The organism is Microbulbifer maximicatervae (SeqCode), from assembly GCF_052467385.1.
On sequence record NZ_CP174311.1, the window covers coordinates 5,074,215 to 5,131,885 of the forward strand.

General features: G+C 51.3%; 47 protein-coding genes (2 of these 47 cut by a window edge). 33 read left to right on the forward strand and 14 right to left on the reverse strand.

Translation table 11 applies throughout. The features are described 5' to 3' along the window. The 5 genes in view from ACJJIR_RS21770 to ACJJIR_RS21790 are tightly spaced (at most 15 nt apart) and all read left to right on the forward strand, a layout consistent with a single transcriptional unit that may run on beyond the window. A protein-coding gene (locus ACJJIR_RS21770) for an NAD-dependent epimerase/dehydratase family protein (protein ID WP_444906811.1) crosses the window boundary here: on the forward strand, window positions 1-688 show its 3' portion. It extends 542 nt beyond the left edge of the window; 688 of the gene's 1,230 nt are visible here — the last part of the coding sequence; its start codon lies off the left edge, out of view; it ends in the stop codon at window positions 686-688. A gap of 15 nt (window positions 689-703) precedes the next feature. Then, complete coding sequence (locus ACJJIR_RS21775) at window positions 704-1,681, forward strand: NAD-dependent epimerase/dehydratase family protein (protein WP_444906812.1); 978 nt, start codon at window positions 704-706, stop codon at window positions 1,679-1,681. Continuing rightward, window positions 1,671-4,802 carry a glycosyltransferase family 4 protein gene (locus ACJJIR_RS21780; RefSeq protein ID WP_444906813.1) on the forward strand — a complete coding sequence of 1,044 codons (3,132 nt, stop codon included), beginning with the start codon at window positions 1,671-1,673 and terminating at the stop codon, window positions 4,800-4,802. The genes ACJJIR_RS21775 and ACJJIR_RS21780 overlap by 11 nt, the downstream gene beginning before the upstream one ends. A gap of 13 nt (window positions 4,803-4,815) precedes the next feature. Then, a complete protein-coding gene (locus tag ACJJIR_RS21785) occupies window positions 4,816-6,918 on the forward strand; it encodes a glycosyltransferase (RefSeq protein ID WP_444906814.1) in 2,103 nt (700 codons plus the stop codon). Further along, complete coding sequence (locus ACJJIR_RS21790) at window positions 6,915-8,153, forward strand: glycosyltransferase family 2 protein (protein WP_444906815.1); 1,239 nt, start codon at window positions 6,915-6,917, stop codon at window positions 8,151-8,153. Before ACJJIR_RS21785 ends, ACJJIR_RS21790 begins: the two co-directional genes overlap by 4 nt. A 70-nt stretch (window positions 8,154-8,223) precedes the next feature. Here the strand turns inward: ACJJIR_RS21790 and ACJJIR_RS21795 are convergent, their stop codons facing one another. Continuing rightward, on the reverse strand, window positions 8,224-11,577 hold the full coding sequence (locus tag ACJJIR_RS21795) for an amidohydrolase family protein (RefSeq protein WP_444906816.1): 3,354 nt from the start codon (window positions 11,575-11,577) through the stop codon (window positions 8,224-8,226). A gap of 226 nt (window positions 11,578-11,803) precedes the next feature. On the opposite strand from ACJJIR_RS21795, the gene glmU reads away from it, so the two are divergent. From glmU to ACJJIR_RS21850, 11 genes are all read left to right on the forward strand, one after another. After that, window positions 11,804-13,165 carry a bifunctional UDP-N-acetylglucosamine diphosphorylase/glucosamine-1-phosphate N-acetyltransferase GlmU gene (gene glmU, locus ACJJIR_RS21800; protein ID WP_413663859.1) on the forward strand — a complete coding sequence of 454 codons (1,362 nt, stop codon included), beginning with the start codon at window positions 11,804-11,806 and terminating at the stop codon, window positions 13,163-13,165. 125 nt (window positions 13,166-13,290) lie between these two features. Next, on the forward strand, window positions 13,291-14,382 hold the full coding sequence (gene pdhA / locus ACJJIR_RS21805; protein ID WP_444906817.1) for a pyruvate dehydrogenase (acetyl-transferring) E1 component subunit alpha: 1,092 nt from the start codon (window positions 13,291-13,293) through the stop codon (window positions 14,380-14,382). Continuing rightward, entirely contained in the window at window positions 14,382-15,377 is a 996-nt protein-coding gene (locus ACJJIR_RS21810; protein WP_444906818.1) for an alpha-ketoacid dehydrogenase subunit beta, read from the forward strand. Before pdhA ends, ACJJIR_RS21810 begins: the two co-directional genes overlap by 1 nt. Next, window positions 15,374-16,591, forward strand: a complete 1,218-nt coding sequence (locus ACJJIR_RS21815; protein ID WP_444906819.1) for a dihydrolipoamide acetyltransferase family protein — start codon at window positions 15,374-15,376, stop codon at window positions 16,589-16,591. Before ACJJIR_RS21810 ends, ACJJIR_RS21815 begins: the two co-directional genes overlap by 4 nt. A 119-nt stretch (window positions 16,592-16,710) precedes the next feature. Beyond that, window positions 16,711-17,535, forward strand: coding sequence for a DeoR/GlpR family DNA-binding transcription regulator (locus ACJJIR_RS21820; RefSeq protein WP_444906820.1), 825 nt, complete (start codon window positions 16,711-16,713; stop codon window positions 17,533-17,535). A gap of 2 nt (window positions 17,536-17,537) precedes the next feature. Next, entirely contained in the window at window positions 17,538-19,367 is a 1,830-nt protein-coding gene (glmS, locus tag ACJJIR_RS21825) for a glutamine--fructose-6-phosphate transaminase (isomerizing) (RefSeq protein ID WP_444906821.1), read from the forward strand. Between the two features lie 24 nt (window positions 19,368-19,391). Further along, window positions 19,392-20,270, forward strand: a complete 879-nt coding sequence (locus ACJJIR_RS21830; protein WP_444906822.1) for an alpha/beta fold hydrolase — start codon at window positions 19,392-19,394, stop codon at window positions 20,268-20,270. A 156-nt stretch (window positions 20,271-20,426) separates the two neighbouring features. Further along, a complete protein-coding gene (locus tag ACJJIR_RS21835; RefSeq protein WP_444906823.1) occupies window positions 20,427-21,443 on the forward strand; it encodes a zinc-binding alcohol dehydrogenase family protein in 1,017 nt (338 codons plus the stop codon). A gap of 310 nt (window positions 21,444-21,753) precedes the next feature. Further along, window positions 21,754-22,569: a class II aldolase/adducin family protein gene (locus ACJJIR_RS21840; RefSeq protein ID WP_413663852.1), complete on the forward strand. Its 816-nt coding sequence runs from the start codon at window positions 21,754-21,756 to the stop codon at window positions 22,567-22,569. A 188-nt stretch (window positions 22,570-22,757) separates the two neighbouring features. Further along, the gene (locus tag ACJJIR_RS21845; RefSeq protein WP_444906824.1) at window positions 22,758-24,377 is read left to right on the forward strand and encodes a Na+/H+ antiporter; all 1,620 of its coding nucleotides are present in this window, start codon (window positions 22,758-22,760) and stop codon (window positions 24,375-24,377) included. A gap of 44 nt (window positions 24,378-24,421) precedes the next feature. Then, entirely contained in the window at window positions 24,422-24,772 is a 351-nt protein-coding gene (locus tag ACJJIR_RS21850; protein WP_444895636.1) for an AraC family ligand binding domain-containing protein, read from the forward strand. Window positions 24,773-24,786: 14 nt separating this feature from the next. On the opposite strand, the gene ACJJIR_RS21855 is transcribed toward ACJJIR_RS21850, so the two are convergent. Both ACJJIR_RS21855 and ACJJIR_RS21860 read right to left on the reverse strand, forming a co-directional pair. Next, the gene (locus ACJJIR_RS21855; protein WP_444906825.1) at window positions 24,787-26,643 is read right to left on the reverse strand and encodes a monovalent cation:proton antiporter-2 (CPA2) family protein; all 1,857 of its coding nucleotides are present in this window, start codon (window positions 26,641-26,643) and stop codon (window positions 24,787-24,789) included. A 13-nt stretch (window positions 26,644-26,656) separates the two neighbouring features. Then, the gene (locus ACJJIR_RS21860) at window positions 26,657-27,958 is read right to left on the reverse strand and encodes a cation:proton antiporter (RefSeq protein ID WP_282930598.1); all 1,302 of its coding nucleotides are present in this window, start codon (window positions 27,956-27,958) and stop codon (window positions 26,657-26,659) included. 519 nt (window positions 27,959-28,477) lie between these two features. Between ACJJIR_RS21860 and ACJJIR_RS21865 the strand changes: the two genes are divergently transcribed. Then, window positions 28,478-28,873, forward strand: a complete 396-nt coding sequence (locus tag ACJJIR_RS21865) for a DoxX family protein (RefSeq protein WP_444906826.1) — start codon at window positions 28,478-28,480, stop codon at window positions 28,871-28,873. Between the two features lie 114 nt (window positions 28,874-28,987). Further along, window positions 28,988-29,593, forward strand: coding sequence for a glutathione transferase GstA (gene gstA, locus ACJJIR_RS21870; RefSeq protein ID WP_444906827.1), 606 nt, complete (start codon window positions 28,988-28,990; stop codon window positions 29,591-29,593). Window positions 29,594-29,603: 10 nt separating this feature from the next. On the opposite strand, the gene ACJJIR_RS21875 is transcribed toward gstA, so the two are convergent. Together ACJJIR_RS21875 and hexR are read right to left on the reverse strand one after the other, a co-directional pair. Next, window positions 29,604-30,863, reverse strand: a complete 1,260-nt coding sequence (locus tag ACJJIR_RS21875; protein ID WP_282930601.1) for a multidrug effflux MFS transporter — start codon at window positions 30,861-30,863, stop codon at window positions 29,604-29,606. 117 nt (window positions 30,864-30,980) lie between these two features. Next, the gene (gene hexR, locus ACJJIR_RS21880; RefSeq protein ID WP_282930602.1) at window positions 30,981-31,835 is read right to left on the reverse strand and encodes a transcriptional regulator HexR; all 855 of its coding nucleotides are present in this window, start codon (window positions 31,833-31,835) and stop codon (window positions 30,981-30,983) included. 144 nt (window positions 31,836-31,979) lie between these two features. Here hexR and uvrD point away from each other — a divergent pair, with 144 nt between their 5' ends. Both uvrD and ACJJIR_RS21890 read left to right on the forward strand, forming a co-directional pair. Beyond that, entirely contained in the window at window positions 31,980-34,184 is a 2,205-nt protein-coding gene (gene uvrD / locus ACJJIR_RS21885; protein ID WP_444906828.1) for a DNA helicase II, read from the forward strand. Window positions 34,185-34,416: 232 nt separating this feature from the next. Beyond that, window positions 34,417-35,550, forward strand: coding sequence for a TRAP transporter substrate-binding protein (locus tag ACJJIR_RS21890; protein WP_444906829.1), 1,134 nt, complete (start codon window positions 34,417-34,419; stop codon window positions 35,548-35,550). 69 nt (window positions 35,551-35,619) lie between these two features. Here ACJJIR_RS21890 and ACJJIR_RS21895 read toward each other — a convergent pair whose 3' ends face one another. The 3 genes from ACJJIR_RS21895 to ACJJIR_RS21905 form a co-directional block, all read right to left on the reverse strand. After that, entirely contained in the window at window positions 35,620-36,009 is a 390-nt protein-coding gene (locus ACJJIR_RS21895; protein ID WP_108735392.1) for an acyl-CoA thioesterase, read from the reverse strand. A gap of 185 nt (window positions 36,010-36,194) precedes the next feature. Next, window positions 36,195-37,559 (reverse strand): TRAP transporter large permease, encoded by a 1,365-nt coding sequence (locus tag ACJJIR_RS21900; RefSeq protein WP_444906830.1) that lies wholly within the window; start codon window positions 37,557-37,559, stop codon window positions 36,195-36,197. After that, window positions 37,556-38,128, reverse strand: a complete 573-nt coding sequence (locus ACJJIR_RS21905) for a TRAP transporter small permease subunit (RefSeq protein ID WP_444906831.1) — start codon at window positions 38,126-38,128, stop codon at window positions 37,556-37,558. Before ACJJIR_RS21905 ends, ACJJIR_RS21900 begins: the two co-directional genes overlap by 4 nt. A 183-nt stretch (window positions 38,129-38,311) precedes the next feature. On the opposite strand from ACJJIR_RS21905, the gene ACJJIR_RS21910 reads away from it, so the two are divergent. The 8 genes from ACJJIR_RS21910 (at window position 38,312) to ACJJIR_RS21945 (ending at window position 46,880) form a co-directional block, all read left to right on the forward strand. Next, window positions 38,312-39,364: a PstS family phosphate ABC transporter substrate-binding protein gene (locus ACJJIR_RS21910; RefSeq protein WP_444906832.1), complete on the forward strand. Its 1,053-nt coding sequence runs from the start codon at window positions 38,312-38,314 to the stop codon at window positions 39,362-39,364. A gap of 161 nt (window positions 39,365-39,525) precedes the next feature. Further along, window positions 39,526-40,905 carry a phosphate ABC transporter permease subunit PstC gene (gene pstC / locus ACJJIR_RS21915; protein ID WP_444906833.1) on the forward strand — a complete coding sequence of 460 codons (1,380 nt, stop codon included), beginning with the start codon at window positions 39,526-39,528 and terminating at the stop codon, window positions 40,903-40,905. Continuing rightward, a complete protein-coding gene (pstA, locus tag ACJJIR_RS21920; RefSeq protein ID WP_282930609.1) occupies window positions 40,898-42,184 on the forward strand; it encodes a phosphate ABC transporter permease PstA in 1,287 nt (428 codons plus the stop codon). The genes pstC and pstA overlap by 8 nt, the downstream gene beginning before the upstream one ends. A gap of 102 nt (window positions 42,185-42,286) precedes the next feature. Beyond that, entirely contained in the window at window positions 42,287-43,096 is an 810-nt protein-coding gene (gene pstB, locus ACJJIR_RS21925) for a phosphate ABC transporter ATP-binding protein PstB (protein ID WP_282934617.1), read from the forward strand. Between the two features lie 23 nt (window positions 43,097-43,119). Then, complete coding sequence (gene phoU / locus ACJJIR_RS21930) at window positions 43,120-43,821, forward strand: phosphate signaling complex protein PhoU (RefSeq protein ID WP_282930610.1); 702 nt, start codon at window positions 43,120-43,122, stop codon at window positions 43,819-43,821. Window positions 43,822-43,906: 85 nt separating this feature from the next. Then, window positions 43,907-44,221 (forward strand): antibiotic biosynthesis monooxygenase family protein, encoded by a 315-nt coding sequence (locus ACJJIR_RS21935; protein ID WP_444906834.1) that lies wholly within the window; start codon window positions 43,907-43,909, stop codon window positions 44,219-44,221. A gap of 291 nt (window positions 44,222-44,512) precedes the next feature. Continuing rightward, complete coding sequence (locus ACJJIR_RS21940) at window positions 44,513-45,355, forward strand: putative porin (protein ID WP_444906835.1); 843 nt, start codon at window positions 44,513-44,515, stop codon at window positions 45,353-45,355. Window positions 45,356-45,932: 577 nt separating this feature from the next. Then, on the forward strand, window positions 45,933-46,880 hold the full coding sequence (locus tag ACJJIR_RS21945) for a putative porin (RefSeq protein ID WP_444906836.1): 948 nt from the start codon (window positions 45,933-45,935) through the stop codon (window positions 46,878-46,880). A 53-nt stretch (window positions 46,881-46,933) separates the two neighbouring features. Here the strand turns inward: ACJJIR_RS21945 and ACJJIR_RS21950 are convergent, their stop codons facing one another. Continuing rightward, window positions 46,934-48,220 carry a M48 family metalloprotease gene (locus ACJJIR_RS21950; protein ID WP_444906837.1) on the reverse strand — a complete coding sequence of 429 codons (1,287 nt, stop codon included), beginning with the start codon at window positions 48,218-48,220 and terminating at the stop codon, window positions 46,934-46,936. A gap of 72 nt (window positions 48,221-48,292) precedes the next feature. Between ACJJIR_RS21950 and ACJJIR_RS21955 the strand changes: the two genes are divergently transcribed. The 4 genes from ACJJIR_RS21955 (at window position 48,293) to ACJJIR_RS21970 (ending at window position 50,598) form a co-directional block, all read left to right on the forward strand. Then, window positions 48,293-48,772 (forward strand): DUF4265 domain-containing protein, encoded by a 480-nt coding sequence (locus ACJJIR_RS21955; protein WP_444906838.1) that lies wholly within the window; start codon window positions 48,293-48,295, stop codon window positions 48,770-48,772. 79 nt (window positions 48,773-48,851) lie between these two features. Continuing rightward, window positions 48,852-49,628 carry a peroxide stress protein YaaA gene (yaaA, locus tag ACJJIR_RS21960; protein WP_444906839.1) on the forward strand — a complete coding sequence of 259 codons (777 nt, stop codon included), beginning with the start codon at window positions 48,852-48,854 and terminating at the stop codon, window positions 49,626-49,628. Then, entirely contained in the window at window positions 49,625-50,236 is a 612-nt protein-coding gene (locus ACJJIR_RS21965; RefSeq protein ID WP_444906840.1) for a DUF938 domain-containing protein, read from the forward strand. Before yaaA ends, ACJJIR_RS21965 begins: the two co-directional genes overlap by 4 nt. Before the next feature lie 2 nt (window positions 50,237-50,238). Then, window positions 50,239-50,598: a hypothetical protein gene (locus ACJJIR_RS21970; protein ID WP_444895650.1), complete on the forward strand. Its 360-nt coding sequence runs from the start codon at window positions 50,239-50,241 to the stop codon at window positions 50,596-50,598. A gap of 12 nt (window positions 50,599-50,610) precedes the next feature. Here ACJJIR_RS21970 and phoR read toward each other — a convergent pair whose 3' ends face one another. From phoR to ACJJIR_RS21990, 4 genes are all read right to left on the reverse strand, one after another. After that, complete coding sequence (gene phoR / locus ACJJIR_RS21975; RefSeq protein WP_444906841.1) at window positions 50,611-51,987, reverse strand: phosphate regulon sensor histidine kinase PhoR; 1,377 nt, start codon at window positions 51,985-51,987, stop codon at window positions 50,611-50,613. An 84-nt stretch (window positions 51,988-52,071) separates the two neighbouring features. Further along, window positions 52,072-52,776 carry a phosphate regulon transcriptional regulator PhoB gene (phoB, locus tag ACJJIR_RS21980; RefSeq protein WP_108735044.1) on the reverse strand — a complete coding sequence of 235 codons (705 nt, stop codon included), beginning with the start codon at window positions 52,774-52,776 and terminating at the stop codon, window positions 52,072-52,074. A 110-nt stretch (window positions 52,777-52,886) separates the two neighbouring features. Then, the gene (ubiA, locus tag ACJJIR_RS21985) at window positions 52,887-53,705 is read right to left on the reverse strand and encodes a 4-hydroxybenzoate octaprenyltransferase (protein WP_444908445.1); all 819 of its coding nucleotides are present in this window, start codon (window positions 53,703-53,705) and stop codon (window positions 52,887-52,889) included. Between the two features lie 59 nt (window positions 53,706-53,764). Beyond that, entirely contained in the window at window positions 53,765-54,442 is a 678-nt protein-coding gene (locus ACJJIR_RS21990) for a chorismate--pyruvate lyase family protein (RefSeq protein WP_444906842.1), read from the reverse strand. Between the two features lie 74 nt (window positions 54,443-54,516). On the opposite strand from ACJJIR_RS21990, the gene ACJJIR_RS21995 reads away from it, so the two are divergent. Next, window positions 54,517-55,833, forward strand: a complete 1,317-nt coding sequence (locus ACJJIR_RS21995; RefSeq protein WP_444908446.1) for a dicarboxylate/amino acid:cation symporter — start codon at window positions 54,517-54,519, stop codon at window positions 55,831-55,833. 10 nt (window positions 55,834-55,843) lie between these two features. On the opposite strand, the gene recG is transcribed toward ACJJIR_RS21995, so the two are convergent. Next, window positions 55,844-57,671: the 3' portion of an ATP-dependent DNA helicase RecG gene (recG, locus tag ACJJIR_RS22000; RefSeq protein WP_444906843.1), read on the reverse strand. It continues 278 nt past the right edge of the window; only the last 1,828 of its 2,106 coding nucleotides appear in the window; the start codon falls outside the window, past its right edge; its stop codon occupies window positions 55,844-55,846.

Sequence of the window (57,671 nt, forward strand, 5' to 3'; positions counted from 1 at the left end):
TTACCCGCCTAATCCCGGCTCCATTTATCATATGACCAAGACGATGGATTCGCAGATGTTCCAGTATTATGCGAAAAATGACAGGCTTCGTATTACCGATCTTCACCAGGGGATTGTTTGGGGAACGCAGACTGAACTCTCTAGTCTGGATGAGCGTCTGATAAATCGTTTTGATTATGACGGGGACTACGGCACAGTCCTAAATAGATTTCTAATGCAAGCGACTGTCGGTTTCCCACTGACTGTTCATGGCACAGGTGGTCAAACTCGTGCATTTATCCATATCTCTGATACTTGCAAATGTATTGAGCGGGCACTTTTACATCCACCGGAACTCGGTGAACGGCCACTGATTCTCAATCAGATGGCGGAAACGCAAACACTTTCCGATCTTGCACAATTAGTTCAATCACTGACAGACTGTGAAATAAGTTATCTGCCAAACCCTAGGAAGGAGGCAGAGAGAAATGATCTCAATGTAAAAAATGATTTACTTCGTTCATTTGGATGGCAGCCGATTCTTATTAAAGATAGCCTTCTGCAAGAAATTACAGATATAACAATGCAATATCAAGATCGGGCTGATCATACAAAAATACCTTGCGTTTCCTATTGGACACAAGGTAATAAACTAGCCGATATTTCCTATCGGGAAAAAACTAGTGAAGTTACAGAAACCATTTCTTAGTGGGTAGCTTTAGCTATGTCTACGCGAATCCTTATTACTGGTGGATGTGGATTTATAGGTTCAAATTTAGTCAAATATCTCAATGCTTTGAGTTTATATGACGAAATTTTAGTTTTAGATAATGAGGTCACTGGCACTACTGCAGCATTAGCCGGAATACCTCATCAATTTATCAGAGGAGATGTTAGAAATCAGCGGGATGTAGATGAGGCAGTAAAGCATGCTGATGCTGTTATACACTTAGCTGCAGATACACGTGTTATTAATTCAATAAATAATCCAGTCTATAACTTTGAAGTAAATGTACAAGGGACAGTCAATCTTCTGGAAGCGATGCGAAGGTATGAGGTTAAACATCTCATTAATGCTTCTACAGGTGGGGCGATCATTGGAGAAGCTGATCCACCAGTACACGAATTAATGCCAGTGAATCCCGCATCGGCTTATGGTGCGTCTAAGGCTGCAGCAGAGGCCTACTGTTCTGCATATTCTCAAAGTTATGGATTATCAATAACTTCTTTACGATTCTCTAATGTTTATGGTCCGCTTTCCTTTCACAAAGGAAGTGTGATAACAGCCTTTATTAAAAATATTCTGAAAGGACAGGTCTGTGATGTCTACGGAGATGGCTATCAGACTAGAGACTTTATTTTTGTAGGCGATCTCTGCCAGGGAATAATTAGGGCTCTGGAAAAGAGAGAAAATGGGGTATTTCAGCTGGGTAGCGGCCAGCCGACGTCAATTAACGAAGTAATTAGTTTACTAAGGGATGTCTCGGGCTGCCATGAAGATCTTGAAATAGCTAACCACCCTTTCAGGGCAGGTGAAGTGCGCCATAACTATACGGATATTACTAAAGCAAAACAGTACTTGGGCTTTAGGCCGGAGGTATCATTAAGGGACGGTATTCAAATTACATGGGATTACTTTGTCAATAAGGAGGATGTTCTGAAGCCTAGCCTCTCGCAGAGGGCCCTACAGAATGCAGATTGACAAATTTTCAGTAGAATCATTCCCTGATTTAAATGCTTATGCAGGTTTTGAGTCGGACCAGAAGCTCAGAGTTTGTATAGCCACAGAAGAAATCCTAGGTCCGGTGAGAAATGGAGGGATTGCTTCAACCTACTATCACCTAGCGAAAGGACTGGCAGCACATGGGCATGAAGTACATGTGCTCTACTTAAAAGGTGAAACAGTTGAGAATGAAACACCTGAGTATTGGGTTGAGGAATATTCCAATTTTGGTGTTTCACTGCACTATTTGGTGCACACGGATGAAACAATAATTGGCCCCTCACAGGGTTGGCAGCGACGATATAGTGCGGCATACCGCTGGTTAATTGAACAGAGACATTTTGATGTTATCCACACTTCCGAATGGCGAGGTGGATTAATTTATGCGTTGATGGTTAAGAAGTTGGGATTGGCGTTTAAAGATACATTATTTATTGTAAAGACATCGTCCCCGCACCTCTGGAATCGCCATTATCAAATGCAGCCATTGGTAAAAAGGGAGCTGTTACCAGCGAGTTTTGCTGAGCAGAAATGTGTTGAATTTGCCGATATGGTAATTGGTGGTAGCGCACATCTACTTTGCTTTATGCGCTATGTCGGCTATAAGCTGCCAACATCAACTTATGTTCAGCCAAATATTCTCGATTTTTCTGAAGTTCCCGTTGATGATAAACGCATTAATCGACAGCCTGGTGATGTAGTTCGCACTAACGAATTGACCTTCTTTGGTCGTTTGGAAATGCGGAAGGGATTGGAGCTCTTTTGTACCGCTCTGGATTTACTTGAGCGGACGGGGACTTGTCCTACCAGAGTTAATTTCCTAGGTAAATATGGTGAAGCCTTACCTAATCAAAACAATGAGAAGGTTGCGGACTATATTGAGCGAAAAGCATCTACTTGGAGTTTTGAAGTCAATTGCATCACAGATTATAACCAGCCGGAAGCTCTCTCGTTTTTATGTTCCAGGGATATGATAGCGGTAATGCCCTCCCTGATTGAAAACTCCACCATGGCAGTATATGAAACACTAGAGAATAATATTCCTTTTATTGCAACGCGAGTAGGGGGAACTCCAGAGCTTATCGCAAAAGAAGACCATGAAAGTTGTCTTATCGCACCCTACGCATTTGAGCTTGCGAAAAGGCTAGCAGAGGTACTGAAGAATGGGCATAAGATTGCGCATTCCAGTTTTGATAACAATTATAACCTTCAAGTTTGGTATGGTTTTCATGCCTACTTAGCAGATCTTTTTAAGCAGTATAGTGGCGCTGAAGCGATCACCAAGATTACAGGCTCTCCCACCTTAACAGCTTCTAATGAGATGGAGCTACCGACCCTAGAAGTGGTTGTTCTATTGCGGGATACTGAGAGTGTTATGGAGTTTTCTGAGGCACTTTTAGTTGATAGACCCGACTCCATCAAATTTTTATTAATTGATCCCTATCTTGAAAATATTGCTGAGAGAGCTTCTAACTTTCTATTGGAAGCCGGTCTCAATTGTAGTTTGGTGGATTTCATTGGATTTCCAGCAGGGATTGCACTGGCAAAAAGTCTTTCTGAAAGTACTCTAGATGCTTGCATTCTCTGTGATGGTACATCCTCTCGATTAGGTGGAAAATTTTGTGGTGAGTTACGCAAAACTCTTCAAATAAATCATGAATTCATAATCACTAGCTTTTTATCTCTACCTGAAAACAAGGTGGTAATGCCGATAGGTGGAGATATCGTCTCTGAGATCAGCTTTGGAAATGCAATAGGCACAAATATTATTTGTATCCCAAAACTGGTATCAAGCAATGTGGGGTCAATACTCCCTTATGATATTCGCTACGGTTTAGTACAAGAATATATTTTAAGGGCGAACAAAGAATTTGGGTTTGAATTGATGGTTATTCCTGAGTGCCATCTTCGTAGTGATTACTATTTAGAGGAATTGGAAGAATCTCGAAATAACGCTAACTCTGTCTACCTTCGCTCAATGTCGTTGATTGAAAATGATAATATTGCCTATCGTAAACTAGCCCTTCTTCCTTCAGCTCAGCCTATTGGAGCTAAATTAAGACCAGCACTTTATCGGGATAAGAATCGTTTGGATGAGGAACCTGTGTGGCTTTTACATGCCGACCGGCCTCGTAAAATGAAAAATCGTAATCCGAGGGTAGTTGTTGGTTTGGACGAGAGAAATTCCCATTTGCTCTGTGTAGCCAAAGGTCCGGGAAATAGGCAATTAATTGTTAATGGCGAGCCCCAATCAATTTCTTTGGAGCTACAAGATAATGAACTTACTTTACATAGATTCCCAATTCCAGATAAATGGGAAGAAGGTGAAAAATTTAATATTAAGTTTCTGTTAGAAGATCAAGAAATGACTTACACCCGTTTTATACGGGTTATAAAACTATCTAAAAATGTATTTGCAGCTATCTCTGGAAGTCCAATACTTAATGAGGTAGCTGTTGAGGAGATATTTAACCAAAAATATACCTGGAGTTTCTTCTCTAAAACAGAAAATAACACACCTGAAAACATTCAAGGGATAGATACCGAAGATACCACTTTATATGGGCAAGATCACGCAGAGGTAGGAGAGTTTGTAGACAAGGATTATACAGTAGAAGGTAAGGATGAGCCTGAACATGATATTGCAAAAATTATCCATGAGCAGGGAAAAATCAATGAAACTGAATTTAAACCCAAGTTTAGTTTTCAGGCTGTGATTCAAAAATCAGGTACTACCTTGCAACGTATATTTAAGGGATATACTGGCTCACCTATTAAGGGGTCAATTCCACCACGAGAGCTTTTTGCACTCGATCCACGGGTTCTTGAGGGATGGGCATGGGATAGAAGCAATATAGCTAAAAATTTAGTGATTGTCTTAGAGGTAAACGGAAACATTGTAGCTGAAGCCACGGCGAATCGTTATGTGGAACGTTTCGGTACTCGAAACCCGAAACTAGCTTGGTATGGATTCCGGTTCTCATTAACACCTGAAATAAAGCAGGAAAACTCAGAGATTACCGTACGTGTTAAGGAAAATGGACTTGTCTTACGAAATGGTCGATTGCGTTATCTTAAACAAATGCTAGTTGCGATCTAAGGTGGCTTGAATAATGAAAGAGCTTCACGAGGATTTACGCCTTGAAGCTGTTCAGAAACCTAAACGTATATGCATCCTAACGGAGGATATGTTTGGTCCAATAAAAAATGGTGGCATTGGAACGGCTTACTTTCATTTGGCTGTTTTTCTACAGAGATCTGGTCACAAAGTCACCATCTGTTTCGTTAATGGTCTAGCAAAAAATCCTGTGAAAATGAAAATCACAAAAATTTTTTTTGCAAAACTTAATGTTGAATTTCATGGTGTTGCACCGCAGGCACTAGCTAAAACGACAATGGCTCGCACTATGGCAATGCCCTATGCAGCCTATGAGTGGCTCAAGAGAAATGATCGCTTTGATATTGTCCATGTTTCAGAATGGCGTGGAATGGGTTATATAGCATTACTTGCCAAGAGTCTTGGTATTGCATTCCAAGATATACATTTTGCTGTTAAAGGTTCTTCCCCAACACTCTGGTCTGCCGAAGGTAATCAACAATTCCTTAAAGAGGAACGGCAATTGGGGTGGGTATTTATGGAGCGTAGAAGTGCTGAGATGGCAGATACTCTGATCTGTGGGAGTCAGCATTTAGTCTGCTGGATGAAAAATAATAAATACCGCCTGCCTGAGCGCAGTTACTATTGGCCAAATGTATTTTTGGACGATCTATTACCTGATAATGAAGCCATAAAAAATAGTAACTTAGAGACAAAAGAATGGGTGTTTTTCGGGCGTCTTGAACCTCGTAAGGGGATTATTCTTTTTGTGAATGCATTAAACACTCTTGCTAAAAGAGGGGTTAGATTACCATCGATTACTTTTTTGGGAGGACACTCTTATCGATTTGATGCGCGAAAATTCATAGAGGAAAACCAGAAGCATTGGAGTACAGAAGTCTCATTTATAAGTGATTGTAATGCTATACAGGCTGTAGAGTATTTGAGTGGAGAAGGACGTTTGGCTGTGATCCCAGCTTTGTTAGAGAATTCCCCGATTTCTGTCTACGAATGCCTTGCAACTAAAGTACCATTTATTGCTGCTGATACTGGTGGTACTCGAGAGTTACTTGATGACGAAAATGGAAAAAAAATCCTCTTTAAGCCAAATCATATTGCTTTAGCGAGAAAGTTAGAATTACATGCAAAGAAACTGCCTGCGCCGGGTATAAAACACCAGAGGCTTAAGAAGTCGTTAGATGTATGGAATAAATGGCATGGCCAAGAGCATTCAATTATTAAAAACGCCCGATCTTCCAATAGACATGATCCCTTGGTTTCTATATGCGTAACTCATTTTGAGCGTCCAGACTTTCTCTATCAAGCGTTAAAAAGCATTAAAGATCAGACTTATAAGAACATAGAAGTTATTGTGGTTGATGATGGTAGCCATTCACAAGAAGCGCTACACGCGCTGGAAATTATAGAAAGTCACTATCAGAAGAATGGATGGCAGTTTGTATACCAGGAAAACCGATATGTAGGGGCTGCTAGAAATACTGCAGCACAAAATGCAAGTGGAGATTATCTACTTTTTTTTGACGATGACAATGTCATGATGCCGGAAATGGTAGATAAGTTGGTAAGCGCGGCAACTTTTGCAGATATTGATTGCCTGACTTGTAGCTCTATCCGATTCAGCGGCAAGGGGGCACCTAATACTCCAGAAGGTAAGCTCGGAACTCAAATTCGTTTTATGGGGCCAGCTAGAGCTTGGGCAACGAAAGTAAATATAGTCGGTGATGCGACGTGTCTGATAAAAGCTTCTAAGTTTAGAGATCACGGAGGTTATACAGAGAGATATAGAACAGGTAAGGATGATATTGAATTCTATAGCAAGCTAATTTTAGCAAAGGAAAATGTATCCTATTATCCTGATCCTTTATATTACTATCGCACCGGTGACAACTCTATGAAATCCAGAAATCACCTTCAAGAAGAAGGGGATTTCAGGCAAATAAGTCCTTACCTTGAAGGGCTCGACTCGGAAGAGAAAAGCCTTCTACTACTAAGAAAACAGCAAAAAGATGCCAAAAAAAATAAAGGGGAAAAATATAAGCCAGGGTTTTTAAAGCGAACGATTCGAAAGCTGCGTAAATTCGCTAGGGTGAAAGTTTGAAAGTAGTTAAGTACATTGAAAGTGCTAGTGAAACACGCTTCCCCCTTATTTGTATCTTCCGTGATGAATTGGATATTCTCCCGGCTTTTCTCGACCACTACCGGTCTTTAGGTGTGACATGTTTCCACCTGGTGGATACGGGAAGTAGCGATAACTCGGTAAGCTATCTACTGAAGCAGAATGATGTCCAGCTATACGAAGTTGATTGTGGCTACCCCCAGGCAAACGCAGGTGTAGATTGGGTTAACAGAGTTGCCCGGGACTACTGTCAGGGAAAATGGACTCTTGTGGTAGATGCTGATGAATTTCTCTGGTTACCTGAAATTTTAGGTAAAGCTTCACTGAAGGTTACGACTCAACTTATGCAGAGTGAATTAGCTTTTGCTCTATATACTCCACTAATAGATTTCTTTAGTGACAACCTTCAAGGGAATACATATGACATAAGAAATCTTTCTGAGTTAATGGAATCAACGCCTAACTATGTATCTTATAAAAACTTTAAGAAAAAAAGCATATTAGCTTTTCCTTTTTTTGAAATTCGCTCCAAAGCCAGAGCGCAAATATCTGGCATTTCTGATTATTTTGTTAAATCTTATAAAATTCCGTTGGTTTATTGGCGGACGGGTTTTCAATATTTACGTTCAACCCACTCATGTACGCCGGTTCCTCTCAGTAAAAATTGCGCTCATCTTCTCCATTTCAAATTCCGGTCCGGCTTTCAGCAAAGGCTTAGTCGGGAATTGCAGAACCCTGACCGGATGAATGCTGATGTATATCGCATTTCCAAGGCCATCATTAAAAATCAGATAACTATCCCGCAATACACATCGGATCTGCGCAAGATAGATGGATTCGGGGAAAGCGATTGGCTAACAAAGATGGATTTTGATACTGATTGGCAGAATGAAAATAAGTCCAAAAGCCACTATTTCGAACTGCTCACACAGCAAAAGATAGCCTCGGAGAGCTTTCTCGCCGATAACTTAAACCGTATAACCAAGTCTTTTAGTTGGCGACTGAGCCGGCCTTTACGCAGATTTCTGTTTCATCGGGGCATATTGCGACACGATCACTATCCAGAAAGGCTCGACCAGGATCATCCATTAGTGGATCAGACGATTGCCATCTATGAGTCATTTTGGTGGCTGGTTACGGGAATCTTTAGACTGCCTGTCGCAATCTATCGCGCCATTCTCTGGCATAAGCTGGGAGGACGTCGCCGGACCAGGTAGGGCTTTATACAAAAAAGGCCGGGGAGGTTTGTCCCCGGCCTTTTGTTTGCATCTCAGTTTGTGCCTGAGGTTAGTGTACCCAGTGGTGTCGTTCCATCTTCTCCTGTACCGCTTCCGCCGTAGGAGCGGGCATAGCACTGATAGGCAGGCGTTCGTGGAAGAATGCCAAGCGTTCGCCAGCCCCTACTTCGTTCATGGTTTCCGCCTCAAACACACGGCCATTAATTACCGTGTAGGTAATGTTCTCTGACAGGCGCAGGTTATCCAAGGGGTTGCCGTCAACCACGATCAGGTCAGCCAGCTTACCAGCCTCAATGCTGCCGATATCACCGTCCATACCCAGGTAGCGGGCACCATCGATGGTACCGGCGCGGAAGGCTTCCCAGGGAGTAAAGCCGCCCTGCTCCATCATCCACATTTCCCAGTGGGCTCCAAGCCCTTCGCGCTGGCCGTGGGCGCCGATATGTACGGTGACACCTTCGTCGCGCAGCTGCTTGGCCTGACGGGCCACATTAAAGTGGTTGTAGTGGGCATCCGGCGCAGTGGGGCGACGGATAGAGCGGGGGTTAACGATAAAATCGGGGGTAAAGCGGGTCAGGCGCTCGTTCTTCCATACCTCCGTGCGGTCATACCAGTACTCCTCACCCCAGAGACCGCCGTAGGCCACGACGAAGGTCGGTGTATAACCCACTTGGGTTTGGCTCCACAGCTGCTCCACATCGCCGTAGACATTGGCGATCGGCAGTGAGTGCTCGATACCGGTGTGCCCGTCCACAATCATGTTCATATTGTGCTGGTACTTACCGCCGCCCTCGGGCACTACCATAATGCCGGCTTCGCGGGCTGCCTGCAGCACTTGCTGGCGCTGGTCGCGGCGGGGCTGGTTGTAGCTCTTCACCGAGATGGCGCCCATTTCCTTGAGGCGGTTCACGTGGAACTGAGCGTCCTCCAGGGAGTTGATCTTGGCTTTGTAGCCTGGACCTTTGGCGCCATAGAGGATGGTGCCGGTGGAGAAAATACGCGGCCCAGTAATCAGGCCGGCCTTTTGCATTTCAGCGGCGGAGAAGATCTCGCTGCTGTCATTGGAGGGGTCGTGAATAGTAGTCACTCCAAATGCCAGGCTGGAGAACAGGTTCCAGTTCTGCTGCGGGATAATTTCTTCGCGACCCTGAGCACCGTGGGCATGAGCGTCAATAAGCCCCGGTAAAACGGTTTTGCCGGTGATATCGATACGCTTCGCTTCCGTGGGAATCTCCACTTCCGCTGCGGGTCCCACGGCGACAATGCGGTTGCCCCGGAACAGAACCACACCATTGTCGATAATTTCACGGGTGTTTTCCGCATCGCGCATAGTGACAACCTTGCCGCCGGTGAGGGCAACGAGACCTGCGCGATTGTCGAAGGACTGTTCAAAGCTCAGGTCGATGCCTTCAGAAACTGGCTCTGGCAGTTCCTCCGGAGCGCCGGCGACAAATTCGAAGGCATCCTTCAGTTCACGCTCGAACAGTTTGGGGCCGTGTGCCCAGCCCAAAGTATCGCTATCGGCAGACCAATGCAGGTTTTCACCGGCGCGCTTGGATACCTGGGTGACTTTGACTGCTTTGCTATCGGGGCCGATAACCTCGGATTTGCCGGTATGCATAAAGGGCGCGACAAAGGCTTTGAAGTCCTGGGTGAAGGCAACCCACTTGCCGTCCGGAGACAGGCGGAAGGAAGTAATCTCAGCGCCGTGCAGGTGCTCGCGCTCATCCTTGCCTTCCAGGTTGGTGCTCTTCAGCACGCGCTTGCCGCCGTCAGCGTTTTGGTACTCGGAGAAGTAGATACGATCTTCGCTGGCGCCGAAATGAGGCTCATAGCCAGACTTTACGACCCGGCGTTGCCAGTCGCCGTCGGCGTCTGCCAGGTAAATGCCCGGTTCCAGGGAGTACTCGGGGCTGAGCAGATAGCCGCCGGTAAAGCGACGGTAGGCCACAGCGTCACCACTTGGAGAAAAGCTTGGTTCAACGTACAGGCCCGGCTGCTTGGTGATGTTTTTACCGCGACCGTTGCGAGCGGAAACTACCCTCACATGGCCCAGGTTTTGGTCGTCCCAAGAGACATAGGTGATCTCGCGACCATCGCGGGACCAGCTGGGATAGAACTCAAAGTGGTCGTCCTGGCGGGTCAGACGACGACGCTCACCACTGGCGACATCCTGAATATAAATCTTGCCCAATGCCTGGAAAGCGACCTGCTTGCCGTTGGGGGATTTCTGCGCCCAGCGAATCATCTTCACATCGAAGGTTTCCGGCGCTACGTCTACCGGGAAGCGCACCGCATCCGCTACCTGTTTCTCAACTTTCACATGGGCCGCAATCGGTGCGACGCTGTCGCCGTTGATGGAGATGCGCAGGAATTTACCGCCAGTCCAAACGACCAATGACTCACCATCGGGCATCCAGTCGTATTGAACGTAGTTGCCATGGGGCCCAAAGATTTCCTGCAGGTCGCGTTCGAGGCCGGAGTAAACCGGAGTTTCCAGTCCTGTGTCCAAATCTTTCAGGAACAGGGAGGTCTGGTTGTCCTGGCGGCGAATAAAGGCCAGTTTACTGCCATCCGGGGATGGTACAGGTGCCACTGCGCCACCGGGACCGGAGACAAAGGTCTCCTCTTCACCATCCTGGAGGTCATAGCGGTTGATGGCAAAAATTTCCTGGGTGGAGTTTTTGTTGTACTTCCACACGGTGCCGGGGGTGGTATCGATGGAGTAATAGACATAGCGTCCATCTGGAGAGAAAGCTGGATCGGCAATATTTTTCTGGGCGATATCGCCACCGATGCGCTCTTTCAGTTGGCGACCTTCACCCCCACCGTAGTGGTACATCCAGATTTCACCGGCGGGGATACTGCGGCCAGACATAAAGCCTTTACGCGCTACCAGGTACTGGCCATCGGGGCTCCAGTTGGGCGAGTGCAGCAAGTTTTCCTTTTCTGTCGTGAGCTGGCGAAGGTTGTCGCCATTGCGATCCATCAACCAGATGTTGTCGGCGCCGTCACGGTCGCTGATAAACACGATGGTCTTGCCATCCGGGCTGAAGCGCGGCTGCATATTCCAGGCGATTTCATTGGTCAGGGCTACCGCCTCGCCGCCTGCTACCGGCACTGTGTAGATATCGCCGAGCATATCGAACAGGATGGTTTTGCCATCTGGGCTGATATCCAGGTTGCTCCAGGTGGTCTCGCGGGTGTCCAACTGGATCGGTTTGAATTCGTAGGGTGGCTTGTTGATATCCCAGGATTGGGCTTCCGCCTTTTCTACTTCCTTTTCTTTGGTAGCTTCGAGAGCGCTTTCGGCTTCTGCCGCAGCACCCATCGGCAGGGTCAGTGCCAGGACAGCCAGAGCCAACAAATGGTGGCGCGGCTTGTTCTGCTTGGTGGTGTTCATTGAAATATCCCTCCGCCCGATTCTGTGTTTGGCGGCTATATTTGTTTTGTTGGGTTGAGTAACCGGTTGATTTCACAGGGGGTAAATTACCGGGATCAAAGCGGCGCAGCAATCTTAATGCGTTGAATACCAGGGCCCCGGGGCGAACTGTTGTTCGCTTGAGTAAACCGGGTCTAGTGGCCACAATGCACTCAAATTTTGTAGACGATTGGAATATCGACCCGTTATGACTATCGATGTTGTGATTTTGGCCGCTGGAAAAGGCACCCGCATGCACTCTGACCTGCCTAAAGTGCTGCATCCTATTGGCGGTATTCCCATGCTTGAGCGGGTAATTGATACCGCCATGTTGTTGGGAGAGGTACAGATTACCGTGGTAATCGGGCATGGCGCAGACCTGATACGTGACCGCTTTGCTGATCGTGGTGTCAGGTTTGTGGAGCAGGAACAGCAATTGGGTACCGGGCATGCCGTGGCCCAGGCGGTGCCCTATTTCCGCGAAGGAGCCACCGTTTTGGTGCTCTATGGTGATGTGCCTCTGGTCAGGGCCGGCAGTTTGCAATCACTGCTATCGGCAGCGGATCACGGACCTGCCCTGCTGTCAGTTGAAATGGCCAATCCCGCCGGTTACGGGCGTATTGTGAGGGATAACAGCGGCTGTGTGCAGTCGATCGTTGAGGAAAAGGATGCCGATGCGGATACCCTGGCTATCCGTGAGGTCAATACCGGCATTTTGGCGACTCCTGGAGCACTGTTGGCTCGCTGGTTACCGGAGTTGTCCTGTGACAATGCTCAAGGTGAATACTACCTGACCGATATTATCGGTCGTTCGGTCAGTGAGGGGATTCCTGTAACGGGAGTAATTGCCAGTGATCCGCTGGAAGTGGCGGGAGTAAATAGCCGTGCGCAGCAGGCACAGATGGAGCGCGCTTTGCAGCATAACCATGCGACCAGTCTTATGAATGCGGGGGTGACTTTATTGGACCCCATGCGTATAGATGTTCGCGGCAGCCTGGAGTGCGATACCGATGTCTCTATCGATATTAACTGCATTTTCGAAGGGACAGTTTCACTGGGTAAGGGGGTACAAATTGGACCTAATTGCCTGCTAAAAAACTGTCGCCTGGCAGATGGCACCAAGGTAGAGGCCAATTCCATTATCGAAGGCGCTGAGATTGGTGAGGCTTGCACTATTGGTCCCTTTGCACGTTTGCGTCCGGGCACAGAGCTGGCCACTGGTGCCAAGGTGGGTAACTTTGTCGAAACCAAAAAAGCCAAAATTGGTGAGGGCAGTAAGGTTAATCATCTCTCTTATGTCGGTGATGCCCTGGTGGGCGAAGCGGTCAATATCGGTGCTGGCACCATTACCTGTAATTACGACGGTGTGAACAAGTCCCTGACCGAGATCGGCGACAATGCCTTTATAGGTTCTAACACAGCTCTGGTAGCCCCAGTAACTGTGGGCGCCGGAGCCACAGTGGGTGCTGGCTCCACCATTACCCAGGCTGTGGGGAGCAAAGAGTTGGCGGTAGCGCGTAGCAAGCAGCGCAATATTAACGGCTGGCAGCGTCCGACCAAGAAAAGCTAAATAACCCTTACCGTAATTGGATTGCCCCTCGGAAACTATAATTCCGGCGGGCCTTCCCTCTCCACGCCTGTTGATAGCCACCCTATCCATTAAACTTGCGCTTCGGGAACAAAAGGAATGGCCCGATGCACAAGCCCAGATTACAGCTGCTTGCCAGTTTTGATATTGCTTCGCTGCAATATTTGGATGAACAGGGACAGACGACCCAAGCCCTACCGGAATTTGCCACCCCGGATACCCTGATTGCTTACTACCGCCAGATGACGTTGGCTCGTATGGTGGATGATCGCGCGGTAAAAATGCAGCGTACCGGTCAACTTGGCACCTATCCCTCCAGCCTCGGCCAGGAAGCTATTGGTGTTGGTCTCGCAGCCGCCATGGCCAAAGAGGATATCTACTGCCCCAATTACCGGGAGACAGGCGCTCTTCTGGAGCGGGGCGTTACTATCGAGGAGATCTACGCAATCTGGGGGGGCGATGAGCGGGGGCAGAACTTTCGCCATAGCCGCGAAGATTTGCCCTTGAGTGTGCCTATAGCCACCCAGATGTTGCACGGTGCCGGTGTAGCCTTTGCCCTGAAATATAAACATGAGCATTTCGGTGAACCCATGCGCGTCGCTGTTTCGACCGGCGGCGATGGATCTACTTCGCGGGGAGACTTTTACGAGGCGATAAACCTGGCTGGGGACTGGCACCTGCCTCTAGTGATCGTTATCAACAACAATCAATGGGCCATTTCCCTACCGCGAGATGAGCAAACTGCCTGTAAGACTCTGGCACAGAAGGCTATTGCCGCCGGCATACCCGGCTTGCAGGTAGACGGCAACGATGTGATTGCCGTTCGTGAGGCGGTGGGTGATGCCGTGGAGCGGGCGCGCAGTGGTGCTGGCCCAGCTCTGATCGAGGCGATTAGCTATCGCCTGTGTGACCACACCACCGCCGATGATGCCAGTCGCTACCAGCCCAAAAAAGATGTCAGTGAAGCCTGGTCCCGAGAGCCTTTGCGGCGCCTGCGATCCTACCTGGAAAACTGCGGTGCCTGGGATGATGCGCAGGAAGAAGAGATGCAACGGGAGCTGACACAGAAGCTGGAGAGAGCGGTCCACATCTACCGGGAAACCCCCAGAGATGCCGCCACAGCAATATTCGACCACCTCTATGCAAAGTTGCCGGAGCCTTTTCTGGAGCAGTATCAACAGTTGCAGGGAGATAGCTAATGGCTGAGATAACTTTGGTCGAGGCTGTCACCCAGGCTCTGGCTTACGAGATGCAAGCAGACCCGATGGTGGTTCTATTTGGTGAAGATGTTGGTCTGAACGGTGGCGTATTTCGCTCAACCGAGGGGTTACAGGCCAGGTTTGGCCGGGACCGGGTGATGGATACCCCCCTGGCCGAGACCATGATTGCCGGAATGGCTGTCGGTATGGCGGTGCAGGGCCTGCGACCGGTGGCTGAATTCCAGTTTATGGGTTTTATCTATCCCGGTCTCGATCAGATCCTCAGCCACGCCTCGCGCTATCGCAATCGCACTCGCGGCCGCCTCTCCTGTCCGATTGTCTATCGGGCCCCCTATGGAGGTGGAATCCATGCACCGGAGCATCACTCCGAGAGCACTGAGGCCCTGTTCGCCCATATTCCAGGTCTGCGCCTTGTGGTGCCCTCCTCTCCTGCACGGGCTTACGGTTTACTATTGGCGGCAATTAGAGACCCGGACCCGGTCATTTTCCTGGAGCCCAAACGTATTTACCGAGCCGTTCGCCAGGAAGTGCCCGACACTGGCGAGGCTCTGCCACTGGATCGCGCCTTTGTGTTGCGGGAGGGCCGCGATATAACGCTTATCGCTTGGGGCGCTTCCCTCAAAGAGACCCTGCAAGCCGCAGAGCAGCTCGCAGAGGAAGGGGTAGAGGCTGAGGTTATCGACCCGGCCACCCTGAAACCCCTGGATATCCACACGGTAATAGACTCCCTGGAGAAAACCGGGTGCTGTGTCGTTGTGCACGAGGCGGCCAGGTTCTGTGGCCTGGGTGCCGAGGTGATCGCACAGATTAATGAGTATGCCTTCGATCTTTTAAAGGCACCGGTACAGAGGGTGACCGGTTTCGATACAGTGATGCCCTACTATCAACTGGAGGATGAGTATCTACCCGGAGTGCCGCGTATTTTGTCGGCCGTACAGGAAGTGCTGGACTACGCCAACGGAGGGCCACAATGAAGACTTTTACCCTTCCGGATCTCGGTGAAGGTCTGCCCGATGCGGTAGTGCGGGAGTGGCATGTCAGAGAGGGAGATACCATAGCTGCCCATGAAACTCTGGTGACAGTGGAAACCGCTAAGGCCTTGGTGGAAGTGCCGGCTCCTTGGGGCGGCACTATTGAGAAGCTATTTGCGGCAGTGGATGAGACCGTGAATGTTGGCGATCCCCTGGTGGGATTTATGGCCGAGGGAGAAGTCGCAGATGAAAGCCCGCCCACTCAAGCTGAAGAATCGGAACAAGAGACTAGTCCTCGGGCCGACAGCGGTACGGTGGTGGGAAAAATAGAGCAAGGGCAAGGTGTATTGGGGGCTGAGCGGGGGCCGGAGGTGGGCTTAAAGCGCCTGGCCACCCCGAGAGTACGGGCCCTGGCCAGGCGTTTGGGGGTAGATTTACAGTCAATATCACCAGCGGGTGCACTGGTAACGGAAGCCCAGGTACTTACTGCGGTGGGGCCGGGAACAAAGCCCAAAACTGTGGCGAAGGGGCAGCATCCATCACCTGTCCGCGCTTCTGCCGTACAAACTACAGCCGTTGCACCCCAATTCGATTCTGAGTCCGAAGTCATGACGCCTGCACGTCGCGCAATGGGTTTGTCCATGAGCCGAGCGCGAGATGAGGTAAAGCAGATAACGCTGTGTGACGATGCGGATATTTCCAACTGGTGGGGTAGTGCTCCGGCGCTGCTGAGATTGATTCGTGCAGTACAGGAAGCTTGTGAGGCGGAACCTACCCTCAATGCCCTGTATCAGGATGAGAAGCTGGCGCCGCAGGGCAGTATCAATATTGGCTTAGCAGTGGATTCTCCACGAGGACTCTATGTGCCGGTACTCAGGGATGTCGCCCAGCGTACTGATGAAGATCTGCTCCAGCAGGTGGCGGACTTTAAGCACCAGGCCCGCGAGACCGGAATCGCCCAGCGAGACCTTCAGGGGGCAAGCATACTTCTCTCCAACTTCGGCTCCATAGCCGGTCGCTATGCCACCCCAGTAGTCATGCCGCCCACTGTTGCCATTGTCGGTGCCGGGAGGGTGTGCCAGGGAGTTGTGGTGGTCAATCGATGGCCGGCACTTCGCCCCTTACTCCCTCTCTCTATCAGTGCCGATCACCGGGCCGTTACCGGTGGAGAGTTGGCGCGCTTTCTTCAGACAATGTTGGAAACTTTGTCCCTCTAACAGCCTGAGTGAGTCCTATACCGGTATTTAATCAGTTGAGTAATGGTTATTGATAAAAGTTGTGGGAACTTTAGTTTCGTTTTGCTATCTTTAAGTTTCGAAATGAAACTTATCTGCCTATGTCCAAACGCAACACCCAACAGCGCCGCCACGGTATTCTCCACTTGCTAAATGAAGTAGGAGAGACCACTGTCGAGCAATTGGCGCGGCAGTTCGGAACTTCGGAAGTTACGATTCGAAAGGATCTGACGGCAATGGAAAATCACGGCTTGTTGCTGCGCCGCCACGGTGGTGCTATCCCGGTGCCGAGGGAGTTGGTCAATGAAGAAGGGCCCTCTGGGAGTAAGCGGGCCATTGGTCGAGCCGCTGCTGAGCTGATACCGGATCACCACCGAATTGTGATCGATTACGGTCGCACCACGGCGGCAATGATTCCTGAGCTTGAAAGCAAGCGCGGCCTAGTGGTGATGACTAACTCGCTGCATGTGGCCAATGCACTGCGCGAACTTGAAAACGAACCGACGCTGTTGATGACCGGAGGCACCTGGGACCCACACTTTGAGGCCTTCCAGGGGCAGGTTGCAGAACAGGTACTGAGAGGATACGACTTCGATCGCGCTTTTATTGGTGCCGATGGAATCGATTTGCAACGCGGCACCTGTACATTTAATGAACAAATTGGCCTCTCCCGCGTAATGGCGGAAGTTGCGCGGGAAGTGGTTGTACTGGCGGAGTCCAGTAAAGTGGGGAAGCGGATTCCCAATCTGGAATTGTCCTGGGAGCAGGTCGATATCTTGGTAACTGATGATGGCCTGGCGGACGCCGTGGGCCAAAAACTGGAGCAGCTGGGTATCCAGCTCATTTGTGCCGCTGAAGACAGGAGCAGAGGCGCTCAGCCTGAAATGTTAATGGGCGGCGAGACTCCCGGGTTAATGAGGAAATAATTATGTGCGGAATCGTAGGTGCGCTGGCACAGCGCAATGTGACGGGGATTCTTCTGGAAGGGCTGCGCCGTTTGGAGTATCGCGGTTACGACTCAGCCGGAGTCTGCTTAAGCAGTGGAGATGGCCAGCTGCAATTGCGCAAAAGCCTGGGCAAGGTCGCAGATTTGGAAGCCAAATTAAGTGAGGAAAGCGCCGAGGGCCATATTGGCATTGCCCATACCCGTTGGGCTACTCACGGTGTTCCCTCCGATGAAAATGCCCATCCCCATCTGTCAGGCCATATCGCTCTGGTTCACAACGGCATTATCGAAAACCATCAGGAATTGCGTTCAGAGCTTCAGGGAAAAGGTTATGAGTTTGAGTCTGAAACCGATACTGAAGTTGTGGTTCACCTTATTCACTCATTAAGTTCTGAGGGCCGCAGCCTGGTCGACTCTGTGACTGAAGCCACGCATATACTGGAAGGTGCCTACGCCCTCGCGGTGGTTAGTCATGAAGAGCCGGAAGTTTTGGCCTGTGCCCGCTCTGGTAGTCCGCTGGTCCTTGGAGTGGGTATTGAAGAGAACTTTATTGCCTCTGATCCTATGGCCCTGCGCCAGGTGACTGATCGCTTTATATTCCTCGAAGAGGGCGATGTGGCGGAAGTGCGTCGCGGTGGCATCGCAGTTCGAGACAAGTTGGGAGAGGAAGTCAGTCGCCCGGTGCACAAGTTGACCGGCGGTCATGAAGCTACCGATAAAGGGCGCTACCGCCACTTTATGCAGAAAGAGATTTTCGAGCAGCCCCAGGTGGTCGCAGCCACTCTGGCGGGCCGTATCGGTGAGCGCTCAGTGTTGGCCCAGGCCCTTGGTGCCCGCGCCCAGGAGATTTTGCCCAAGGTGCAGCAGGTACAGATAGTAGCCTGTGGCACCAGTTACCATGCGGGAATGGTAGCCCGCTATTGGCTGGAGGACTGGGCCGGTATTCCCTGCTCGGTGGAAGTGGCCAGTGAACTGCGCTACCGCAAGAAAGTGGTGCGCCCGGGAACCCTGTTTGTGAGTATTTCCCAATCCGGGGAAACGGCTGATACCCTCGCCGCCCTGCGCCAGGGCAAGGACCTGGGCTACCTGGCCTCCATGACCATCTGCAATGTGCCCAACAGCTCATTGGTGCGAGAGTCTGAGCTATCGCTAATGACTGAGGCGGGCCCTGAGATTGGTGTGGCCTCGACCAAGGCCTTTACGACCCAATTGGTAGCATTACAACTGTTCTGTATCGCCCTCTCCAAGGTCAACGGCCTGTCGGCGGAGCGTGAAGCTGAGCTGGTCAGCGCCTTGCACCAGTTACCTGAGCTAATGGAGAGTTTTACCGGTCTGGATAAGGTGGTTAAAAACACCAGCAAGGCCTTTGCAGAGAAGAACCACGCGCTTTTCTTGGGGCGTGGTGTCGAATTCCCCATTGCTCTGGAGGGCGCTCTAAAGCTGAAGGAAATTTCCTATATCCACGCGGAGGCCTATCCCGCCGGCGAATTGAAGCATGGCCCCCTGGCACTGGTGGACGGCGATATGCCCGTGGTTGTCGTTGCCCCCAATGATGAGCTGCTGGAAAAACTCAAATCCAATTTGCAGGAAGTGCGTGCACGGGGTGGGCAACTGTTTGTTTTCGCCAGCCCCAAGGCCGGATTTACCAGTGAAGAAGGTATTACCGTGGTGGAAGTTCCAGATTCCCCAGAGAGTCTGGCGCCGATTCTCTACACCGTGCCGCTGCAGCTATTGAGTTACCATGTGGCGTTGCTGAAAGGTACTGATGTGGATCAACCCAGAAACCTGGCTAAATCAGTCACGGTTGAATAACTGTTCACCTGCCGCAAAAGGTTTATGCACAAGCGAGTAAAGCTGTGTGAATTTACTACCTCTGATAGCGTCACCCTGCGCTATCTAGAGGCCGGCAGCGGCCCCATATTATTGATGCTACACGGCTGGTCCCAGGGGGCGGTGTTGTATAAACATCAGCTCACTGGGCTCAGCGATCAGTTTCGTGTGATCGCGCTGGATATGCGTGGTCATGGTCAGTCTGACAAGCCCAATCATGGCTATCGAATTTCCCGCCTCGCCAAGGACTTGCAAGAGCTGATCTCAAGTCTGCAACAGGAACCCCTTCATTTACTCGGCCACTCCGCCGGCTGCTCGGTGATATGGAGCTACCTGGAAATGTTTGGTGGGGATAGGGTCAGTGCACTAGTGCTAATTGATGAACCCCCCTGTCTACTGGCAGATCCCGCCTGGAGTGAAGCGGAGCGATTGGCCGCTGGAGGCATACTGACCCCGGAGAGCCTCTTCCAGTTTGTGGATAACTTGGTTGGAAAAAAAGGTGCTGAGGCCACCCGCCAAATTCTTATGTCTATGGTCACGCCTTTAATGGGGAAAACCCAACGGGATGAGCTGGTTGCGGTTAACCTGCAGTGTCCCCGTCGCTGGGCTGCAAAGCTTTTTGTGGATAACGTAACAAAGGATTGGCGGGATTTTATCCCCAGGATTGATAAGCCGACGCTAGTGGCTTTCGGTCGTGCCAGTCCACACCCAATAGAGTGCCAGCAGTGGATTCACCAGCAAATTGTGGGTTCCAGGCTTGAGATCTTTGATGTGGCGGAAGGAGGAAGCCATTTCCCGTTTCTGGAAGCGCCACACAGATTTAATGCCCTGGTGAGTAAATTCCTTCTCAAGTTTTCCACAGATAGCCATTTCCCCTCGCCCTAGTTTGGCTTTGTGGATAACTGTGGATAGAGTTATCCATAGTTACTGGAATTTAAAAAAATAATTGAAACAGCTTCTGCGAGAAGGCAGTTTCTCCTGTGGATATTCCTTTTTAAGATACCTTCACACCCGTTACCCCATTGGAAAAGGATAAAACTGATGATGAAGGCCGTCGGTTATCAACAGTCTCTGCCAAGCAGTGATAAAGAAGCGCTACAGGATATAACCCTCCCCATACCGCAAGTCTCCGGCCGGGATCTGCTGGTAGAAGTACAGGCCGTTTCAGTTAACCCGGTAGATACTAAAGTGAGGCAGCGGGCCAGCCCGGATACCGGTCAGTGGAAGGTACTTGGCTGGGATGCTGTGGGCATAGTGAAAGCGGTAGGCCCGGAAGCGGGACTCTTTAAGGTTGGCGATCGGGTTTGGTATGCGGGCGATATCTCCCGTTCCGGCAGCAATGCCCAGTACCAGCTGGTGGATGAGAGAATCGTTGGTACTGCTCCTAAGACGGTTGGCTGTGCCGAGGCGGCGGCGCTGCCTCTCACTGCGATTACCGCTTGGGAAATGCTATTCGACCGCCTGCAAGTTGCGGTGGGTAAAGGGGCAAACAACAAGACACTGCTGATCATTGGTGCCGCTGGTGGCGTGGGTTCAATTATGGTCCAGTTGGCCCGCCGTCTGACCAATTTGACTGTCATCGGCACTGCCTCCCGTCCCGAAACCAAAAGCTGGCTTGAAGAGCTTGGAAGCCACCATGTGATCAATCATCGTCAGTCTCTTAGCGAGCAGTTAAGTCGCGAGGGCATCGATGGCGTTGACTATGTCGTTAGCCTCACCAATACCGAAGACCACTTGGCGGAAATTATCAAAAGTATCAAACCTCAAGGAAAGTTTGGCTTGATTGATGACCCCGCCTCCTTGGATGTTATGGCACTGAAACAGAAGAGTGTGTCGCTTCACTGGGAGTTTATGTTTACTCGCGCGCTGTTTACTACTGAGGATATGGCTGCCCAGCATGTTCTGTTGAATGAACTTGCGGAATTAATTGATCAGGGATTAATTAAAACCACGATGGGGCAGAATTTTGGGAAAATAAATTCAAATAACCTGCTAAAAGCGCATCAGCTTATTGAATCTCAGGCCGCAAAAGGAAAGATAGTCCTGGAAGGTTTTTGATAGAGTAAACTCTCTCCTACTCAAAGTCATATCTATGACATCTGGGTGGGAATTTACTTTGAGTAAGCAGTCCTAATTATTCGATAAAAGAAACTAAGTGCAAGATACTTATTTTTCATTATTTGGCAGTAAATTTTTTCTTATATTTCTACCGGGCGAAAATAAACTGATAGAAAAGACATCAAAGTCACTTTTATATTTTTCCGCATTATGCAGTCACCATTTTATTAAGTTATTAATCCTCGCATAGAAAATAAAAGTCATGCTATAACCATGCCTCGGCATTTTCCAAAGATGAGAGGGCCGCTAGGTGGCTACGACAGAAAAAAATAAAACAAAAACCGGTATTGATGCTGCTGTTATGAATGGCGACATCAATATGTTGCTCGGCGAGCCAACCCAGCCGCCAGAACAAGTTCGTGAAGAGCGTAAGAGGAAGCTGACGGCGGCTTTTCGGCTGTTTGGAAAATTTGGTTTTGATGAAGGCGTAGCCGGTCATATCACTGTCCGTGACCCGGAATATGACGATCATTTTTGGGTCAACCCCATGGGGGTTTCCTTTAAACAGATGACGATGTCACAACTGTTGCTGGTCAATCATCAAGGAGAGGTGGTTGAGGGGGATGGTTACCTTAATGGCGCAGCTTTTACTATTCATTCTCACATCCATAAAACCCGCCCGGATGTGGTAGCCGCTGCGCACGCTCATTCCCTTTATGGGAAAAGTTGGTCTACTCTCGGGCGTCTTCTAGATCCCATTACCCAGGATGCTTGTGCCTTTTATCAGGACCACGGTTTGTTGGATACTTTTTCCGGCGTGGTATTGGAAATGGGAGAAGGTGCGGCCCTTGCTAAAGCCTTGGGTAACCACAAAGCACTGATATTGCAGAATCACGGCTTACTGACGGTGGGTAAATCCGTCGATGAAGCTGCCTGGTGGTATATCACTATGGAAAAAAGCTGCCAGGCTCAATTACTGGCGGAAGCAGCTGGGCAGCCTATTTTGATCGATCCAGAGGTGGCAATACGAACCCGGGCGGTTGTGGGAACTGAACTGGCGGGATTATTTAGCTTTCAGCCTCTTTACAATGTAATTGCAAAAGAACAGCCGGATATGTTTGAGTAAAGAAACCCCAAAAACACTGCCAAATTTGCAGAGTAATTTTTTGGAGCGCTGCAAAGCACTGGCACTTTTTCTCAGAATTTATTCCCTGTTTTCTATTCTCGCATAAACTTCCTGATATTGAGTGAACAGCAATAGTTGCTCGATAGAGATTTATTTCAATAAGGCGTCACAGGGAACTGTAGCGAGTAATGCACTATCTGGTTATTGCGCTGGTGCTGTTGTTAGTTGTGGCCATTACTCTGGTTATTGCACGCCTGTTGCCATTACCTATTCCACTGCCTCTATTGCAAATTGCTGCGGGAGCAATACTGGGTAGCTTTTTGGGAATAGAAATACCCCTCGAGCCAGAAATTTTTTTCCTGCTGTTTGTTCCGCCCTTATTGTTTATTGCCGGTTGGCGAATACCGAAAGGCGCTCTGTTTCGAGATATCGGTGTCATTGTTACCCTGGCTATTGGATTGGTGCTTTTTACCGTTGTGGGTATGGGATATTTTATTTCCTGGCTGGTGCCGGTCATGCCACTGGCGGTGGCTTTTGCAGTAGCGGCAATTTTGGCGCCGACCGATCCCGTGGCGGTATCGGTGGTTCACGGTGGAACGTCGATGCCACCACGGCTGGAGCATATCCTCGCCGGAGAGTCCCTGTTTAATGATGCCTCGGGATTGGATATTTTCCGTTTTGCAGTGATTGCCGCCCTCACCGGGACTTTTTCATTTCCCCATGCACTGGCTGGTTTTTTCTGGGTCGCTATCGGCGGTGTGGTTATAGGCGCTGGAGCGGCATTTGCCTGTGGATATATTTTGCGCCTGCTGGTCAGAGTTGGCGGTGAGGACACTACTGTACAAGTTCTAGTGAGCTTATTAGTGCCCTTTGCGGCTTATATCGCCGCCCATACTTTACAGGTATCGGGTATTTTGGCGGCTGCCAGTGCTGGAATTGCGACTCACTATACCACCTTACACGGCGCGGAAATGTCGACTACACGGATGGACCGCCGTGCAGTATGGAAAACAGTACAAGCAGTTCTTGACGGTATTATTTTTGTTTTGTTGGGAGAGCAATTGGTTCGAATTACTGGAGCGGATTTCTCCGGTGCGCGCCACACTGGTGACTTAACAATTATTTTTTATGTCCTGGCAATATTTGTTGTACTACTTCTCCTGAGATTTGTGTGGGTATGGGTCTCCCTATATCTCTCACGTTTTGGGCAGAAAGTAGAATCTTTTGGTACCCATTTTTTATTGGTTAGCGTGTTGACCATCGCCGGGGTAAGAGGGGCGATTACATTGGCGGGAGCCTTTTCCCTTCCCCTCGCTATGACAGACGGAAAGCCGTTGCCCGGCCGTGATTTAGCCCTGATTATTGCAATGGGCGTTATCTTGCTTTCCTTATTGCTGGCAAGTTTTTTATTGCCTGTTCTACTGCGCCGTTTACCCGAAGCCCCCAATTTTGCCGCTATCGGTGATGAAAAAGGTGCGCGAATATCTGCTGCCACAGCGGCAGTGAATCAGCTAATGAATATGCGTCATGATATTGATCGAGGCGAAAAAGATCGCGATCTCGCTTTTGAGGCGGTGGATCACCTTTTGGCTATTTATCGGCGACGCATAACCCTAGGAGAAGATGAAAGCGAGGATATTATCTGGATGCGTTCCAGGGTTGAGCGTCATTACCACCTTGCCGCACTTTCCGCTGAGCGCGAACAACTGTTGGAATTGCGTGTCTCCAGGAAGATTGATGATGAACTCCACCGCAAATTGGTTTTGGAGGTCGATCTGGTAGAGGCGAGCTTAATTAACAAAGAATAAATTTTCTCTTGTAATAGACACGCTTAAATTGGTGAAAAATTGATATGGAGTTTGTAGAGCTGTGTTCAGTTAATGGGGTTTCCCTTTTTCAGAAAAGAAAAATAGACAGTCCCCAGCGCGAGCCCCTGGGTAATTACTCAATCCCCTATCCCGCCAAACAGGTGCAGTTCCGGGAGTTTAGTGAGGGACAGCGTTTTGATTGGCACTGTGCCCCGCAGGCGCAGTTTATTCTTTATCTTGAAGGCAGGGTGAAGCTCACAACCAGCTCCGGTGAACAATATATCTTTGCTCCCGGAGATATCTTATTAGCCAATGATTTACACGGAAAGGGGCATATCAGCGAGAGTCTGAGCCCGGGCAGGGCTGCCATTGTCGTGCTTAATGACAACCCTTAGGGCCAATAACCGGCTTACTGTTTTTCCATCTCGGGCTTGGCTTCTTCCCAGTAGTGATCCAGGTGCAGGTCCTTGTCGCGGCGGTCTTGTTGTAACGCCTGTAAAAGCTGCTCGCGATAGATTCGGCTTTGTGCAATATGCTGGGACTCATCGCGCCAGTAGGGGAAAAGTGCCTCAAGCATACGCTGGTCGTGCTGCTTGAATTTTAAGGCGGCGCGGCGCGCCTGTATGGGACTGAGTCCCAATAGTTCCAGCGCCTTTTCGCCGATGGTCAGGGCCGAGTCCACGGTCTCGCGGAAGATATAGCGGACCCCGGCTTCCATCAAAGCATATTGGTGCATACGGTTGCGGGCCCGGGCGAGGATGGTCACATTGGGGAAGTGTTTTTGCAGCTGGGCCACAATTTCCAAACAGGCGGCCTGGTCGCTCAGGGTCAGGATAACCAGCTTTGCATTTTGGGCTCCGGCGGCGCGCAGCAGATCCTCTCGCGAGGCATCCCCGTAGTAAGCCTTGATACCATAGCGGCGCACCAGATCCAGCTGTTCTGCATTGCGTTCGAGCAAAGTGGTATTGAAACCGCAGGCATTTAGAAGTCGCCCGGCGATCTGCCCAAAGCGCCCGTAGCCAATAATGATTACCGGTGAGCCGGAATCCACAGGCGGTGATGTATCTATGTTGGCGGGAACCTCTGGGCCGGTGACAAACCGCGGCTGGATAAACTGTTCGTAGATCAGCAGCAGCACTGGTGTCAGGGCCATGGTCAGAGCAATTTGGGCTACTAACAGATTGCCGATGTCTGCATTCAGGACCTGAAGCTGGGTAGAGAACGCTACCAGTACAAAACCGAATTCACCGGCTTGCGCCAATGACAGAGCGAACAACCAATCCTCGCCCTTTGACATTCGCAAGGTGCGCGCCAGGGCAAACAGCACGGTAAATTTTACCAGTACCAACGCCAATGCTAATCCGATTAGCACCAACGGGTTGTCCGCGATCAGGGAGAAATTCAGGCTGGCACCCACGGCGATAAAGAAGAGACCCAACAGCAGGCCCTTAAAAGGCTGTATATCCGCTTCCAGCTCATGGCGGAACTCGCTCTCGGCCAGCAGTACCCCGGCGAGGAAAGTACCCAGTGCCGGCGATAGGTCCAGCCAGGTCATTACCGCAGCTGCGGCAAATACGATCAGTAGCGCGCTCACGGTAAACAGTTCGCGCACTTGGCTGCCTGCCATTAGACGCAGTAAGGGACCGAGCAGGTAACGTCCGGCGAAAATAAAAGCCAGCATGGTGCCGATAACTGCCGATGCGTAATACCAACCACTCAAGCCACTTTCATGGGGGCTGGCAGCGGTACCTGCCAGCAGTGGCAATAGCGCGAGGATGGGAATAACCGCGATATCCTGGAACAGAAGTACCGCAAATGCAGCGCGCCCCCCCTGGCTTTTTAGCAGGCCCTTTTCACTGAGGGATTGCAATACGATCGCAGTTGAGGACAGTGCCAGGATCAGCCCGATAGCCACCGAAGAGCGCCAGTCCATTTCGGAAAAGGCGAGAACCAATCCAGCGATGGCCGCAGCGGAAAACAGTAGTTGGGCACTACCGGTGCCGAGGATAGCACCGCGCATTTTCCACAACTTCTTCGGCTGCAGTTCCAAGCCGATCAGGAACAGCATGAGTGCAACACCAAACTCGGCAACGTGCATCTCATCGCTGGCATCGCCGACCAGGCCTAGGGCACTTGGGCCTATGGCCACACCGGCGAGTAAGTAACCGAGGACTGAGCCCAGGCCCAGGCGGGTGGCAATGGGTACCGCAATCACTGCGGCAGCCATGAAAATTACTGCCTCAATAAGGAAGCCGGAGTGTTCCATTTAATCGTTATCGCTATTTGGCTGTCGGTTGCTGGGGCTCGTCGCGTTCGGGCTCAGAAAACTCCCGGCTGCGACGAATCAATGGCGCTATGGTAGAGCCCTGTACGACGATAGAAAAGAGCACCACGCCATAGGTCATGACCACCCACAGGTAGCGAAGGTCCTGCCCCTGGACGAAGGCACTGCCGGCGGGAATAGACATCGCCAGCGCTAATGCCAGACCACCTTTCAGCCCTCCCCAGATCAAAATCCGGTTGGTATAGGGGTGGTACTTGCGGCGACTTTTTAAATACAGGAAGGGTATGCCGACAGCGAAAACCCGGGCGGTGAGAACAATGACAATGCCCACTGCCATCAGCAGGTAGTCGGAGGGGCGCAGGTCGATAGTAATCAGGAACAGGCCCACCAGCAGGAAGAGCAAACCGTTGAGGAAGTCCTCGGTGATGCTCCAGAAATTATCCAGCTCGTGTTGGCTCACCCGGGAAAAGCCGCGCTCTCGGGTAAAGTTGCCAATAATAATGCCACTCACCACCATTGCCAGGGCGCCGGAGACCCCGAGTACATTGGCCAGGGAAAAACCGGCAGTGGGAATAACCATGGTCAGCATCAATTCCAGGCTGTGATCATTGGTACAACAAATAGCCCAGTGGAAAACGCCACCAATGATCAGTCCCAGCAATATGCCCCCCAGTGCCTCGATGGCGAATAGCTCAGCCACTGCCGGTACCGTAGGTTGGCCGCCTTCGAAAGCGAGTGCGTAAATCACCGCGAAGATCACGATACCGAAGCCATCGTTGAACAGGGACTCACCTTCCACCTGAATGGAAACCTGCTCCGGGGCCTTCAGGTTTTTCATAATTGCCAGTACGGCGATAGGGTCGGTGGGAGAGATCAATGCACCAAATAACAGGCAGTAAACAAAAGCCACCGGCATATTGATCAGCATCAGGAACCAGTAAAGAAGGGCCCCGACCACAAAGGTGGAAATGAGGGTACCGACAATGGCGAGAAGACCGATCTCCAGTTTCTGGTTGCGCAGCTCCAACAGATCGATATGCAAACTGCCGGCAAAAAGCAGAAACCCGAGCATTCCCTTGAGCAGAATATCCTCAAGGTTGAGCAGCGGCAGAAGCTGATCTGCCCAGGTGCGCAACTCCACCACCCCCAACTTGCCCAGGGCGGTGACCAATAGTGATAGGGCCAGGGCACCGGCGGTAATAGCGATCGTGGTTTGGGCGCGCAATACGTATTGGTTCAAGAAGCCCAGAAAAACTGATACGGCGGCAAGAAAACAAAAGGTGTAATAAACTTCCATGCCGTGTGTGGACTCCAGCGCTGAAATATTCTCGGATGGTTTAATGCCATTTTGGGGAGCGCCCCGGCGGCAATTTATATGATGGTGAGTGTGCCGTTATTGTAGTCGTGCAGAGGCTGCTCGATTTCCCTTGGAGTGGATCTAGGGCAACAGGATTACACCGGGGTGGGCCGCGCAGGCACAAGCGGCCAACTCCCTTTTATATGGGCGCGCAATTGTAGCGGCTCTAGGGCGCCACACAACTGCATTTTTCAGTTTTGCGCTCAAACGGATCGACTTCCCCTACCCACTAAAATTCATTAATGCCTTAGCTTTTTAAACATTACGTCATTACTTTCTAACTGCCAATTAGTAGATTCCTACTGACTATTGAAAATAAAAAGGATGATTATCACGCCAATCTAGTGGTTTTTATCCCTCCTGAGTAAAGGCAGCTACCGACTATCTCATGAATTTTCACGACAGTGTCTACACTGGTTGATAGTCCATACCCATAAATGCGCAATTGAGGAAGTAGTAGTGAAGCATTCGATGTTGTGCGACACCTCAAAGCTGATCGGTCGGGTACTGATGTCGCTGATCTTTATATTTGCCGGCTGGAATAAAATTGGCGGCTACGAAATGACAGAGGCCTTTATGGTTTCCATGGGGATCCCCGGCTTTATCTTGCCCCTGGTAATCGTTATAGAGTTGCTGGGAGGACTCGCGGTGTTACTGGGGATATTCACCCGGATTTCCGCTTTTGTCCTTTTCCTGTTCTGTCTCGCCTCTGCCTTCCTGGTACACCTGTCCCCTGGCGATGCGGCAGAAATGACCAGCTTTATGAAAAATATCACGATTGCTGGTGGTTTCCTGATTCTCACTTGCGCCGGTGCCGGTCGCTTTAGCCTGGATCACTGGATACGCGGTAAGTAGATTTTCACAGTAGCGGAATAGAGGGATTCAAGCCTGTTTCTATAGAATGGCCGTGGGGGAAATCAGGCTGGGCCTATACTGCTGGGAAATAGGTAATGACCCCATAGGATCGCCATGAAGCTTTTTTATGCACCGGGTGTTTGCTCTCTATCGCCTCATATTGTCGCTTGTGAAGCGGGAATCAATCTGGACCTGCAAAAGGTCAACTTGAAAACCCACGAGCTGGGAAACGGCGACGACTTTACAAGGATTAGTCCTAAAGGGTACGTGCCGGCACTGCAACTGGAAGGCGGAGAAGTACTGACAGAAGGCCCGGCAATCGTCCAGTTTTTGGCGGAGCAAAAGCCCGACGCGCAACTGGCGCCACCAGTGGGCACCCTGGCCCATTACCGGCTTCTCGAATGGCTCAATTTCCTCAGTGCTGAAGTCCACAAGCTATTCAAACCACTGTTCTGGCATGGTACAGAAGAAGAGCAGGAGGATTCGCGGGTTAGGCTTATCCGTTGGTTTGACTATATCGAAGGGCAGCTTGATAAGGACTACTTAATGGGAGACGGTTTCACGGTTGCCGATGCCTACCTGTATGTTCTCTCTCGCTGGCTGAAACATCAGCAGTTTGATATGCCCCGGTGGCCCCGGCTTCAAGCATTCCAAAAGAGAATGGAAGAAAGGCCCGAAGTGCAGAGGGCGCTTCAGGAGGAAAGTTTAGAGCCGGTGTAAAGAGCTGCCATTAACGCGGGGTAAAGCGCCGGGTCGCAGGGATATCGGACTCGATCGGTTGGCGAACCTTCGCGACAAATAGTGCAGAGAGTAGTGCCACAAAAGCACAGCCCGCCATAGATCCTGCAATAGGTGTCAGGGTTCCGGTGTGCAGGCTGCTCGCCAGTCCACCCAGTATCCCCCCGGTAATAAACAAAGCGGCGCCGTATAGCGCGTTGGCACTACCGCTGATTTTGGGGAAGAACTCCAAATAACAGGCGGCGGCATTGGGGCCAGTAATACCGATACAGCTCATCACCAGTACCAGGGGAATCATCCACAGGGTCAGTTCTTTGACTCCCGTCATAGTTCCCAGCAGCAGCAGGCCGCAACCTAATAGCTGCAACACAATACCCGCCAGCAGGATATTGCGCGGCTCAAAAAAGTTCAGTAAGCGGATATTCACCTGAACCATGCAAATTAGCCCGAGCACGCAGATACCAAAAAACAGTGGGAACTGATTCGCGCTAACACCGAAGTAATCCATAAACACAAAGGGCGCGGTGGTGATGTAGATAAACATCGAACCGCTGACACAGGCCTGTGCAATCAGGAACCCAATAGCGCGGGGATTGCGCAAAACCTGACCGTAGCTGCCCACGAGAGACTTCAGCGGCATCATCTGGCGGCGTGCGCGGGTAAAGCGGGAGACGGTCTCCGGTAGCAGCAACTGTACTAGTACGAGCATTGCAAGAGCGTACAGTAACAAAAAGACGAAAATACTTTGCCAGCCGCCAACGGCTAGTAGTGCAGAGCCGATCACCGGGGCGATCAGCGGTGCAATCAGCATGATGGTGCTAATTAGGGAAATAATTTTTGCCGCCTCACGGCCACTGTGTAGGTCGCGCACAATTGCAGCACAGATTACTGTGGCAAAGCCGCCGCCAACTGCCTGGCAGAAGCGCAGGATAATCAGTTGGTCTACATGGTCGGTAAACAGGACTAACAGGGAGCTGGCTATATAGATACTGAGGCCGATAGTTCCTACAAGGCGCCGTCCCCAGCGATCTGATAATGGTCCGCCAAATAGTTGTCCGAGGGCAAAGCCCAGCAGAAAACTGGACACTGAGTACTGCATCCGCTCGACTTCTGTATCCAGGGCCGCCGCCATCGCCGGAATGGCCGGTAGGTAGCTGTCGATGGAAAAAGGTGTCAGGGAAACGAGTGCGGCCAGCCACACCACTAGCCAGCGCGGGGCTTTCTCGTCCGGGTTAGAAGCGATGGATGTCATTATGTTGCTCAGGTACAGCCTGGAAGGATCTTCCCGGCAAAGCCCAATTGGCGGGAAATGGCTTTGGTAGAAACGGGCGGGCACATTGTCCCTTGCCCGCTTTGAATATCAGGGAGTTTAGTGCTTGTCTTCCCGCAATGTGTACAGTCCCTGTTTCAGTTTCAACAGGTGCTCCTGTAGCTGAGGACCTTTGCGCTGGGCTACGCCGATAGCGAGGACATCGATTACCACCAGGTGGGCGATGCGCGAGGACAGCGGCGTATAGATCTCAATATCCTCTTCTACATCCACTTCCAGTGGGATGCTGGCTTGTTGTGCCACCGGCGAGCCGCTGGGTGCCAAACCAACCACCAGAGCGCCCTGCTCTTTTGCCATGCTCATGGAGCGAAGTAACGCCTTGGTGCGACCGCTCTGGGAGATAGCTACTACTACATCCCCCGCTTGCATGGACATGGCCGACATATTCTGGATGTGGTGGTCCGAGTGGGCAGCGGTGGCCAACTGTAGGCGGAAGAACTTGTGCTGGGCATCGGCGGCGACGGCACCGGAGGCGCCAAAACCGAAGAATTCCACCCGCTTGGAAGCGGCCATCGCAGTGACAGCGGCCTCTAGGGCACGGTCGTCAATTCTATCGCGGACTTTCAGCAGGGTATCCACCGTGGAGTCGAAAACCTTGCGCTTGTACTCGGCAATGGTATCCGTTTCCGTAACCGCAATCTGGCCGAAGCTGGGGCTGGAAGCCAGCTGCTGCGCCAGGTTCAGCTTGAACTCCTGGAATCCGGAGCAGCCCACTGCGCGACAAAAGCGCACCACGGTCGGTTCACTCACCTGGGCTTCAGTAGCCAGGTCGACGATGCGCATATGAATGATTTCATCGGGGTTGGCGAGAATATACTCCGCCACCTTGCGCTCTGATTTGCGCATGGATGACAGTTGTTCACTGATTCGTTGCGTTACTTCCGCCGGTTTCACAGGACTTCCTTCTCTATGCCAGATGGCGCAGTTTAGCCGCTGTGCCCTCTGCTGGCGAGCGACATCACATTACATTGTCAGGCGGGACAAAATCCTGTTTATTTACACAGGTCTTGTGCATCAGCTCTGGTACAATCTTCGCCCATGGACGTATCTCAGATTTTAGACCCCCTCAACGACGCCCAGCGCGAAGCAGTAGCTGCCGCGCCCGGCAATCAATTGGTTCTGGCCGGTGCCGGCTCGGGCAAGACTCGGGTGCTGGTACACCGTATTGCTTGGCTGATGCAGGTGGAGGGCGCCTCGCCCTACTCCATTATGGCGGTAACCTTTACCAACAAGGCGGCCCGCGAGATGCGCGCCCGTATCGAAGAGCTGCTGGGGGTGAACACTTTTGGCATGTGGGTGGGCACCTTCCACGGCCTGGCTCACCGCCTGCTCAAGGCTCACTGGCAAGAAGCCAAGTTGCCGCAGAACTTCCAGATCCTGGATTCCGACGACCAGCTTCGCCTGATCAAGCGGGTACAGGCAGATCTGGGTCTGGATGATAAAAAGTGGTCACCGCGTGAAACCCAGTGGTGGATTGGCGCGCAGAAAGATGAAGGCCTGCGCCCGCAATATATCAATGCCGGCGCCGATCCCTGGTTGCAGACCATGGTGCGAATCTATTTCGCCTATGAAGAGGCCTGTCAGCGCGGTGGATTGGTGGATTTCGGCGAGCTGCTGCTGCGTGCCCACGAGCTCTGGCTGAATAACGACGCTATTCTGGCCCACTACCGCCGGCGCTTCCCCCATATCCTGGTGGATGAGTTCCAGGATACCAACACGATTCAATATGCCTGGTTGCGCTTACTCGCCGGTGAGCAGTGCCATATCACCGCCGTGGGTGACGATGACCAGTCTATCTACGGTTGGCGCGGTGCCAAGATCGAGAATATCCAGCACTTTTCCACAGACTTACGAGAAGTGCAGACGGTGCGACTGGAGCAGAACTACAGATCCACCTCCACCATTCTGAACGCGGCTAATGCGGTGATCGCTAATAACAGTGGTCGCTTGGGCAAGGAGTTGTGGACCAAGGGTGAAGAGGGTGAGCCCATCGCCGTCTACGCGGCCTACAACGAACAGGATGAATCGCGCTTTATTGTCGAACGTATCAATGACTGGGTGCGCGACGGCAATCGCCGCGACAGCATCGCCATCCTCTACCGCTCCAATGCCCAATCCCGGGTACTTGAAGAGGGGCTTTTGCGCGAGCAAGTTCCCTACCGTATCTATGGCGGCCAGCGCTTCTACGAGCGCCTGGAAATCAAGAACGCCCTGTCTTATTTACGCCTGATTACCAACCGCGATGATGACACCGCGTTTGAACGGGTAGTGAATACGCCCACCCGTGGCATCGGTGCGCGCACTGTAGAGATGGTGCGTTCTTATGCCCGGGAGCAGGGTTGCTCCCTGTGGCAGGCGGCCAAGCTGATGTTGCAGCAACGGGTATTGGCTGCTCGCGCCGGCAATGCCCTGCAGAGCTTCCTGGACCTGATTAACCAGCTGGCAGCGAATGCAGAAGATAAAGAGTTGGATGCTATTGCTGAGGATGTGATCGAAAACAGCGGCTTGTTGGAGTTTCACGGCAAAGAGAAAGGCGAGAAAGGCCAAACACGGGTGGAGAACTTGCAGGAACTGGTCACTGCCTGTCGCGGCTTTACCGGTGCAGGCCTGCCCGAGGGAGAGGAAGATGAGGAGGAAACTCCTCTTCTTAACCAGTTCCTCGATAGCGCCGCCCTCGATGCCGGTGAAGGCCAGGCGGATGAATTTGAGGATGCCGTCCAGCTGATGACCCTGCATTCCGCCAAAGGTCTGGAGTTTCCCCTTGTATTTATGGCGGGTGTGGAGGAAAACCTGTTCCCCCACAAGATGTCGGCGCAGGAGCCCGGCCGCATGGAGGAGGAGAGACGCCTCTGCTACGTGGGTATCACCCGCGCCATGCGCAAGCTATACATTACCTACGCGGAAAACCGGCGTCTGTTTGGCAGCGAAACCTATAACAGCCCTTCCCGCTTTATCGGCGAAATTCCACCTAATTTGGTGCAAGAAGTGCGCCTGAAGACCGAAATTTCCCGTCCTCTCTATCAGGCGGATTACGGCAAGGTAGGCCAGTTTTCCGACCCGGCGCCAGACTTCGATGATTTGCCCCCGCTGGTTCTGGGAGGGCGAGTGGACCATGCCAAGTTTGGTGAAGGAACTGTCATTGAGTTTGAGGGAACGGGTCCTCGAATGCGGGTGCTGGTTAATTTTGACGATGTTGGCGACAAGAGGCTGATACTTTCAATGGCCAAGTTGCAGCCGCTTTAAGTGATGGCTTGAGCTGGGACTAAGCATTAAATACTGAGTGCCGGAGCATATCGGTACTGCGAGGCATGCAGAATTGAAAGTTAGATAGTGGTGAATGGATTCCAGCGATAGCGGGAATCCATCCAAAATACCAGGGGCAGATCACAGAGGACTTCCCCTGAAGACCTAAGTTGGCGACCAAAGCGTCTGCCGATAATTTGTACAATACAAAAATAACGATAAATTAGTAGCAATGAAAAAACTCAATTGGTACCCGGCCATCATTCTCGGGCTCTTAGCCCTGCTCGCCATTACCTTCGCCGCCCTGGTAGCTTCCCGTGCAGCAATGGGCCCTGCCCAGCACTTTTCCACAGAGGGCAATAAAGAGCTGTTCGAGTGGAAATTAGTTACTACCTGGCCCAAGAATTTCCCTGGCCTCGGCAGTGCGCCGGAGCGTTTTGCCAAGAAAGTCGAGGCGATGTCAGCCGGGCGTCTCAGGATCAAAGTGTACGGTGCCGGTGAGTTGGTACCTGCCCTGGGCGTATTTGGTGCTGTATCGGAAGGCGCCGCGCAGATGGGACACGGTGCTGCCTATTACTGGAAAGGCAAGGTGCCCGCTGCCCAGTTTTTTACTGCGGTGCCTTTTGGCTTGAATGCCCAGGAAATGAATGGTTGGTTGCACCATGGTGGTGGTCTCGAACTCTGGGAGGAGATCTACGAGCCCTTTAACCTGATCCCACTTGCGGGGGGCTCAACCGGTGTACAGATGGCGGGCTGGTTTAACAAACCGATTGAGTCGGTGAAGGATTTAAAGGGCCTAAAGATGCGTATTCCCGGCCTGGGTGGTGAGGTTTTAAACCGCGCAGGCGGCACCGCGGTGACCATTCCCGGTGGAGAACTCTACACCGCCCTCCAGACTGGAGTGATCGATGCTACCGAATGGGTGGGGCCCTACAACGATCTCGCTTTTGGTTTCCACCAGGTCGCTGAGTATTACTACTACCCCGGGTGGCATGAGCCGGGCTCTATCCTGGAATTTATCGTTAATAAAAAGGCGTTCGAAAAACTGCCTGCTGATTTGCAGGAGATAGTGCGAGTCGCCGCCCGTGAAGCCAACCAGGATATGCTGGACGAATACACGGCACGCAATAACCGGGCCCTCAAGGAGCTGGTAGAAGAGCACGGGGTAAAAGTGGAGCGCTTGCCGGAGGATGTTCTGTCTCACCTGAAGAAGATCAACAACGAAATTATGCAGGAGACGGCGCAGCAGGACCCGGAGTTTGCCCGTGTTTACAAAGCCTTTAAGGAATTTGAACGGGATGTGAAGCCCTACCATGAGATCAGTGAAGAGGCTTACTACCAGGCGAGAGAGTTAAAGGAAGATTAGCGCCCAACTACTGGGCCGATGATATTGCCGGCTGTGTTGCTCTACAGCCGGCGGACTCGAAACCTACAATCAGGGCAGCGGCCTGGTACGGCCGGCATCGTCGATAGCGACAAATACAAACTCACCCTCGGTAACCTTGACTTGCTCACCAGAATCCACCCGCGTCAGCCAAACCTCAACCATAGTACGAATTGAGGAACGCCCTTCTTCAATGGCTTCCGCATAGCAGCTGACTGTTGAGCCAACCGGAACCGGGCGCAGGAAAACCATGCTGCCCACTGCAACGGTTGTGACACGGCCGCGCGCCATGGTTTGTGCGAGAATGGCGCCAGCGAGGTCCATCTGCGACATCAGCCAACCGGCAAAAACATCCCCCTGCGGATTGGTATCGCGGGGCATAGCCAGGGTTTGCAGGGTTAGCGTGCCTGTGGGTTGCGGATCTTCATCGAGAGCTGACAGTGCGGACATCGGGTACTCACAGATTGTTAGAGTTATTGGTTTCCACTACTGGAATGGTGGCGCATTCTAGCACAATTTGGCCAGTAATTGACCAGAATAAATTTCGGCCTTTAGTCGACCGTAGGCGCGTTTTTGGCTGTTGGTGCTGCCTATCAGTCTATGGACGGTTCTCCACATGTCGCAGATCACTGTTGCTGAACCACCCCCGGCAACCAAGTGGCCAGGGTCGGCCATATCGCTAGCAGGCACAGCAGTAAAAGTTGGATGGCAATAAAGGGCGCTACCCCGCGATAGATGGCCGATGTGGCGACAGAACTGGGGGCCACCCCGCGCAGGTAAAAGAGGGCAAACCCAAATGGAGGCGTTAGGAAAGAGGTTTGCAAATTGATGGCAATCATAATGCCGAGCCACACCGGATCGACGCCCATTGCCAGCAGTACCGGGCCCACAATTGGTACCACTACAAAGGTGATCTCGATAAAGTCGAGGATAAAGCCCAGCAGGAAGATTACCAGCATCACCAACAGGGTCGCACCAATTACCCCTCCGGGCAAGCTGTGGAAAAATCCTGTCACCAACTCTTCGCCGTTGTAACCGCGAAACACCAGAGAAAATAATGAAGCGCCTATCAATATGGCGAAAACCATAGCCGAGACCTGAAGTGTACTGCGGCCTATTTCCTCGGCGCGCTTAAAGCTCAGTGCTCCGCGACTGGACGCCAGTAACGCCGCCCCCAGTGCGCCGACGGCGGCCGCTTCTGTGGGGGTGGCAGCACCAACGATGATTGATCCGAGCACAATCAGCATTAAGGCAATCGGGGGCAAAAGACTGCGAAGCAGTTGGGCCTTATTCACTTCTGGAGGCTCGCTGCTCTCCGTGGGTTTGGGGCGACGGGCGATAAATAATAGATAAATGATATAGGCGGCCACCAGCAGTAAGCCGGGAATAATTGCCCCGACGAACAGATCCCCCACGCTGACTGGCTTGGGGTTGAAAATGCCTGCAGACAGTTGTGCCTGTTGATAGGCATTGGAGAGGGTGTCTCCCAATAGAACCAGGGCAATAGAGGGAGGAATGATTTGCCCGAGGGTACCAGTGGCGCAGATAGTGCCGGTGGCCAGTTTGGGCGAATAGCCGTTTTTTAACATGGTGGGCAGTGACATCAGCCCCATGGTGACTACAGTTGCACCGACGATGCCTGTGCTGGCGGCGAGCAGCGCGCCTACTACCACTACGGAAATGGCGAGTCCTGAGGGAGCCCCCATAAAGGCTTTGCTCAGATTAACCAACAAATCTTCGGCAATCTTGGCTCGCTCCAGTATCACCCCCATCAGCACAAATAGCGGAACGGCAACCAGAGTGCCGTTTTGCATAATGCCGTAGAGGCGATCGGGGAAGGCGCGCAGCAACTCAGCATCAAATACGCCATACACAATACCCAGGCCCGCTGATAGCAGGGCGGTACCCGCGAGGGTAAAAGCTACTGGGTAGCCGAACATAAGTAGAGCGCAGACGGCTGCAAACATTAGAAAGGGGATTAGCTCAATCACACTTCGGCCCCTTCTACCTGCTTCAGTACTGCTTTTGACGACGACATTGGAATGGACTGTTGTTGGGGCAGCATCAATTGCACTAGGGCGCGAATAAACTGGGCCAGCCCCGCCAGAGCCAGGGTGACGGCGGATAAAGGAATCAGGCTCTTCAGTAAAAATACCCCAGGCAGGCCGCCGGCGTTCGCACTGTCTTCCAAAACTGACCAGCTATTCAGTACAAAGTGCCAGCTGCTTATAAATAGAAAGACGCAAAGCGGTAAGAGGAATACCAGATAGCCAATTGCATTGATCCAGGCTTTGGCCCTGGCGCTCATTCTGCGGTAGAAAACATCCACCCGCACATGGGCATCGGTCTGCAACGCATAGGCCAGCCCCAGCATAAAGGCGGCACCGTGCAGGTAAATCACGGATTCCTGTAGGGCGATAGAACCGGTATTGAAGCCGTGGCGCATCACCACAACACAGCTTTGTAACAGGACCATGGCCCAGGTGAACCAGGACAGCAGTTGCCCGGTATGACTGGTCAGGCGCTCGAGTGCCTGCGCGCTGCACAGCAGAAAACGCATGGGGGCTTCTCTCTTTACATCTTATTGTTATTTGTGTTGCACGAAGGTTAACCCTTTGCCCGTTCTCATGCCAGCAGGGTAAAAATACAGCTGTAACCTTTTTGTAATCTTTTATTCATAGAATCGTCACCCGTTGTTCCTAGCATCGCCGCGTGAAATAAAAACACTCATCGGAGTTACACAATGAACAAGCAAATTTTGGCGACCTCTCTGGCAGCCCTGACCCTGGCAACTTCACAGGTAGCTATGGCAGCGCGCGACTACATTAGTGTTGTAGGTTCCTCTACTGTTTACCCGTTTACTACTACTGTGGCGGAGCGTTTTAGCCGCGCAACCCAGTTTAAAACTCCGGTTGTTGAATCCACTGGTACTGGTGGTGGCATGAAGTTGTTCTGCCAGGGTGTTGGAGAAAGCACTGCGGATATCACCGGTGCCTCCCGTCGTATCAAGCAATCCGAACTGGAAATGTGTAACAGCAACGGTGTTGATGTTGTTGAAGTACAGATCGGTTACGACGGTATCGTTCTTGCGAATGCTAAGAAAGCAGCTCCCTTTAAGCTGACTCGCAAGGACATCTTCCTGGCCCTGGCTAAGGAAGTACCTAACCCAGACGGTTCTGAAACTCTGGTAGCCAACCCCTACAAGACCTGGAAGGACGTAAACCCAGCCCTGCCCAACACCAAAATCGAAGTTTTGGGCCCGCCTCCCACTTCCGGTACCCGCGATGCTTTCGCCGAGCTGGCAATGGAAGGTGGCTGTAAAAAGTTTGGCTGGATCAAAGCCATGAAGAAAACAGACAAGAGCGCTTACAAAGCGATCTGTCACAACGTTCGCGAAGACGGCGCTTATGTTGAAGCCGGTGAGAACGATAACCTGATCGTGAACAAGCTGGTTGCCAACCCCAACGCCCTGGGTATCTTCGGCTTTAGTTTCCTCGACCAGAATGCTGACAAGGTACAGGGCTCCCTGATCGAAGATCAGGCCCCTACTTTCGACTCCATCGCTGACCAGAGCTACCCGGTTTCCCGTCCGCTGTTTATCTATGTTAAGAAGCAGCACGCTGACGTGGTTCCCGGTGTTAAGCAGTTCCTGGCTGAATTCACCAATGAGCGCGCCTGGGGTGAAGACGGCTACCTGGCTGACAAAGGCATGATTCCTCTGCCCACCGAGAAGCGTCAGAAGATTGCTACTGATGTGCGCAAGATGAATGCGTTGAGCAATCTTGCAGCCAAGTAAAAATACCCTGGTGTAGTATTGTCAAAGGGAATTGACGGCCAAGCTCGAAAGGGCTTGGCCGTTCTTTATAAGAAGACTCACAAATTGTCGCTCCCCTGTGATGGAACGTGGGGATAAAGTCTGGATAATGCCAGTGACGATATTTTTAGTACGGTAATTCAATGCAAACCCCCACACTGTTCGCACTTTTGCTGCTCCTGATATTAGTGGCCTACGGCACTGGCTTTCGCCGTGCAGTGAACGCTGCTCGCAGTCTTGGCGGCGTGCGCAACCTGGCCGCCCTGCCCAGTTACTACGGATTACTCACCGCCCTTTGGTGTGGTTTGCCAGCACTGATATTACTCTGTGCCTGGTTGGTGTTTGACGATGCGATCATCCGTGCGATGGTCATGAATAGTATTGCCGATAAGCCGGAGAGCATCTCCGGGCAGAATCTTCTCTACGCGCAGATCCAGAATCTCGCGGCGGGCCACCTGATAGGTGAAAAGTCCCCACAATTGCAGAGTGCTGCGGACTACCTCAGTCAGTTGCGTTCCAGTTCCAATAATTTACAGGCCTTCCTGAGTTTGGTGTTGGCCAGCGGCCTTGCAGCTTTTGCACTGCTGCGCTTTTCTCCCAAGCTGCGCGCTCGCGAAAAAGTTGAAAAAGTGCTGCGCACGGTGCTGATTGCCTGTGCCAGCGCCGCGATTCTAACCACTGTCGGTATATTATTATCGGTATTGTTTGAATCCCTGCGCTTCTTCCAGTCCGTGCCGGTGAGTGAATTCCTGTTTGGTTTGCACTGGAGCCCACAGATGGCCCTGCGCGCAGACCAGGTGGGATCGAGCGGTGCTTTTGGTGCTGTCCCGCTGTTTACCGGAACCCTGATGGTGTCCGCGATCGCCATGTTTGTGGCGGTACCTGTGGGATTGATGGCGGCTATTTATCTGGCCGAGTACGCCAGTAAGCGCGTGCGTTCCCTGGCCAAGCCGGTACTCGAAATTCTCGCCGGTGTACCTACCGTGGTATACGGATTTTTTGCTGCCTTAACCGTTGCTCCATTTATTCGCGAGTTGGCCACCTCTATGGGCCTACAGGCCTCCAGTGAAAGCGCACTGGCCGCTGGTCTGGTGATGGGAATCATGATTATTCCCTTTGTCTCCTCTCTGTCTGACGACGTGATCAATGCGGTGCCCCAGTCCCTGCGCGATGGCGCCCTGGGCTTGGGTTCCACCCAGTCCGAGACGGTGCGCAAAGTTGTGATTCCTGCGGCACTACCCGGCATCGTCGGCGGTGTATTGCTGGCGGTTTCCCGCGCAATTGGTGAAACCATGATTGTGGTGATGGCCGCCGGGCTCGCGGCAAACCTCACCGCCAACCCGCTTGAATCGGTCACGACTGTGACGGTGCAGATTGTGACTCTGTTGGTTGGCGACCAGGAATTTGACAGTCCAAAGACCCTCGCCGCTTTTGCTTTGGGCCTGATGTTGTTTATCTCCACTTTGGTGCTGAACTTTATTGCCTTGCACGTAGTGAAAAAATACCGGGAGCAGTATGACTGATCTTACTCAGGCGCAGGTTCGCGAGCGCATAGAAAAAAGCCTCGCCAGCCGTCACCGCAAAGAAAAGCTGTTTCGTGGGCTGGGTATCGGCAGTATCGCCTTTGGTGTACTCGCTGTACTGATTTTGTTCACTGACATTATCAGCAAAGGCAGTGGTGCCTTTGTGCAGACAGCTATCCAACTGGAGGTGCACTACGACGAGCAGGTTCTGGGCATCGATAAGGTCGATGATGAAAGTCTGACCTGGGCAAACTTCACCGGTGTTATTCGTCAGTCCCTGCGCGAACGCTTTCCCACTGTGACTGGTCGCAGTGACAAGCGCGAGCTCTACAGCCTGGTCTCCTCCGGAGCACCTTTTACCCTGCGCGATCGCTTAGCTGCGAATCCGGAACTGTTGGGTAAATCCGAGAAAGTCTGGCTGTCAGTCGATGACGATGTGGATACTTTCGTCAAAAGCCTGAAGGATTCCAAAGAGGGTTTCCGTGGTCGTACCTCGGACCAGAAGGCCGGTTGGATTGAGCAGCTGTTGGACAGCGGTGAACTGAAGAAGCGGTTCAATACCATCTTCTTTACCAATGGCGACTCCCGTGAACCAGAGCAGGCGGGCATCCGCGCAGCCTTGATGGGCTCCCTGTTTACCCTGTTGGTAACTCTCGCACTGTCATTCCCTATCGGTGTGGCGGCGGCGATTTACTTGGAAGAGTATGCGCCCAAAAACCGTTGGACCGATTTGATTGAGGTGAATATCAATAACCTCGCGGCAGTGCCTTCTATTGTTTTCGGTCTTTTGGGCCTGGCGATATTTATTAATTTCTTTGAGTTGCCGCGTTCGGCACCCCTGGTAGGGGGCTTGGTACTGACACTGATGACCTTGCCCACGATTATTATTTCCAGCCGCGCGGCTTTGAAGGCGGTGCCACCCTCAATTCGCGAGGCGGCAATGGGTATGGGGGCTTCACGTATGCAGGTGGTTTTCCACCATGTGCTGCCCCTGGCGATGCCGGGTATGTTGACCGGCGCGATTATCGGTATGGCCCAGGCCCTCGGTGAGACGGCGCCCCTATTGATGATTGGTATGGTCGCTTTTATTGTCGACGTACCTGCCGGGGTAACCGACCCGGCCACCGTGCTGCCTGTGCAGATTTTCCTGTGGGCAGACAGCCCGGAGCGCGCCTTTGTCGAGCGCACTTCCGCAGCCATTATGGTGCTGCTGAGTGTGCTGATTGTGATGAATACCAGCGCGGTATTGCTGCGCAAGAAACTTGAGCGCCGCTGGTAACAGAGCGCGGACTATCAGAAAGCGGGATATTATATGAGTACCATGACCCTGGATGCCGCCAGCCAAACTGATGCGGCGCAATCCGATGTTGCGGGTGGGCAAATGATGAATGATCGGGCTGATGTTAGAGAAACAGTTGGCCAACCCTTCTGTGACACCGCCAAGTTGCGTATGCGCAATGTGAATGTTTTCTATGGTGAAACCCAGGCGATCCACTCGGTCGGCCTCGATATTGGAAAAAATGAAGTGGTTGCCATGATCGGCCCTTCGGGCTGTGGCAAGTCGACGTTTTTGCGTTGCCTCAACCGCATGAATGACACCATTGAAGGTTGTCGCGTCGAGGGCGAGTTAAGTCTGGATGGTGACCCCATCTATGGCCCCAAAGTGGACGTGGTACCCCTGCGCGCCCGCGTCGGTATGGTATTCCAGAAACCAAACCCTTTTCCCAAGTCCATATACGAGAATGTGGCCTACGGCCCAAAAATCCACGGCATTGCCAGCCGCCGTGCCGATCTGGATGAGATCGTAGAAAATAGCCTGCGCCGCGCCGGTCTGTGGAATGAGGTTAAAGATCGTTTGGACAAGCCGGGCACGGGTCTGTCCGGTGGTCAGCAGCAGCGTCTGTGTATCGCCCGCGCTATTGCGGTGAGTCCGGAAGTGATCCTGATGGATGAGCCCTGCTCTGCCCTGGACCCAATTGCGACGGCGCGAATCGAAGAGCTGATTGATGAGCTGCGCCAGAACTACACTATCGCAATCGTTACTCACTCGATGCAGCAGGCTGCGCGGGTGAGTCAGCGTACGGCTTACTTCCATTTGGGGCATTTGGTGGAAGTTAACGATACTGAAACGGTGTTCACCAATCCCGAGCACGAACTCACGGAAGCCTATATCACCGGCCGCTTCGGCTAAGGTTCCTGCTCGGAGGGAAAACTATGGAAATGCATTTCGATCAACATATCTCACGCCAATTTAATGAAGACCTGGAAAGCTTAAAGACAGAGATGCTGGAAATGGGCGGTATGGTCGCCCGCCAGGTTGCCGATGCGGTTGATGCCCTGGCCAATGCGGACAGTGAGCTGGCCGAGGAAGTGCTGCGTATTGAAGAAGTCATCGATAAAAGTGAGATGGCCCTGGATGAGCACGCCACGCTAATTATTGCCAAGCGCCAACCGGCCGCATCCGACCTCCGTATGGTGCTGTCTGTCATTCGAATTGCCCGCGACCTGGAGCGCATTGGGGATGAGGCGAGCAAAATTGCCAAGATGGCCATAGCACTGACAGATGAAGGTACGTCGCCGCGCGGGTATACCGAAATCCGTCATATTGCCAATGCTGTGCGCAAAATGCTCAATGACGCCCTGGATGCCTATACTCGTTTCGATGTGCAGTCGGCTCTGCAAACTCTTGCTGAGGACCAGCAGGTTGATATGGATTACCGTACGGCCGTACGTGAACTGGTAACTTACATGATGGAGGACCCGCGCAGTATTTCCCGGGTCATTAATGTGTTGTGGACCCTGCGCTCACTGGAGCGGATCGGTGACCATGCGAAGAATATTTGTGAGCAGGTTGTTTACCTGGTGGAGGGTGCTGATATCCGGCATGGGCACCAGGAAAATCTGCGCAAGTCCTAAAGGGCTTTGCTAATTTAAAAAGGTCGCCTAGTGCGGCCTTTTTTTTTACGGAAAACTATTTGTTAGTCGTTAGGTAATACAGAGCATGAAATTTATCTTCGAAGTTCATCTACAAAATGGGTTTAAAGCTGAGGATTATGCCGATGCCTGGATGCGCGCTTCTGAGATTATCCAGCGCTCCCCGGGAGCGATGGGCACAGAGCTCCATCAAAAAATTGATGACCCCAATGTGTTGATAGCCATTGCTAGCTGGCGATGTAAAAAAGATCGGGATGCTATGCAAGCTGAGCACAGTAAAAAAATTGATGAAATCATTGCCAGCGTGGCCCCTTTTGTAAAAATTAATCTAATAGGGGAGTTTTATGACCCGCAATGGGTTGTAAATATTAATAGCGATTGATGTTAATCAATTGAACCTGAACACAGCCTGAATAAATATGTGTTCGAATAACAAAATAAAACTTTTTATTTTATTATTTTTAGCTGGAATTTATTTGTTTGGTGCATTACAGCTAATTACAGCGTTTGTTTTTTCTGGTTGATATGTTTTTTTATCGAAAAAAAATATTCGCTTTACCGCAAATTTGGCTCAAATTGCTTATCGTGTAATTTGCTGTTGTTGCGCGCCAAAATACTTTTGTTACAATCCGCAGCCCAATTTGGATCGCTACGTTAACGAAGGATTTATCAAATGAGATTCAAGCTTGCTGCTCTCCCCCTGATGCTTGTCGCCGCAACTGCAGGCGCTGAAGAATATAATTCTTTTACTAATTCTACATACGAGAATTACGAATATACATACTCTAACACTGGTAGTGCTGGGGTTACTAAGCGTAAAAGCTATGATGCAGATTATTTTAACCTTGGAACTACCTACTTTTTTGGTGGTAAGGAAACTCTTGGTCCCTTAAAAGAGTTTGAATATATTAACAAGGTGAGCAATGTTTCTGCCGGTTTCTCTCATTCTAATTTCGGTAGTGAAGATATAGACTCTTTCACTGTGGGTGGTGAATATTTTGCTTCCAATGGGATTGTTGTTGGTGCCGGTATATATGATCTTTGGGAGTCTAATGTAGATTATCAATCTATTGGATATCTCTTTTCTCCAGATTTTCTGGTTAAATTGAACCATGTTGATAACGATAGTGATAATGAATTTTCGGTAGAAGCTCGTTACAACCATCAGTTGAATTCAACTGATTATGTTGGTTTCAACCTTTTTGTGGATGAGGAGTCTGATAATCGCATCCTGTCTTCTAAGTATTTCGTGCACCTGAGTGGAGAGCAGTACCTGACTGCAGAGTTAACTTACAATAGCGTCAAGGAATATGATGACTTCTGGGCGCTGGGTACTGAGTTTTTCTTCAGTCAGCGCACTTCTGTTGAGTTTGACTATAACGAACAGGAAGATTATAAGCTGGGGATGACTCACTTCTTTAACCGCAATATTGCTGTTGAAGCAGCTTATCTATCTAATAATGATGTTAGCGGTGATCTAGATATCTACCAGCTGGGCTTAACTGTCCAATTGTAAGCTAGCTTAAGTAAAGGGCTATCAATGATAGCCCTTTCTTTATAGTGCAGCTTGGGTAAGTTCAAAGCAACTTAGCTGCACTGCTTCAATCCTGTTTGGCACCCTGGTGCCAGTTTTCTTTTATATCCAGCTGTTTTATGTAATGGTTGGAGTACTTTGCTGATTTTTCTTTTTATATCCGACTTCTAAATAAATCTGAAATCTTTCTAAATCTCTTGCTATCGCGAAATAATCCTTCAGAAATTTAGCTTAATTTTTGTGCGGGCTTACTAAATGAAAGCTTGTCGATTCGAATGTTTCGTAAAAACCTGTGGGTGAATAACTTTCATCGATAGGTGTCTCCAGGCGAAAGATTGCTTGTCAGTTCAGTAGAACTATATGAGCAGTGGAAGCATAAAGAATCTGTTGTGTGAATTGAATTATCTAGGTTTGGTGATAATAGCATATTTACCGTATAGTCCATTTATATGTGGATTCTGCTTTTATCTCATACAAATAGTATTTGTTGCGCAGTAAAAAAATCTTGCTAGAATTCGCACCCCAATTTAGGTCATTATGTTAACGAAAGGTTTCGGAAATGAGATTCAGTCTCGCTATTCTTCCCCTGTTACTTCTCTCTGTAACAGCTGACGCTGAGAAATATAATTCAATTACTACAGCTGGATATTCTAGCTTGGATTATGATCTAGATGTTATGGGTAGTGAGTTCGATTTAGATGGCAATCAGTTTTTGGCTGAAACTACTTATTTCTTTTCTGGAAAAGAAACTCTAGGCCCTCTAAAAGAGTTTGAATATATTAACAAAGTAAGCAATGTGTCGGCTGCCTTTTTCCACAATGAGGTAGATAAAAATAATGCCGATAATTACGCTGTGACCGGAGAGTATTTTGCTAAAAATGGTTTTATTTTCGGTGTTGATTTGACCGAAGTTAATGATCGCAATATTGATACGGTTGCTCTTGGCTATTTATTCACCCCGAACTTTTTATTGGGACTTTCCCACACTGATTTTGAGTCTGATGAAGAGACTTATGTTGAATTTCGATACAATCATCCGTTGAGCGGTGCTGATTATATTGGTTTTGATTTTGTCAGTAACGATGGATTCGATGTGGCTGTCTTTTCCTCCAAATATTTCACAAACCTGGGAGGTGGGAGGTATTTGACCACTGAACTTTCCTATGCCAACTATGAAGGTGATGACGATTATTGGCAGATCGGTGCAGAATATTTCTTTACCCAACGCAGTTCGTTTGGTATGAAACTGGACGAGAAAGACGATATGAAGCTGGCTTTCACCCACTTCTTTAGTCGGAATATTGCCTTAGAGGCTGCTTATAGCACTATGGAGGCAGATGATAATATTAATATTCGCAGCTTTGGTAGTGATACCTATCGTGCAGGATCTACCTCAACGCTTGATGTTATACCAGATCTTGAAAATGATACCGTGCTTAGCCTTGTGACTCCTTTTATTGAACTTGATGTTGAAAAGTTTGAACTTAGCCTAACAGTTCAGTTATAAGTAAGCTTAAAAGGGCTATCTCAGATAGCCCTTTTTATTTTAATCGGATTTATTTATCCCTTGCTGGCGATGGCTTTTATTCGATTTTGTGCCATGGTGCCAATTTCCCCTCCAGCCCCGGCAGCCTCCTGATAGTGCTTGTAAGCACTTTGCTTATTTCCCTGTCTCTCATAGGTCTGGCCGAGGTAGTAGTGTGCGTAAGCGGTATCCAGATAGCGTAGTGATCTGGTTAGGTCGCCCTCTGCAGAGCTATAATTTTTTAATTGGATATAAGTGATTCCCCGCTTTAGCCAATACGAAAATAGCGCCGGATTCTTTTGGATGGCACTATCGTATGCCTTTCGGGCATTTTTATATTGTTTCTTTTGGCTGAGTATATCGCCTTCTAGCGCAAAAAAGGTAGCTTCTTTGGGTTGCTGTTTTTGAGCTTTTTTCACCAGCGTTAGTGCAGAGTCAAACTTTTTATTATTGGCTGCGGCAACCGCATCGTCGTAATTCTTGTAAGCATCTGCATCGCGCTTTAATTGCGCTATGGCTTTTTGGTAGGCAGCCCGATTGGTGATTCCCCCTTTGGGTAGAGATTGACTGTGCTTGATATTAGCGCTGACACGAGATTGGGAAGGGGGGTGGCTGGCAAAGAGCGCTTCCAGTCCACCAGTTTGCCGCCCCTCCGACAGTTCAACAAATTTTCTTTGCAGGCGTACGGCCCCCCGGGGGTCATATCCCGCAGCGGCCATATATTTCATGCCGTATTGATCTGACTCTAACTCATTGCCGCGACTGTAGCGGGCAATATAGGCGGAGCCCCCCAGTTGAGTCCCGGTGGCAATCAAGTCAGAGTAGCCAGAGTCCTGGGTGGCAGCTCCCACGATTGCCAGGCTAGCGCCCAGTAATTGTTGTTGGGACATCGCAGTTGCGGAATGTCGCGCAGCAGCGTGAACTATCTCATGGCTTAGTACGGCAGCGAGCTCAGCTTCGTCATCGAGTAACACCAGCAGGCCTCGATTGATGGCAATTTTGCCGCCGGGCAGGGCCCATGCGTTGGGAACCGAGTTGTTCAGAACCACAAACTCGTAAGGTAGCTGGGGGCGGTCTGAGACCCGCGCCAGCTTTTGGCCAACCTGGCTGACGTAGTTTTGCAGGGCTGGATCAATGGTGTATTGGCCGCCCTGCTGTTGTTGGTTAGCAGCGTAGTGCTGTTGCCCCAGTTGAACCTCCTGCTGCGGAGATATCAGCGAAACCTGTTTCTCACCGGTGACTGGATTGACAACACACCCGCCGAGAATGGATGTTGTCAGAAATGCGACACATGCCGTAAGCGCCTGGGTACGCGAGATCATTGCCTTCCTCCCTGTATAATGTTGAGTCATTAGAATGGTTACTCATTGTACACAGTACGGGAACTGAGGTTTATGACGGCACTTCAAGTCATTGAGTTATTTGCGGGCAACAACCCCGAAGGTGAGCCCGTGGTGGAACGGCTACAGGTTCGTGTGAGCGAGGATGATAGCTGCCAGCTGGTGCGATCCCCTGTCTTTATTAAAGGAATCGCCAGTGGGGATTACATTAAGGTCGATAAAGACACCCAGCAATTTGAGTTGGTAAAGCGCTCGGGCAATTTGGCGGTGCGTATTTTTTGTCGCGGTGATAGTACGGAACTGTCTGATAAGTTGACCCCACAGCTGGAAAAACTCGGGGGTGAGTTGGATCTCGAGGCGCCGCGAGTATTGGTCTACAGCATTCATGTCAGCTGTGGATTCGATAAGATTGAGGAGATCCTCAACACTGCCTGCGATGGGGCTAACAGCGTTTGGTATTACGGCAATGTTTATGACCCTAAAGACGGGCAAACACCACTCAATTGGTGGCAGGACGTCCTAAAGCCGGAGTAAACATCCGCGATATATTTGGGCCAGCCACAATAGCTTGGTAGTGTGTGGTTGAGGCGATAGCGAAGTGAGAAGGCACCCGATGTTAATAGTTATTTCACCGGCGAAAACCCTGGACTATGAAAGTGATATTCCCTCACTGGAAACCACCCAGCCGGACTTTTTGAAAGAGTCAGCAGCCCTGATCAAAGAGTTGCGCGAACTGAGCCCGCAGCAGGTTTCCAGCTTGATGAAGATTTCAGATAAGTTGGGAGTCTTGAATTACGATCGCTTCCAGACTTGGAAGCGCCCGTTTACCGATAACAACGCCCGCCCCGCCCTGCTCGCCTTTAAAGGTGATGTTTATACCGGATTGGAGGCGGAGACTATGGGTAAGCGGGACTTTGCCTATGCGCAAAAGCACTTACGTATGCTCTCTGGCCTTTATGGTTTACTGCGCCCATTGGACTTGATGCAACCCTATCGCCTCGAGATGGGCACTAAATTTGAAAATGCCAAGGGTAAGAATCTCTATGAATTTTGGGGAGATAAGATTACCGAAGCATTGAATGCGCAGTTGCAGGGCGTGAAGAGTCGCGAGTTGGTAAACCTCGCATCCAATGAATATTTCAAATCAGTCAAAACCAAGCAGCTTGATACTCAGGTGATCACCCCGCATTTTAAGGACCTGAAAAATGGTCAGTATAAGATGATTAGCTTCTTCGCTAAAAAAGCCAGAGGCATGATGAGTCGCTGGGCCATTGACCAGAGGGTAAAGAAGGCTGAAGAGCTGAAAGGGTTTGATGTGGCCGGTTATGTCTATAACCCGAATATGTCCACTGAGTGGGATTGGGTATTTACCCGGGATGAACCGCAGTGAGTAGTACTGAATTGCCGAATGCGCCCTCCTGCGGGCGCAATCGCGAGCCGATTCTCCAACAACTGACTCGCCTGTTGGCTTCAAGTCGTAAAGTGCTTGAGGTTGGCAGTGGTACAGGTCAGCACGCAGTATATTTTGCTCCGCATTTACCGCATCTGGAGTGGCAAACTTCAGAGCAATCGCAACAGCTGGAGGCAGTAAAGTCCTGGCTGGCGGAGGTCCCCAATAGCAACCTGCCACAGCCGTTAGTGCTCGATGTTGGTGATTCTTGGCCCGAGATTTCGGCTGATGCTATTTTCACTGCAAACACCTTGCATATTATGTCGGCTGAACTGGTGCAAAAGTTCTTTCTGCACAGTGCCGATATTTTGGAGCCGGAAGGTTTGTTGATTGTTTATGGTCCGGTGAAAATTGCAGGAGAGTTTATTGGCCCTACTAATGCTGATTTTGATATTGAGTTGAAGGAGCGTGATCCCAAGCGGGGGATTCGCGATCTCGAATGGCTCGATCAGGTGGCGGAAAGTGCGGGGTTCAGTCGCGTAGAACTAAATTACCTGCCAGCCAATAACCAATTAATGGTCTGGCGGAAAAGTGATAATAAGGAGTAACCATGCCTGAGTGGTTGGAAATAGTGGTAATTGTGGCTTTTGCCATTGGAGCGGTATTCTTTTTTGCTAAATACCGAGAGACAGCGGCGGCACTGCATGAGAGCGAGCGCATGAAAGCCCGTTTGTCGAATGACTTGAATCGCTATCGCGATGTACCCAAGCTGCGCGCTCTGCGAGATGCCCTCATCGGTGTTAAGGCCCTGCCTACCGATGATGAGGGCAATGAGCACCTACTGCTGCGCGATGGGGATTTGCAGTTGCACCATTTGGTTTTGCGCCGGGAAGCAAACGCTCTGGGTAAAGAGGGCACGGCCAGCTATATCAAAGACGGTAAAGAAGTAGAGCTGCAGGAACTGGAGTAATCGAAAGCCGCTTTAATTAGCGGCTTCAGAGCTCAACCTGGATGCCGGCTTTAGAGCCAGCTTTGCTGGTGGAAAGTGAAGCGTGAAGAGACTGCCCTGCCCGGGCGTACTTTCTACACTCATTTCTCCATTGTGTCGCAGCAACACGTGCTTAACGATCGCCAACCCGAGACCCGTGCCGCCACTGTCCCGTGAGCGGCCTGGATCAACTCGATAGAAGCGCTCAGTCAGGCGGGGAATATGGATCGAATCGATACCGATACCGTTGTCCTCTACGGAAAAGTGCCCGCCTTTGTCATCCTGCCACCAGCGCAATTGAATCTCGCCCTCTTCGGGAGTGTATTTCACTGCATTTAAAACTAAGTTGGCAAAAGCACTGTGTAATTCGCCGGGGTCTCCATTGAGGTAGCAATCCCCTTTGCAATCAACTTCAATATGATGCCGATCGCCACTGAAGCTGCGTGCTTCCTGGGCCACCCTCTCAATCAGTTCTGGCACAGCCACAGCCATATCCCCGCTCTTGCGCTCTGAGGTCTCCAAGCGAGCCAATAGCAGCAGGTCATTGACCAGCGTACTCATGCGGCCAGTCTGCTCCTCCATTTGTGCCAGGGGTTTCCTCCAGGGAGGCGGTGCCATATCACTACTTTGCAGTGTTTCCAGGTAGCCGGCAATTACGGTGAGGGGGGTGCGTAGCTCATGGGAAACATTGGCGACAAAATCCCGGCGCATCTGCTCGAGATTGTGTAAACGGGTGATGTCGCGAACAATGACCAATGCCTCATCTTTACCGTAGCGGGTGACTTCCAGCTGTAACATACGAGCTTCATTGCCAGGTGCGGGCAGAGTGAGGGGTTCCCCGTTGTTGTCACTGTGCATATAGCTGACAAAGCCAGGGTCGCGGACAAAGTTGACTAATGACTGGCCGGAATCACTGGCTTGCAACCCTAGGAGTTCACCCGCTGCAGGGTTCCACCAAGCCAGGTTATCGCCGTCTTCCAGGGCTACAATGCCCTCGCGCAGGGCACTGGTACTGTCTTGTACCCGGCGCAACATCACGTGCAGCTTCTGCTTCTCGCGGCGGTGGCGCCGCTGCATACGGTAAAAGTCGTCGTAGATTTCGCCCCAAATACCAAAGGCGGTTGGGGCTGGGCCGCGTCTGCCGTTTGCCAGCCAGCGGTTGAAACGTTGCTGTTGCCACAGCACTGAGATCAGGTAGCTGGCCAATCCCGCAATCAGGGCGAGAGACCAGCTGCCGGAGGTGACACCGAGAATGGTGCACCCCAGGGCGATAATTACGAAACGCGAGAACTCGCCAATACTGCGATCCAACATAGAGTTGCCGTGTTGCCTGATAGATGGCGGCAGTGGCACAGCCTCTTCCGCCCGCATTCAATACCTCATGGAACCAGGCCCGCACCCGTTAAGTACGGAGGTTTGATTCTGCAGGGATCGGTACCGATCCAGAGAGGATTGTCACACTTTTTCTGCGGTTTGCACAGAAAACCGATACCCGGTGCCGCGAACTGTCTGGATATAGCGGTCGTGGCCATCAATGGCCAGGGCTTTGCGCAGACGGCGGATATGGACATCCACGGTGCGCTCCTCTACATAGACATTCCCACCCCATACATGATCGAGGAGTTGGGTGCGTGTATAGGCGCGCTCCTGGTGGGAGAGGAAGAAGGTGAGCAGGCGAAACTCTGTTGGCCCCATATCCACCGGCTGCCCTTTGATAGTGACTCGGTGACTCAGTGGGTCCAATATCAGTGCGCCGGCACTGAGCGGTTCTTCCGGGGTTGCCGGGCCCGCGCGGCGCAGTACGGCCTTTAAGCGTGCAACCAGCTCCCGGGGGGAGAAAGGCTTGGTGATGTAATCGTCGGCCCCGGTCTCTAACCCTTTGATTTTATTGTCTTCTTCACCTTTTGCCGTGAGCATGATGATCGGCAACGAGGTGGTGAGTTCATCGCGCTTGAGGCGCCTTGCCAGCTCTACCCCGGAAACATCCGGCAGCATCCAGTCGAGCAGCACTAAGTCGGGCTTCTCGTCGATAATCAGGGCGTGAGCTTCCTGGGCGTTTTCCGCCTCAAGGCAGCGGTAATCTGCCATTTCCAGTGCGACCCGCAGCATATCGCGCACTGCGGATTCGTCATCGACAATCAGGATCGTTTTACTGTGCATTTGCCTGCCATACCCGCTCTGTTGTCAGGGTTTCCCAAGTTATGGCCGAGGATTAAACGGGATTTATATGACAAATATATGACGCTCCACTTCTGGGGCCCACTCATCTTTCAATTCAGCAGAAAATGCAGCGATATGCCGGCGAAAATGGCAAACCCTACCCAATTATTGTTGATAAAAGCCTGAAAACAGCCCTCTCGCCCTCGGTCCCGAATCAGCCACTGTTGATAAACGAATAAACCGCAAACCGGCAATAGCGCCAAGTAGTAAAAAGTGCCGAGAGAAAACCTTGATCCAATAAGTAGCAGGGCTATTAGAACTAAAAGTTGTAAGGTTCCGGTGATGACCTTGTCCATCTCCCCAAACAAAATGGCGGTGGACTTAACGCCGATCTGAAGATCGTCATCGCGGTCCACCATCGCATAGAAAGTGTCGTAGCACAGGGTCCATACCAGGTTGGCGGTATAGAGCAACCAAGCCTCTGCTGGCACTTCTCCTGTAACCGCTGCGAAAGACATGGGGATTCCCATACTAAAGGCGGCGCCCAGAACCATCTGGGGCAGGTGTGTGTGGCGCTTTGCAAAGGGATAGCCGAATGCCAGAGCCAGAGCTAAAAACGAGAGGAGAATCGTGAGTGTGTTGGTGCTGAGTACCAGTAAGAAGGCGGTAGCGCTGAGCCCGACGAAAAGCGCCAATGCAGACTTTGGAGTCAGTGCGCCGGTGGCCAGGGGACGCTCTGCGGTGCGTTTTACATGGGCGTCAATTTTGCGATCGGCGAAGTCATTGACTGCACAGCCAGCCGCTCGCATCAGGATCACACCGAGTGTGAATACGATAAACAAGTGAAAGCCCGGCCATCCCTCAGCGGCTAGCCATAGTGCGCACCAAGTGGGCCAGAGTAACAGCAGTGAACCTATGGGCTTGTCCATCCTCGCCAATTGCCAGTAGGGCAGCGCGGTGGGCCAGCGTTGTGCGATCTGTTGGCTGATCACAGTGAATCCTCAGTTGCGATAGTTTTGGCAGCTTCTTGCGCCATGGGGTCACCTGTCGGTGTGAAGTTGGGAAGAAAAGCCTCTGACACCAGTAAAGGCTTGTCCCGCAGCCAGAATACCGAGCGGCGACCCCAGACTTCAGAATCCTTTTCCCCAAGTTCACGATCGGCGCAGCCAGGGGATTTCTGCAGCAAATTTAGGGCGATCTCCCCCCTGCGAATGCCCGGTTCACTAAACAGCAGCTCCCCCAGCGGACGAGTATCCAGGCTGCGCAGATTGCGAGATTTTCCTTGCAGGCTGCGCTCGGGTAAAACGCTGCGGGCATACACCCAGGGCTGTCCGCAACCGTAGAGCAGTACTTCCCGAATCAGAGCCCGGCTACCACTGTGTAACCCCAGTACAAGGTATTCTTCTGGGCGAGGTGTCTGCCAACCCTGATAGAGCACGCGAACATAAAAGTCCCCGTCACTTTGCTGCTTGAGAGCGGCGGTGAGTGATCCGGAATAGGTCAGCCAGGGCACCAGATTTTTGGGTGGTTGCTGCTGGGTTTCAAGAGGCAAACTCTGCCAATCGCCAGAGGGCACAAATGGTGATTGGTGCAACGATAACTCCGCAGTCTGGATAAAGGCCCCATTGTATCCCGGCCGGTGGCAACAGGTCTCTCCCTGTTGCATTTTTGCTCCCCAGCACGGCAATGGATATAGTGCTCACTGCAATGAAAACAACGATTCATAAAGAGAAGCTTGTTATGGGGCTTACTAGAAAAATTTTATTAGGGATGTCTGCGGGCGCTGCCATTGGAATTGGCATCAATTTGCTCGGTGAAAGTCAGCTAGTTGGCGCCGGTGTCAACAACGTCATTAATCTATACCTCACCGAAGGTTTGTTCGACGTTATTGGTCGAATCTTTATCGCTTCATTGAAGCTGATGGTGGTGCCTCTGGTGCTAGTTTCTCTGATTAGCGGTGCTTGCTCCCTGTCAGAGGGAAGTCGAATTGGACCTCTGGCAGGTAAAACTATTCTTCTCTATATGGTGACAACGGCCATTGCTATTACTTTGGCCCTGTGTTTGGCATTGATATTCCAGCCTGGAGTTGGCGTCAACGAAACCGTAGCTGGTGCGGTATCAGGGTTTGAGCCTAAAGAATCCCCACCTCTTTCTGAGGTGCTGGTCAATATTTTCCCGACCAATCCTGTGGCCGCTATGGCTGAGGGAAATATGCTGCAGATTATCGTATTTGCCCTATTGATGGGGTATGCGATTTCCCGCTGTGGGGAGCCGGGTCAGCGAGTTGCGGCACTATTTAGCGACCTCAACACGGTTGTTCTCCGTATGGTCGGAGTGTTGATGGTTTTCGCCCCCTATGGCGTTTTTGCTCTACTGGCAAAGACTTTTGCACAACTGGGCTTTGAGGTACTTTTACAGCTGGCTAAATATTTCTCTGTGGTTCTTGGTGCCTTACTTGTCCATGCACTGGTTGTCTATTCAGTACTTTTGAAACTTCTCAGCGGCCTCAATCCTATAGAGTTGCTCAAAAAAATGCGTTCAACCATGATGTTCGCTTTCAGTACCGCTTCTTCTGGGGCCACCATCCCAGTCACCTTAGCCACGGTTGAGAAACGCCTGGGGGTGGATAACAAAATTGCTGCATTTACCGTTCCTTTGGGTGCCACTATCAACATGGATGGCACTGCGATTATGCAGGGGGTGGCTACGGTCTTTATTGCCCAGTTCTTTGGAATTGAGATTGGCCTGACAGGCTTCCTGACGGTGATCCTGACAGCAACTCTGGCTTCTATTGGTACTGCCGGGGTGCCCGGCGTCGGCCTGATTATGCTGGGTATGGTATTGCAGCAAGTGGGTCTGCCGCTCGAGGGGATTGCCATTGTGATCGGCGTAGATCGCCTGCTGGATATGGTGCGCACGGCGGTCAACATTACCGGTGATGCGGTAGTAAGTAGTGTGGTGGCGAAGAGTGAAGGCGCCCTGGACGAAGAGACCTACTACGACGCTAATTACAATAGCGTCAGTATTAACGATAACAACACGATAGGCGCCCACTAGGGCGCTCTCCTCAGGCCTCGGCGAAACGGGGCTTGTTCTGTAACCAGCGTTTAATCAACTGTTGTCGCATGCCCTCTGTCAATTGAGGGGAAATAGCAATTCTTTGCACTTGCGGCAGCAGCTCAGCATCCCTCTGCAAGTCTGCGATACGGTGCTGGATCTCCCCTGTCTGGCGGGTACCGAGGATTTCCCCGGGACCTCGCAGACGCAGGTCTTCCTCTGCAATAGCAAAACCATCACTGTGTTGACGCAGCGCTTGCAAGCGGGCGCGGCCATTCTGCGATAGTGGTGTGCCGTACAGCAGCACGCAGTGGCTGGCGATGGAGCCGCGCCCGACCCTGCCGCGCAACTGGTGCAATTGGGCCAGGCCCAGGCGTTCGGGGTTTTCGATAATCATCAGGCTGGCATTGGGCACGTCGACGCCCACTTCAATGACCGTGGTGGCCACCAGCAAATCTACTTCCCCGGCCTTGAAGGCGCTCATCACCTGCTCTTTTTGTTCTGGTTTCAGGCGGCCGTGTACCAGGGCCACGCGAACGCCTTCGAGCATTTCGGCGAGCTCTTCGGCGGTCGATTCTGCCGCCTGGGCCTGCAGGCTTTCCGACTCCTCGATAAGGGTGCAAACCCAGTAGGCCTGGCGGCCCTCGGCGATGGCGCTTTGCACCCGTTCCATAACCTGGTCGCGCCGATCATTGGCAATGGCAACGGTGTTGATGGGTTGTCGCCCTGGCGGCAGCTCATCGATGATTGAGCAATCCAGGTCGGCGAAGGCGGACATCGCCAAGGTGCGGGGAATCGGTGTAGCGGTCATAATCAGCTGGTGGGGTTGCAGCCTGCCGGTAGCTCCACTTGCCGCCCCTTTCTCACGCAGCTCCAGGCGCTGCTGTACGCCAAAGCGGTGTTGCTCATCGATAATCACTAACACCAGGTTGTGGAAAGCCACCTCTTCCTGAAAAAGTGCGTGGGTGCCCACCACTAACTGGGCATCGCCACTGGCGATCTTGCCCAGCTGTTTACGCCGCTCGGCAGCCTTTAAGCTGCCCGTTAGCTGAGCAACTTCAATACCCAAAGGTTCCAGCCAATTACAAAAATTGATCCGGTGCTGCTCTGCCAGGATTTCTGTCGGTGCCATGACTGCTACTTGAGCACCGGTCCCAATGCCCTTTAGGGCAGCCATAGCGGCGACCAGGGTTTTTCCCGCGCCCACATCTCCCTGCAATAAGCGCATCATCGGGGTTTGTTGAGCCAGATCCTCAGCGATTTCCTCGCAAACTCTCTGCTGTGCGCCGGTGAGGGAAAATGGCAGACGCGACAAAAAGTCTCGCTCCAGGGATCGGTTAACGGACAGAGGTGGTGCCGCTACCCTAGCGCTATTGCGCCTCAACTCCAGCAGACTCAGATGGTGTGCCAGTAACTCTTCCAGGGCCAGACGCTGCTGGGCGGGGTGAGTACCTGCTGCCAGTTGATCTAGCTGGGTGCCAGCCGGAGGGGCGTGCAAATACAGCAAGGCGTCCCGGAGGGGGTAGCGCAGAGATTTGGGTAACAGCTCTGCCGGCAAGAACTCGGTAACAGCACCGTTTTTCAGTAGAACCAGTGCCTGCTCCACCAATCCTCGCATACGGGCCTGGCTCACACCTTCTGTTAGCGGGTAAACCGGCGTAAGGGTATCTGCGGTCTCCGCGTTTTCGATACCGACGATTTCCGTTTCCGGGTGGTAGAGCTCCAGGCCGTTGGCTCCGCGACGGGCCTCCCCAAAGCAGCGTATTCGGGTTCCTCGGGCAAAGCGGCTTTTCTGTGCGGCAGAAAAATGAAAAAAGCGCAGGGTTAAGGTGCCGCTG

Bases quoted from the DNA above. Each gene is read 5' to 3' on its own strand.
- ACJJIR_RS21775 (WP_444906812.1), top strand. From the start codon at position 704: ATGTCTACGCGAATCCTTATTACTGGTGGATGTGGATTTATAGGTTCA.
- ACJJIR_RS21780 (WP_444906813.1), top strand. From the start codon at position 1,671: ATGCAGATTGACAAATTTTCAGTAGAATCATTCCCTGATTTAAATGCT.
- ACJJIR_RS21785 (WP_444906814.1), top strand. From the start codon at position 4,816: ATGAAAGAGCTTCACGAGGATTTACGCCTTGAAGCTGTTCAGAAACCT.
- ACJJIR_RS21795 (WP_444906816.1), bottom strand. From the start codon at position 11,577: ATGAACACCACCAAGCAGAACAAGCCGCGCCACCATTTGTTGGCTCTG.
- glmU (WP_413663859.1), top strand. From the start codon at position 11,804: ATGACTATCGATGTTGTGATTTTGGCCGCTGGAAAAGGCACCCGCATG.
- pdhA (WP_444906817.1), top strand. From the start codon at position 13,291: ATGCACAAGCCCAGATTACAGCTGCTTGCCAGTTTTGATATTGCTTCG.
- ACJJIR_RS21810 (WP_444906818.1), top strand. From the start codon at position 14,382: ATGGCTGAGATAACTTTGGTCGAGGCTGTCACCCAGGCTCTGGCTTAC.
- ACJJIR_RS21815 (WP_444906819.1), top strand. From the start codon at position 15,374: ATGAAGACTTTTACCCTTCCGGATCTCGGTGAAGGTCTGCCCGATGCG.
- ACJJIR_RS21820 (WP_444906820.1), top strand. From the start codon at position 16,711: ATGTCCAAACGCAACACCCAACAGCGCCGCCACGGTATTCTCCACTTG.
- glmS (WP_444906821.1), top strand. From the start codon at position 17,538: ATGTGCGGAATCGTAGGTGCGCTGGCACAGCGCAATGTGACGGGGATT.
- ACJJIR_RS21830 (WP_444906822.1), top strand. From the start codon at position 19,392: ATGCACAAGCGAGTAAAGCTGTGTGAATTTACTACCTCTGATAGCGTC.
- ACJJIR_RS21835 (WP_444906823.1), top strand. From the start codon at position 20,427: ATGATGAAGGCCGTCGGTTATCAACAGTCTCTGCCAAGCAGTGATAAA.
- ACJJIR_RS21845 (WP_444906824.1), top strand. From the start codon at position 22,758: ATGCACTATCTGGTTATTGCGCTGGTGCTGTTGTTAGTTGTGGCCATT.
- ACJJIR_RS21850 (WP_444895636.1), top strand. From the start codon at position 24,422: ATGGAGTTTGTAGAGCTGTGTTCAGTTAATGGGGTTTCCCTTTTTCAG.
- ACJJIR_RS21855 (WP_444906825.1), bottom strand. From the start codon at position 26,643: ATGGAACACTCCGGCTTCCTTATTGAGGCAGTAATTTTCATGGCTGCC.
- ACJJIR_RS21860 (WP_282930598.1), bottom strand. From the start codon at position 27,958: ATGGAAGTTTATTACACCTTTTGTTTTCTTGCCGCCGTATCAGTTTTT.
- gstA (WP_444906827.1), top strand. From the start codon at position 28,988: ATGAAGCTTTTTTATGCACCGGGTGTTTGCTCTCTATCGCCTCATATT.
- ACJJIR_RS21875 (WP_282930601.1), bottom strand. From the start codon at position 30,863: ATGACATCCATCGCTTCTAACCCGGACGAGAAAGCCCCGCGCTGGCTA.
- uvrD (WP_444906828.1), top strand. From the start codon at position 31,980: ATGGACGTATCTCAGATTTTAGACCCCCTCAACGACGCCCAGCGCGAA.
- ACJJIR_RS21890 (WP_444906829.1), top strand. From the start codon at position 34,417: ATGAAAAAACTCAATTGGTACCCGGCCATCATTCTCGGGCTCTTAGCC.
- ACJJIR_RS21905 (WP_444906831.1), bottom strand. From the start codon at position 38,128: ATGCGTTTTCTGCTGTGCAGCGCGCAGGCACTCGAGCGCCTGACCAGT.
- ACJJIR_RS21910 (WP_444906832.1), top strand. From the start codon at position 38,312: ATGAACAAGCAAATTTTGGCGACCTCTCTGGCAGCCCTGACCCTGGCA.
- pstC (WP_444906833.1), top strand. From the start codon at position 39,526: ATGCAAACCCCCACACTGTTCGCACTTTTGCTGCTCCTGATATTAGTG.
- pstA (WP_282930609.1), top strand. From the start codon at position 40,898: ATGACTGATCTTACTCAGGCGCAGGTTCGCGAGCGCATAGAAAAAAGC.
- pstB (WP_282934617.1), top strand. From the start codon at position 42,287: ATGATGAATGATCGGGCTGATGTTAGAGAAACAGTTGGCCAACCCTTC.
- phoU (WP_282930610.1), top strand. From the start codon at position 43,120: ATGGAAATGCATTTCGATCAACATATCTCACGCCAATTTAATGAAGAC.
- ACJJIR_RS21935 (WP_444906834.1), top strand. From the start codon at position 43,907: ATGAAATTTATCTTCGAAGTTCATCTACAAAATGGGTTTAAAGCTGAG.
- ACJJIR_RS21940 (WP_444906835.1), top strand. From the start codon at position 44,513: ATGAGATTCAAGCTTGCTGCTCTCCCCCTGATGCTTGTCGCCGCAACT.
- ACJJIR_RS21945 (WP_444906836.1), top strand. From the start codon at position 45,933: ATGAGATTCAGTCTCGCTATTCTTCCCCTGTTACTTCTCTCTGTAACA.
- ACJJIR_RS21950 (WP_444906837.1), bottom strand. From the start codon at position 48,220: ATGATCTCGCGTACCCAGGCGCTTACGGCATGTGTCGCATTTCTGACA.
- ACJJIR_RS21955 (WP_444906838.1), top strand. From the start codon at position 48,293: ATGACGGCACTTCAAGTCATTGAGTTATTTGCGGGCAACAACCCCGAA.
- yaaA (WP_444906839.1), top strand. From the start codon at position 48,852: ATGTTAATAGTTATTTCACCGGCGAAAACCCTGGACTATGAAAGTGAT.
- ACJJIR_RS21970 (WP_444895650.1), top strand. From the start codon at position 50,239: ATGCCTGAGTGGTTGGAAATAGTGGTAATTGTGGCTTTTGCCATTGGA.
- phoR (WP_444906841.1), bottom strand. From the start codon at position 51,987: ATGCGGGCGGAAGAGGCTGTGCCACTGCCGCCATCTATCAGGCAACAC.
- phoB (WP_108735044.1), bottom strand. From the start codon at position 52,776: ATGCACAGTAAAACGATCCTGATTGTCGATGACGAATCCGCAGTGCGC.
- ubiA (WP_444908445.1), bottom strand. From the start codon at position 53,705: ATGGACAAGCCCATAGGTTCACTGCTGTTACTCTGGCCCACTTGGTGC.
- ACJJIR_RS21990 (WP_444906842.1), bottom strand. From the start codon at position 54,442: ATGCAACAGGGAGAGACCTGTTGCCACCGGCCGGGATACAATGGGGCC.
- ACJJIR_RS21995 (WP_444908446.1), top strand. From the start codon at position 54,517: ATGGGGCTTACTAGAAAAATTTTATTAGGGATGTCTGCGGGCGCTGCC.